General features: G+C 38.7%; 55 protein-coding genes, 4 tRNA genes and 2 pseudogenes (2 of these 61 running past the window's edge). 30 read left to right on the top strand and 31 right to left on the bottom strand.

Annotated elements, in window-relative coordinates; translation table 11 throughout:
- A protein-coding gene (locus tag NE363_RS01340) for a bifunctional SulP family inorganic anion transporter/carbonic anhydrase (protein ID WP_445535689.1) crosses the window boundary here: on the bottom strand, positions 1-1954 show its 5' portion. Its footprint begins 236 nt before the window's first position; only the first 1954 of its 2190 coding nucleotides appear in the window; its start codon is at positions 1952-1954; the stop codon falls past the left edge of the window.
- 300 nt (positions 1955-2254) lie between these two features.
- The gene (locus NE363_RS01335; protein WP_019458447.1) at positions 2255-4606 is read right to left on the bottom strand and encodes a Tex family protein; all 2352 of its coding nucleotides are present in this window, start codon (positions 4604-4606) and stop codon (positions 2255-2257) included.
- A 659-nt stretch (positions 4607-5265) separates the two neighbouring features.
- Here NE363_RS01335 and ompR point away from each other — a divergent pair.
- From ompR to NE363_RS01310, 5 genes and pseudogenes are all read left to right on the top strand, one after another.
- Positions 5266-6030 carry an osmolarity response regulator transcription factor OmpR gene (ompR, locus tag NE363_RS01330; protein WP_000060753.1) on the top strand — a complete coding sequence of 255 codons (765 nt, stop codon included), beginning with the start codon at positions 5266-5268 and terminating at the stop codon, positions 6028-6030.
- Positions 6031-6047: 17 nt separating this feature from the next.
- Positions 6048-7505 (top strand): ATP-binding protein, encoded by a 1458-nt coding sequence (locus NE363_RS01325; RefSeq protein WP_019458448.1) that lies wholly within the window; start codon positions 6048-6050, stop codon positions 7503-7505.
- Positions 7506-7568: 63 nt separating this feature from the next.
- Positions 7569-7661: pseudogene (locus NE363_RS01320) on the top strand (hypothetical protein); the annotation flags it as partial.
- Between the two features lie 35 nt (positions 7662-7696).
- Positions 7697-9211, top strand: a complete 1515-nt coding sequence (locus NE363_RS01315) for an acetyl-CoA hydrolase/transferase family protein (RefSeq protein WP_445535688.1) — start codon at positions 7697-7699, stop codon at positions 9209-9211.
- Positions 9212-9340: 129 nt separating this feature from the next.
- Positions 9341-9772 carry a GNAT family acetyltransferase gene (locus tag NE363_RS01310; protein ID WP_039251061.1) on the top strand — a complete coding sequence of 144 codons (432 nt, stop codon included), beginning with the start codon at positions 9341-9343 and terminating at the stop codon, positions 9770-9772.
- A 171-nt stretch (positions 9773-9943) separates the two neighbouring features.
- Here NE363_RS01310 and NE363_RS01305 read toward each other — a convergent pair.
- The 3 genes from NE363_RS01305 to NE363_RS01295 all read right to left on the bottom strand — a co-directional run bounded on the left by NE363_RS01305 (position 9944) and on the right by NE363_RS01295 (position 10710).
- A tRNA-Phe gene (locus NE363_RS01305) sits at positions 9944-10019 on the bottom strand.
- Between the two features lie 126 nt (positions 10020-10145).
- A tRNA-Phe gene (locus NE363_RS01300) sits at positions 10146-10221 on the bottom strand.
- A 105-nt stretch (positions 10222-10326) separates the two neighbouring features.
- Positions 10327-10710, bottom strand: coding sequence for a GNAT family N-acetyltransferase (locus NE363_RS01295; protein ID WP_445535687.1), 384 nt, complete (start codon positions 10708-10710; stop codon positions 10327-10329).
- A 103-nt stretch (positions 10711-10813) separates the two neighbouring features.
- On the opposite strand from NE363_RS01295, the gene hisB reads away from it, so the two are divergent.
- From hisB to hisA, 5 genes are all read left to right on the top strand, one after another.
- Positions 10814-11407 carry an imidazoleglycerol-phosphate dehydratase HisB gene (gene hisB, locus NE363_RS01290; RefSeq protein WP_002116767.1) on the top strand — a complete coding sequence of 198 codons (594 nt, stop codon included), beginning with the start codon at positions 10814-10816 and terminating at the stop codon, positions 11405-11407.
- Positions 11407-12024 carry an imidazole glycerol phosphate synthase subunit HisH gene (gene hisH, locus NE363_RS01285; protein WP_039251058.1) on the top strand — a complete coding sequence of 206 codons (618 nt, stop codon included), beginning with the start codon at positions 11407-11409 and terminating at the stop codon, positions 12022-12024. The genes hisB and hisH overlap by 1 nt, the downstream gene beginning before the upstream one ends.
- A gap of 152 nt (positions 12025-12176) precedes the next feature.
- Positions 12177-12725 carry a DUF805 domain-containing protein gene (locus tag NE363_RS01280; RefSeq protein WP_445535686.1) on the top strand — a complete coding sequence of 183 codons (549 nt, stop codon included), beginning with the start codon at positions 12177-12179 and terminating at the stop codon, positions 12723-12725.
- Between the two features lie 86 nt (positions 12726-12811).
- On the top strand, positions 12812-13453 hold the full coding sequence (locus NE363_RS01275; RefSeq protein WP_445535685.1) for a 3'-5' exonuclease: 642 nt from the start codon (positions 12812-12814) through the stop codon (positions 13451-13453).
- A 94-nt stretch (positions 13454-13547) separates the two neighbouring features.
- The gene (hisA, locus tag NE363_RS01270) at positions 13548-14279 is read left to right on the top strand and encodes a 1-(5-phosphoribosyl)-5-[(5-phosphoribosylamino)methylideneamino]imidazole-4-carboxamide isomerase (RefSeq protein WP_002052186.1); all 732 of its coding nucleotides are present in this window, start codon (positions 13548-13550) and stop codon (positions 14277-14279) included.
- A gap of 56 nt (positions 14280-14335) precedes the next feature.
- On the opposite strand, the gene NE363_RS01265 is transcribed toward hisA, so the two are convergent.
- Both NE363_RS01265 and NE363_RS01260 read right to left on the bottom strand, forming a co-directional pair.
- Positions 14336-16027 (bottom strand): ATP-binding cassette domain-containing protein, encoded by a 1692-nt coding sequence (locus NE363_RS01265; RefSeq protein WP_445535684.1) that lies wholly within the window; start codon positions 16025-16027, stop codon positions 14336-14338.
- A gap of 183 nt (positions 16028-16210) precedes the next feature.
- Complete coding sequence (locus NE363_RS01260; RefSeq protein WP_445536348.1) at positions 16211-16762, bottom strand: helix-turn-helix domain-containing protein; 552 nt, start codon at positions 16760-16762, stop codon at positions 16211-16213.
- A 98-nt stretch (positions 16763-16860) separates the two neighbouring features.
- Here NE363_RS01260 and NE363_RS01255 point away from each other — a divergent pair.
- Positions 16861-17764 (top strand): annotated as a pseudogene (locus NE363_RS01255) (DMT family transporter).
- Positions 17765-17799: 35 nt separating this feature from the next.
- Here the strand turns inward: NE363_RS01255 and NE363_RS01250 are convergent.
- The 4 genes from NE363_RS01250 to NE363_RS01235 are packed head-to-tail and all read right to left on the bottom strand — an operon-like array spanning position 17800 to position 20129.
- Positions 17800-18105, bottom strand: coding sequence for an antibiotic biosynthesis monooxygenase family protein (locus NE363_RS01250; protein ID WP_445535683.1), 306 nt, complete (start codon positions 18103-18105; stop codon positions 17800-17802).
- 3 nt (positions 18106-18108) lie between these two features.
- Positions 18109-18501 (bottom strand): DUF4870 family protein, encoded by a 393-nt coding sequence (locus NE363_RS01245; RefSeq protein ID WP_445535682.1) that lies wholly within the window; start codon positions 18499-18501, stop codon positions 18109-18111.
- A gap of 36 nt (positions 18502-18537) precedes the next feature.
- Positions 18538-19167 (bottom strand): DUF1294 domain-containing protein, encoded by a 630-nt coding sequence (locus NE363_RS01240; RefSeq protein WP_151741159.1) that lies wholly within the window; start codon positions 19165-19167, stop codon positions 18538-18540.
- Positions 19168-19178: 11 nt separating this feature from the next.
- On the bottom strand, positions 19179-20129 hold the full coding sequence (locus NE363_RS01235; RefSeq protein WP_445535681.1) for a homoserine kinase: 951 nt from the start codon (positions 20127-20129) through the stop codon (positions 19179-19181).
- Between the two features lie 112 nt (positions 20130-20241).
- On the opposite strand from NE363_RS01235, the gene hisF reads away from it, so the two are divergent.
- On the top strand, positions 20242-21000 hold the full coding sequence (gene hisF / locus NE363_RS01230) for an imidazole glycerol phosphate synthase subunit HisF (protein ID WP_000880078.1): 759 nt from the start codon (positions 20242-20244) through the stop codon (positions 20998-21000).
- A gap of 40 nt (positions 21001-21040) precedes the next feature.
- Here hisF and NE363_RS01225 read toward each other — a convergent pair whose 3' ends face one another.
- Complete coding sequence (locus tag NE363_RS01225) at positions 21041-21679, bottom strand: hypothetical protein (RefSeq protein ID WP_445535680.1); 639 nt, start codon at positions 21677-21679, stop codon at positions 21041-21043.
- Between the two features lie 109 nt (positions 21680-21788).
- On the opposite strand from NE363_RS01225, the gene NE363_RS01220 reads away from it, so the two are divergent.
- Together NE363_RS01220 and aqpZ are read left to right on the top strand one after the other, a co-directional pair.
- Entirely contained in the window at positions 21789-22793 is a 1005-nt protein-coding gene (locus tag NE363_RS01220; RefSeq protein ID WP_445535679.1) for an AraC family transcriptional regulator ligand-binding domain-containing protein, read from the top strand.
- A gap of 132 nt (positions 22794-22925) precedes the next feature.
- Positions 22926-23615 (top strand): aquaporin Z, encoded by a 690-nt coding sequence (aqpZ, locus tag NE363_RS01215; protein WP_004705093.1) that lies wholly within the window; start codon positions 22926-22928, stop codon positions 23613-23615.
- Between the two features lie 222 nt (positions 23616-23837).
- Here aqpZ and NE363_RS01210 read toward each other — a convergent pair whose 3' ends face one another.
- From NE363_RS01210 to NE363_RS01200, 3 genes are all read right to left on the bottom strand, one after another.
- Positions 23838-24080 (bottom strand): hypothetical protein, encoded by a 243-nt coding sequence (locus NE363_RS01210; RefSeq protein ID WP_000476056.1) that lies wholly within the window; start codon positions 24078-24080, stop codon positions 23838-23840.
- Between the two features lie 44 nt (positions 24081-24124).
- Positions 24125-24724, bottom strand: a complete 600-nt coding sequence (locus tag NE363_RS01205) for a LysE family translocator (RefSeq protein WP_004705089.1) — start codon at positions 24722-24724, stop codon at positions 24125-24127.
- A 98-nt stretch (positions 24725-24822) separates the two neighbouring features.
- The gene (locus tag NE363_RS01200) at positions 24823-25905 is read right to left on the bottom strand and encodes a DNA/RNA non-specific endonuclease (protein WP_039251040.1); all 1083 of its coding nucleotides are present in this window, start codon (positions 25903-25905) and stop codon (positions 24823-24825) included.
- Between the two features lie 255 nt (positions 25906-26160).
- Between NE363_RS01200 and NE363_RS01195 the strand changes: the two genes are divergently transcribed.
- Positions 26161-26580 carry a hypothetical protein gene (locus NE363_RS01195; protein WP_445535678.1) on the top strand — a complete coding sequence of 140 codons (420 nt, stop codon included), beginning with the start codon at positions 26161-26163 and terminating at the stop codon, positions 26578-26580.
- 55 nt (positions 26581-26635) lie between these two features.
- On the opposite strand, the gene NE363_RS01190 is transcribed toward NE363_RS01195, so the two are convergent.
- Complete coding sequence (locus NE363_RS01190; RefSeq protein WP_445535677.1) at positions 26636-28513, bottom strand: potassium transporter Kup; 1878 nt, start codon at positions 28511-28513, stop codon at positions 26636-26638.
- A 117-nt stretch (positions 28514-28630) separates the two neighbouring features.
- Between NE363_RS01190 and NE363_RS01185 the strand changes: the two genes are divergently transcribed.
- The 3 genes from NE363_RS01185 (at position 28631) to elbB (ending at position 30422) form a co-directional block, all read left to right on the top strand.
- Positions 28631-28720 (top strand) — tRNA-Ser (locus NE363_RS01185).
- Positions 28721-28856: 136 nt separating this feature from the next.
- Positions 28857-29669, top strand: a complete 813-nt coding sequence (locus NE363_RS01180; protein ID WP_445535676.1) for a helix-turn-helix transcriptional regulator — start codon at positions 28857-28859, stop codon at positions 29667-29669.
- A gap of 90 nt (positions 29670-29759) precedes the next feature.
- Entirely contained in the window at positions 29760-30422 is a 663-nt protein-coding gene (gene elbB / locus NE363_RS01175; RefSeq protein WP_445535675.1) for an isoprenoid biosynthesis glyoxalase ElbB, read from the top strand.
- Between the two features lie 60 nt (positions 30423-30482).
- Here the strand turns inward: elbB and NE363_RS01170 are convergent, their stop codons facing one another.
- From NE363_RS01170 to NE363_RS01160, 3 genes are all read right to left on the bottom strand, one after another.
- Positions 30483-30824 carry a DHCW motif cupin fold protein gene (locus tag NE363_RS01170; protein WP_445535674.1) on the bottom strand — a complete coding sequence of 114 codons (342 nt, stop codon included), beginning with the start codon at positions 30822-30824 and terminating at the stop codon, positions 30483-30485.
- A gap of 133 nt (positions 30825-30957) precedes the next feature.
- The gene (locus NE363_RS01165; RefSeq protein ID WP_445535673.1) at positions 30958-31737 is read right to left on the bottom strand and encodes a hypothetical protein; all 780 of its coding nucleotides are present in this window, start codon (positions 31735-31737) and stop codon (positions 30958-30960) included.
- Positions 31738-31878: 141 nt separating this feature from the next.
- Entirely contained in the window at positions 31879-32436 is a 558-nt protein-coding gene (locus tag NE363_RS01160) for an NAD(P)H-dependent oxidoreductase (RefSeq protein ID WP_004705070.1), read from the bottom strand.
- 116 nt (positions 32437-32552) lie between these two features.
- Between NE363_RS01160 and NE363_RS01155 the strand changes: the two genes are divergently transcribed.
- Both NE363_RS01155 and NE363_RS01150 read left to right on the top strand, forming a co-directional pair.
- Entirely contained in the window at positions 32553-32888 is a 336-nt protein-coding gene (locus tag NE363_RS01155) for a winged helix-turn-helix transcriptional regulator (protein WP_005300806.1), read from the top strand.
- A gap of 27 nt (positions 32889-32915) precedes the next feature.
- A complete protein-coding gene (locus tag NE363_RS01150; RefSeq protein ID WP_151792190.1) occupies positions 32916-33134 on the top strand; it encodes a DUF6500 family protein in 219 nt (72 codons plus the stop codon).
- A gap of 65 nt (positions 33135-33199) precedes the next feature.
- Here NE363_RS01150 and NE363_RS01145 read toward each other — a convergent pair whose 3' ends face one another.
- Positions 33200-36484, bottom strand: coding sequence for a P-loop NTPase fold protein (locus tag NE363_RS01145; RefSeq protein WP_445535672.1), 3285 nt, complete (start codon positions 36482-36484; stop codon positions 33200-33202).
- A gap of 184 nt (positions 36485-36668) precedes the next feature.
- The gene (locus NE363_RS01140) at positions 36669-37220 is read right to left on the bottom strand and encodes a TetR/AcrR family transcriptional regulator (protein WP_445535671.1); all 552 of its coding nucleotides are present in this window, start codon (positions 37218-37220) and stop codon (positions 36669-36671) included.
- A 691-nt stretch (positions 37221-37911) separates the two neighbouring features.
- Between NE363_RS01140 and NE363_RS01135 the strand changes: the two genes are divergently transcribed.
- The 3 genes from NE363_RS01135 (at position 37912) to NE363_RS01125 (ending at position 40850) form a co-directional block, all read left to right on the top strand.
- On the top strand, positions 37912-38712 hold the full coding sequence (locus tag NE363_RS01135; RefSeq protein ID WP_445535670.1) for a GNAT family N-acetyltransferase: 801 nt from the start codon (positions 37912-37914) through the stop codon (positions 38710-38712).
- A gap of 122 nt (positions 38713-38834) precedes the next feature.
- The gene (locus NE363_RS01130; protein WP_002052189.1) at positions 38835-39737 is read left to right on the top strand and encodes a helix-turn-helix domain-containing protein; all 903 of its coding nucleotides are present in this window, start codon (positions 38835-38837) and stop codon (positions 39735-39737) included.
- Positions 39738-39848: 111 nt separating this feature from the next.
- The gene (locus NE363_RS01125; protein ID WP_445535669.1) at positions 39849-40850 is read left to right on the top strand and encodes an aldo/keto reductase; all 1002 of its coding nucleotides are present in this window, start codon (positions 39849-39851) and stop codon (positions 40848-40850) included.
- Positions 40851-40895: 45 nt separating this feature from the next.
- On the opposite strand, the gene NE363_RS01120 is transcribed toward NE363_RS01125, so the two are convergent.
- Both NE363_RS01120 and NE363_RS01115 read right to left on the bottom strand, forming a co-directional pair.
- A complete protein-coding gene (locus NE363_RS01120) occupies positions 40896-41291 on the bottom strand; it encodes a hypothetical protein (protein WP_445535668.1) in 396 nt (131 codons plus the stop codon).
- Positions 41292-41315: 24 nt separating this feature from the next.
- Positions 41316-42059, bottom strand: coding sequence for a hypothetical protein (locus NE363_RS01115; protein ID WP_445535667.1), 744 nt, complete (start codon positions 42057-42059; stop codon positions 41316-41318).
- A gap of 230 nt (positions 42060-42289) precedes the next feature.
- Here NE363_RS01115 and NE363_RS01110 point away from each other — a divergent pair, with 230 nt between their 5' ends.
- Positions 42290-43177 carry a DMT family transporter gene (locus NE363_RS01110; RefSeq protein WP_419332167.1) on the top strand — a complete coding sequence of 296 codons (888 nt, stop codon included), beginning with the start codon at positions 42290-42292 and terminating at the stop codon, positions 43175-43177.
- On the opposite strand, the gene sxtR is transcribed toward NE363_RS01110, so the two are convergent.
- A complete protein-coding gene (sxtR, locus tag NE363_RS01105; protein WP_087606007.1) occupies positions 43174-44094 on the bottom strand; it encodes a multidrug efflux pump transcriptional activator SxtR in 921 nt (306 codons plus the stop codon). The genes NE363_RS01110 and sxtR overlap by 4 nt on opposite strands.
- A gap of 139 nt (positions 44095-44233) precedes the next feature.
- On the opposite strand from sxtR, the gene sxtP reads away from it, so the two are divergent.
- The 3 genes from sxtP to NE363_RS01090 all read left to right on the top strand — a co-directional run bounded on the left by sxtP (position 44234) and on the right by NE363_RS01090 (position 46015).
- Entirely contained in the window at positions 44234-45478 is a 1245-nt protein-coding gene (sxtP, locus tag NE363_RS01100; protein WP_445535666.1) for a multidrug efflux MFS transporter SxtP, read from the top strand.
- 23 nt (positions 45479-45501) lie between these two features.
- Positions 45502-45828, top strand: a complete 327-nt coding sequence (locus NE363_RS01095) for a gamma-glutamylcyclotransferase family protein (protein ID WP_445535665.1) — start codon at positions 45502-45504, stop codon at positions 45826-45828.
- A 111-nt stretch (positions 45829-45939) separates the two neighbouring features.
- Positions 45940-46015 (top strand) — tRNA-Thr (locus NE363_RS01090).
- A gap of 650 nt (positions 46016-46665) precedes the next feature.
- On the opposite strand, the gene NE363_RS01085 is transcribed toward NE363_RS01090, so the two are convergent.
- The 4 genes from NE363_RS01085 to NE363_RS01070 all read right to left on the bottom strand — a co-directional run bounded on the left by NE363_RS01085 (position 46666) and on the right by NE363_RS01070 (position 50539).
- Positions 46666-47088 (bottom strand): GFA family protein, encoded by a 423-nt coding sequence (locus NE363_RS01085; protein ID WP_445535664.1) that lies wholly within the window; start codon positions 47086-47088, stop codon positions 46666-46668.
- An 8-nt stretch (positions 47089-47096) separates the two neighbouring features.
- The gene (locus tag NE363_RS01080) at positions 47097-47924 is read right to left on the bottom strand and encodes an SAM-dependent methyltransferase (protein WP_445535663.1); all 828 of its coding nucleotides are present in this window, start codon (positions 47922-47924) and stop codon (positions 47097-47099) included.
- Between the two features lie 4 nt (positions 47925-47928).
- Positions 47929-49227: an FAD-dependent oxidoreductase gene (locus NE363_RS01075; RefSeq protein WP_031944570.1), complete on the bottom strand. Its 1299-nt coding sequence runs from the start codon at positions 49225-49227 to the stop codon at positions 47929-47931.
- Between the two features lie 439 nt (positions 49228-49666).
- Positions 49667-50539, bottom strand: coding sequence for a pirin family protein (locus NE363_RS01070; protein ID WP_004705040.1), 873 nt, complete (start codon positions 50537-50539; stop codon positions 49667-49669).
- Positions 50540-50815: 276 nt separating this feature from the next.
- On the opposite strand from NE363_RS01070, the gene ycaC reads away from it, so the two are divergent.
- Both ycaC and NE363_RS01060 read left to right on the top strand, forming a co-directional pair.
- Positions 50816-51442, top strand: coding sequence for an isochorismate family cysteine hydrolase YcaC (gene ycaC, locus NE363_RS01065; RefSeq protein ID WP_004705039.1), 627 nt, complete (start codon positions 50816-50818; stop codon positions 51440-51442).
- A gap of 20 nt (positions 51443-51462) precedes the next feature.
- Complete coding sequence (locus tag NE363_RS01060; protein WP_134262569.1) at positions 51463-52437, top strand: LysR substrate-binding domain-containing protein; 975 nt, start codon at positions 51463-51465, stop codon at positions 52435-52437.
- Between the two features lie 103 nt (positions 52438-52540).
- Here the strand turns inward: NE363_RS01060 and NE363_RS01055 are convergent, their stop codons facing one another.
- Both NE363_RS01055 and gabT read right to left on the bottom strand, forming a co-directional pair.
- Complete coding sequence (locus tag NE363_RS01055; protein ID WP_151750016.1) at positions 52541-53989, bottom strand: NAD-dependent succinate-semialdehyde dehydrogenase; 1449 nt, start codon at positions 53987-53989, stop codon at positions 52541-52543.
- Positions 53986-55278: a 4-aminobutyrate--2-oxoglutarate transaminase gene (gene gabT / locus NE363_RS01050; RefSeq protein WP_004705036.1), complete on the bottom strand. Its 1293-nt coding sequence runs from the start codon at positions 55276-55278 to the stop codon at positions 53986-53988. Before gabT ends, NE363_RS01055 begins: the two co-directional genes overlap by 4 nt.
- A 156-nt stretch (positions 55279-55434) precedes the next feature.
- Here gabT and pdxR point away from each other — a divergent pair, with 156 nt between their 5' ends.
- Positions 55435-56934 carry a MocR-like pyridoxine biosynthesis transcription factor PdxR gene (pdxR, locus tag NE363_RS01045; protein ID WP_039252289.1) on the top strand — a complete coding sequence of 500 codons (1500 nt, stop codon included), beginning with the start codon at positions 55435-55437 and terminating at the stop codon, positions 56932-56934.
- A gap of 63 nt (positions 56935-56997) precedes the next feature.
- On the opposite strand, the gene NE363_RS01040 is transcribed toward pdxR, so the two are convergent.
- A protein-coding gene (locus tag NE363_RS01040; protein ID WP_445535662.1) for an amino acid permease crosses the window boundary here: on the bottom strand, positions 56998-57671 show its final stretch. It continues 769 nt past the right edge of the window; the window shows 674 of its 1443 coding nt (coding positions 770-1443); its start codon lies off the right edge, out of view — the gene reads right to left on this strand; its stop codon occupies positions 56998-57000.

Genomic DNA, 57671 nt, shown 5'->3' with positions numbered 1-57671 from the left:
GAATATGTGGCATTTCTTTGACATCAGAAACTTGTTTTTCCTGTAACCTTAGCTGACATGCGCTAGTCACTGCTCCGCAGTCGGTATGACCTAAAACTAAAATGACTTTAGAACCTTTGGCCTGACAGGCAAACTCAAGCGAGCCTAGTACTTTTTGACCTGCGATATTACCGGCAATCCTTAAACTAAATAGATCACCAATCCCTACATCAAAAATCATTTCGGTAGGCGCACGAGAATCCATACATCCCAAAACAGCCGCAATCGGGTGTTGACCTTCATCTGCGGTGACACGGATTTGACGGTAAATATCACGTTGTAAACGTTCATTTTTTACGAAACGTTCATTACCTTCTTTAAGTAAAGTAACCACCTGCTGCGGACTTAATTTACGCTGTAAATCTCTAGTACTAATGTAGATATCAAGAACTGCATCATCTACTTCTTCATAGTGTTGTTTAAACCCTATAAGCTTCAAATCAACCTGACGCTTAACTGCCGTTTCATTTTGATAATCTTGAATGACCTGATAAATATCTGGATCAATCGAATCGCATTGAGTCGCATCAATAATTAACTGCTGATCTTTATGAACATGTTCCAATGCAGAAATGAGCGCTGAACGATTAAGAAAAGTTACCTGTGATGGAAGCTCAATACGGGTCACGATTCCATGTAAATGCTTTTCTTTATAAACACGAACGCCTTTATTGAAGTTGCCATACAAAATAAACGCACTACTGGTAAATAGACCCACCAAAATTCCGGTTAATAAGTCTGTCAGCAAGATTGCAACAAGGGTGATAATGAAAGGTAAAAACTGTTTCCAGCCTTTTTGATAAAGCTGTTTAAATAGCTTTGGATGAGTCAGTTTAAAACCAGTCACGATTAATATCGCTGCAAGTGCAGACAATGGAATCATGTTCATGAGTTGAACAAAGAATAAAACTGCTAGTAGCAATAATATGCCGTGAATAATCGTGGAATATTTACTACGTGCGCCTGTATTTGCATTTACAGAACTGCGGACAATGACTGAAGTGACTGGCATGCCGCCAATTAAACCTGAAACAATATTGCCCGCGCCTTGTGCCCACAGTTCACGGTTAGGTGGAGATGAACGCTTTTGAGGATCAAGTTTATCTGCGGCTTCTAGGTTTAGTAATGTCTCTAAAGACGCCACAATCGCGAGTGTAATTGCTCCGGTATAAATTAATGGTTCAGCCAGATAGCTAAAGTCTGGAAAAACCAATACCTCTTGCGGCGCTTGCAATATGTTTGGTAGTTGAATCAAATTATTGGTTTGTACTGCCCAAGGCGAGCCGATATTCATTAACACAAAATTTAAAACTGCTGCAATGACCACAGCAATTAAAGCCGAAGGTATGGCCAACTTTTTAAGTGGGCTGCTATCCCAAGCTAAAATTAAAAATAAACTCAGTAAGCCAATAAGCGCTGCGCCAGCATCAAAGTGCTGAAGAAAAGTATCAGGTGTAGCAGTCCAAACGTTTTTCCATGAAAAGTCAGTCAGCCCAAATAAATATGGCAGCTGAGTCACAATCAGAATGGCACCAATAGCAGCCAATAATCCTAAAATGACGTTGTTTGGAATAAAGTTAGCAAAGAAACCTAACTTAAATATTCCGAATAGAATTTGTAAAATTCCTGCAAATACAATACACAATAAAAAGGCGGCATAGTTGCCGCCTAATTGATCTAACTGTACAAGGATGACCGCAGTCAGCCCTGCTGCTGGGCCAGAGACACTGATGTGAGAACCACTCAGTAGGCCAACAATAATTCCACCAACAATCCCGGCAATAATACCCGAAATGATTGGAGCGCCTGAGGCTAAGGCAATACCCAAACATAAGGGTAACGCCACGAGAAATACGACCACTCCCGAGAGTAGATCGTTTAAATGAAATCTATTTTTCAGTTCTAAAGCCGGCATAAAAACAACCATTTATAATATAAAAAAATAATCAATTTTTAATGTAACTGCCTGAAAGTGAGGAACTTACTTCAAGGCTTTGTCGATATTGTCTGACAACTGAAAAGGGTTAAAGTTGAGTTATGCTATAACGTTGTATAGTTGATTGTAGATTTCACAACGTTTTTGTTGATCTTAAGATTCACCTCATCTTTACCACTGCGATTTATGAAAAAACGAATTCCACGCTCACTAAAGCAAACTACGAAACAATAAAAAAACCTCCCGTTTGGGAGGCTTCTTTAGGTCTTCTAAAGGCTCTTATTTAGAACCTTTAATTCCCGCTTGTAATAACAATGCACCAAAACCACCAATTTTTTGTTCTTGAGGTTTTTCTTGCTTGCTACGTTGTGGACGCTCAACCTGATCTTTACGCGGCTGTTGAGGGCGCTTACCTTGTGGCTTACGCTCAGAACGCTGATCGTTATTTTGCTCACGACGCGGTGGACGCTGTGCCTTAACAGGAGCTGCGCCTTCTGCGCGCATACTCAAGTTCACACGGTTACGCTCAGCATCAACTTGCATCACACGTACTTGTACAATCTGACCTGGTTTAACTACTTTATGCGGATCAGAAACAAACTCATTTGCTAATTCAGAGATATGAACTAAACCGTCTTGATGTACACCAATATCAACAAAGGCACCAAAGTTTGTGACATTGGTAATTACACCTTCAAGCTGCATGCCTTCAGTCAATTGACCCACTTCAGTGATATCTTCGCGGAATTTAGCAGTACGGAACTCTGGACGCGGGTCACGGCCTGGTTTTTCAAGTTCTGCTAATACGTCTTGAACTGTTGGCAAACCAAATTTGTCATCAACAAATTCATCAGCTTTTACTTGGCGAATGATTTCGGTATTACCAATAATGTCTTTAACTGTCGTCGCTTTCGCCGCAACAATTTTCTCAACAAGACCATAACTTTCAGGGTGAACAGCAGAAGCATCTAAAGGTTCAGAACCATTTTGGATACGTAAGAAGCCAGCCGCTTGTTCAAAAGTGCGCTCGCCTAAACGAGGTACGCTTTTCAACGCTTGACGGTTATCAAAACGACCATGTTCTTTACGGTATTCAACGATTTGCTGAGCAATTGCTTTGTTTAAACCTGCTATGTAAGCCAAGATTGCTGGTGAAGCAGTATTTACATCAACACCAACAGCATTCACACAGTCTTCAACTACCGCATCAAGTGTTTTTGCCAAACCAGTTTGATTTACATCGTGTTGATATTGACCTACACCAATCGATTTCGGATCAATCTTCACAAGCTCAGCAAGTGGGTCTTGTAAACGGCGAGCAATAGAAACTGCTCCACGAATTGAAACATCAAGCTCTGGAAGTTCTGCCGAAGCAAGTTCACTTGCAGAGTAAACAGATGCACCTGCTTCGCTTACAGTCACACGTGTTAATTTAAGGTCTGTGTTTGCAGCCATCATTTCTGCAACTACAGCTTCTGTTTCACGGCTCGCAGTACCGTTACCAATCGCAATAAGCTCTACGTTATATTCACGACACAAACGAGCCAATTCAGCAATTGAGCCTTCTTTGTCTTCTTTAGGCGCAAATGGATAAATCGTGCTATGAGCAAGTACATCACCTGCATCGCTTACGACAGCCAGTTTCACACCTGTACGGATACCAGGGTCAACACCTAAAGTTGTACGGCTACCTGCTGGGGCAGATAACAATAAATGACGAAGGTTTTCAGCAAATACCTGCATTGCTTCTGCTTCAGCAGCAAGACGTTTTTCTGTTAGCAATGAATGCTCGATTTGAGGACGAACTTTACCTAACCAGAATAATTTTGCAGTTTGCTTTAAGAAATCTTGGCGAGTTTGTGGCTGAACTTGATCAAGGTTGTATTCAGTTTCAATACGTGCCAAAGGTGCATCATCTTCACCATCTACTTTTAAACCAAGTACGTTTTCTTGACGGCCACGTAACATTGCCAATAAACGATGAGAAGGTAGTTTGTTTAAGCCTTCAGAGAATTCAAAGTAATCGCGGAACTTTTTACCGACTTCTTTCTTTTCTTCAGAAGCAACTGTACTTTTTAATACTGCTGTTTTTGCAAAAGTTGCTTTTAATTCTGTAGTCAGCGCAATGTTTTGTGCCCAGTCATCAATCAGAATATGCTGAATTGCATCTAACTGACTTTCAACATCTGGATATTCTTCATGACTAAAACCAGCCAATGCTTCTGTTGGGTCAATTTGTTCTGCAATAATTTTTTCAGCGATTGGTCCTAGACCCGCTTCTTTCGCCTTGAAAGACTTACTCGTACGCTTAGGACGGTACGGTGCATAAATTTCTTCTAAAGCATTTTTTGTTTCGGCTGCATTCACCCGCGCCAATAAGTCATCATTCAATTTATTCTGTTCTTGCAATGACTGAATGACCTTTTCACGGCGCTCATATAAATCACGTAAATACGCTAAACGAGTATCTAATTGGCGTAACTGCGTATCATCTAAACCTTGTGTTACTTCTTTACGGTAACGGGCAATAAATGGAACACTGGCACCTTCGTCAATTAAGCGGATGGCAGCTTCTACTTGGTTTGGACGTACGGCAAGCTCACTTGCCAACTGCTGAACTAAGTCAGTCATCGTGTTTGATCCCACAAGGATAAAGTTTAAAAGCAATGATTATAAAGACCAAGCCCATAAAATCCACACTTGTTTGCGTATTCAAAACGTTTTTTTGTATTGACTATGAATTTTTCACATTCTTATCTTAAAAAAACTCTTTTAAAACTTGATCTATTTGTCATTCTACTTTTCAAGTCGAACTTTATTTAAAAATATGAGTTGTAGCAACTCTTCTAGTATCCAATTAAATTTTTTAATACAAATTACGAGAAAATGAACATATTGATACATGGCTAGAAGGTATAAAATCTTCATTTTTCTTCTTTTTATATATAAATTTTGAGCCACTCATCAATAAAACATCTAACAATACTTGTAAAAACTAAAGAATAAATGAAGAGAAATTTTTTAAATAATTTATTTGAAACAAATATTTATTAAAATTTAATCGATAAAAATCTAACGAATGATTGAATATTTGGTTTTTTATCGTGGGCTTTGCTAAATTATGGGCATAAGATGTTGTTTTTTGGTTTCAAGCACCTACGAAAATTGTAATTTTGAGCAAATTGATACATAGTCTTAACAAGAACATCGGCATTATACTGAGGGCTTGCTGGCAATAAGCCTGAGCGCCCCAATAATATATAAATTATGACTTTAAAAGGGAGTACATCATGAGTTTAGTTGTACCTGCTGAACATCCTGAAACCGTACATAACGAAACGGATCGTGTCGAGCGCATTTTAGTAGTCGATGACGATGTGCGTTTACGTACCCTCTTGCAACGCTTTTTAGAAGATAAAGGCTTTGTTGTAAAAACTGCCCACGACGCTTCGCAAATGGATCGTTTATTACAACGTGAGTTATTTTCTCTTATCGTTCTCGATTTCATGTTACCCGTTGAAGATGGTTTAAGTATTTGCCGACGCTTACGTCAGTCAAACATTGATACTCCTATTATCATGTTAACTGCTCGTGGCAGTGACTCTGACCGTATTGCTGGTCTTGAAGCTGGTGCAGATGACTATTTACCAAAACCATTTAACCCTAATGAGCTTCTAGCACGTATTCGCGCAGTATTACGTCGTCAAGTTCGTGAAGTTCCAGGTGCTCCAAGCCAACAAGTTGAAGTAGTTAGTTTCGGCCCATGGTCTTTAGATCTATCTACACGTACGCTTACTCGTGAAGGTCAAATCGTTACATTGACTACAGGTGAGTTTGCGGTATTGAAGGCTTTGGTACAGCATCCACGCGAACCATTAACACGTGACAAACTCATGAACTTGGCTCGTGGTCGTGAATGGGGTGCAATGGAACGTTCTATTGATGTTCAGGTATCTCGTCTACGTCGTCTGATTGAAGATAATCCAGCACGTGCGCGCTACATCCAAACTGTGTGGGGCGTGGGTTATGTGTTTGTTCCAGACGGTGCTGAATAAGTTTGAGATAAAATAGAGTGACTCTAGAGCCAATTCCACCACAAAACTTTACCGATTACGTTACGTACTCAGAGCGTAAACGGACGAGGTGGGAACGTTTTCTCGACAAAATTAAGCCACGTTCTGCTGCCATGCGTACCACTATTTTGGTACTGCTGGTGGTGTTCTTTAGCCTGTTTATGTCATTGTGGTTTTTTTGGCGCACTCTCTATTTACCAGAAATTCAACAACATGCCCGTTATCTGGCTGTTGAACTAGAACTGGTCAATAACCCTAATATTCGTATTTTACATGGTAATAACGAAGTTGATATCGATACCTGGTTACGTAATCGGGTTGGTATTGAATACATAACCGACCCTAAAGAATATCCTAGTGTCCGCGATAAAGTTATTGCCGAGTTTTTTACTAATCACGTTGAGCAGAAACTAGCCAATGAGATTGGCACTAAGGATGTTACGGTTTACTTCCAATTTAAACCAAGTCCTCGTATTTGGATTCAAACTCCTGAAATGCATGGTAATTGGGTCCGTGAACCTCTAAAAACATATGCAAACTATAGCCCTGAACTATTAATTGGTTGGGTTGTGGGTGTTCCTTTAGCCTCAGCCATCATTATTTTGATTTTGGTTCGACAAATGAACCGCCCTTTGCGTCGTTTGCAAAATGCTGCCAATGAATATAGTAAGTCAGGAACAGCGCCTTACCTAGATACCAATCATGGTCCACTAGAAATTCGCCAAGTAAACCAAGCCTTTAATCGCATGGTATATACGCTTGATCAAACCGAGCGTGAACGACGGATTATGTTGGCCGGTATTTCACATGATTTGCGCACGCCCCTTACACGTATTCGTTTAACGGCAGAAATGTTGCCTGATGAGTTTTTTCGTGAAGGCTTGGTTTATGACGTAGATGATATGGATGCGATTTTAAATCAGTTCATCTCGTATATGCGCGACGGTTCGGATGAAGAATTAAAAGACACCAATATCAATATGTTATTGCAAGAATTAATTGTTCAGTTTAAACCGCTTGATATTCGTTTCGAGATGCAAGATGTACCGATTATTCCTGCACGTAGCCTCTCACTAAAACGTCTCATTGCCAACCTAATTAATAACGCAAAGCGTTATGGTGCAGAGCCAATCGAACTCAGTGCAAAAGTTGAAAATGAACATATTTTGATTACGGTGGCCGACAATGGTGAAGGCATTCCCGAGGACCAAATTGAAGAATTAATGCAACCTTTTGTTAGAGGTAACGCTGCTAGAACAATTCAAGGTAGTGGTTTAGGCCTTGCAATTGTTAAACGTATTGTCGATATTCATCAAGGTGAGATTCAAATTCACAACCGTGAACAAGGTGGTTTAGAAGTTATTATTTCGTTACCTATCCCAAAACCAGCGGCTGAAGAAAATACTACGACAAATCCGTTAGAAAAAATTAAACAAACTTTAAGTGAGCGCTTTTAATTTGATCGAATGATCATTTAAAGCGTCATTTTAAATTTTATAAAAAATATTTAAAATCAATAAAATATAAATCATAAAAATAAATTATACCTACATTTATTTAAAAAATTAGACCTTAGCCTAACACCTATGCACTTTTCATTTTTTCATAGCTAAAATCCCGTATGTTTTGACAATATTGAGGATGTCCAATGTCTTTAAGTCGTATTCGCCTAGCTTCTCTTCATGACAAGGTCATCAGTGCTGAACAAGCTGCGCAATTCATCGAAAATGGAATGACCGTTGGTATGAGTGGTTTTACTCGTGCCGGTGAAGCTAAAGCTGTTCCACAGGCACTTGTAGAGCATGCAAAGAAAAATCCGTTAAAAATCACATTAATTACGGGTGCTAGCTTAGGTAATGACTTAGACAAACAACTCACGGAAGCAGGTGTTTTATCTCGTCGCATGCCTTTTCAGGTAGACAACACTTTACGCCGCGCAATTAACAACGGCGAAGTCATGTTCATTGATCAACACTTATCAGAAACTGTTGAGCAAATGCGCAACCAACAATTGAAACGTCCAGACGTTGCAGTAATTGAAGCAATTGCAATTACTGAAGATGGCGGCATTATCCCGACTACCTCTGTAGGTAACTCAGCAAGTTTTGCTATTTTTGCCGAAAAAGTGATTGTTGAAATCAATACATCTTTAAGCGAAAGCTTTGAAGGTTTGCACGACATCTACATTCCGACTTACCGTCCAACACGTACTCCAATTCCATTAACAAAAGTGGATGAGCGTATTGGTACAACAGCAATTCAAATCGATCCTGCAAAAATTGTAGGTATTGTATTTAACGATACGCATGACTCACCATCAACAGTTACTCCTCCAGATGATGAGACTCAAGGTATTGCAAACCACTTAATTGCTTTCTTTAACAAAGAAGTTGCAGAAGGTCGTTTACCGAAAAACCTTGGTCCATTACAAGCAGGAATTGGCTCTATTGCGAATGCTGTATTAACAGGTTTAAAAGATTCTGATTTTGAAGACCTGATCATGTACTCAGAAGTACTACAAGACTGTACTTTTGAACTCATTGATGCAGGCAAAATGAAGTTTGCTTCTGGTAGTTCAATTACCCTTTCAGCGAAATGTGGCGAAAAAGTTTTTGGCAATATCGAAGCTTACAAAGACAAATTAGTGCTGCGTCCGCAAGAGATTTCTAACCATCCTGAATTAGTTCGTCGTTTAGGCATTATTGGCATTAACACTGCGCTTGAGTTTGATATTTACGGTAATGTGAACTCAACTCACGTATGTGGTACGAAAATGATGAATGGTATCGGTGGTTCAGGTGACTTCGCGCGTAACGCACACTTGGCGATCTTTGTGACTAAATCAATTGCTAAAGGCGGCGATATTTCCTCTATCGTGCCAATGGTGAGCCACGTTGACCACAGCGAACACGACGTTGATATTTTAGTGACGGAGCAAGGTCTAGCAGACTTACGCGGTTTAGCACCTCGTGAACGCGCTCGCGCTATTATCGACAACTGTGTACACCCACTTTATCGTGATGCATTAAATGACTACTTTGATCGTGCATGTGCCAAAGGTGGACATACTCCTCACTTACTTCGTGAAGCATTGTCTTGGCATGCAAACTTCGAAGAAACAGGTCAAATGCTTCAAGCAGCAACTGTTGCAAAATCAGCTTAAATCACTGGTTTAATTCAAGCACTCCTTCGGGGGTGCTTTTTTATTTGTTTAAATTATTAATAAACACTGCTCAAACTCATATTTTTATTTTATCTTTTCAGCACATCAAAACAAAAAGTAGAAATCCGCATGTTCATTATTCGCCAATTTACAAATGCAGATCTGGATGATGTCGTTAATTTATGGGAAAGCTGCGGTCTCACCCGCCCTTGGAATAGTCCTGAAACAGATATTTTCAGAAAAGTTTCACAACAAGATGATTTATTTTTAGTTGCTATTAAGGATGAGCAACTCATTGGTACGCTCATGGGCGGTTACGACGGTCATAGAGGCTGGATTAACTATTTGGCTGTTCATCCCCACCAACAACGCTTAGGCATCGCTACAGCGCTTGTACAGCAACTTGAGAAGCGCCTCATCGCTCGTGGCTGCCCAAAACTTCAATTATTGGTGCGTAAAGATAATTTGAATGTATTGAACTTTTACGAACAGCTCGGTTACGACGAAGTAGAAGCCGTGTGCTTAGGCAAACGACTCATTAATGATAGTCCTCACGAGTAGAGACAAGTTTTCAGTTGAGCCTTTTTTAGAAAGTGAAGGTAATATTGGGGATAACCCTGTTTAGTTGTGGATAAGATGAGATTTATACACAGGCACGATCTTCATATTTTTTATTAAATCAGCAGACATGAAAAAAGCCCCATACTTTAAAGTATGGGGCTTTTTCGAATATGGTGGCGAGACCCAGGATCGAACTGGGGACACACGGATTTTCAATCCGTTGCTCTACCTACTGAGCTATCACGCCGATGGCCTGTATTAAGCCGCATCTCAGAACAATAGTCAACAATTATCCTGAGTTTCTGATTTAAATGGATATTTTTTATACTTAAAAAAAATCCCTGATGGGATCAGGGATTGAAAACACAAATAATGGTGGCGAGACCCAGGATCGAACTGGGGACACACGGATTTTCAATCCGTTGCTCTACCTACTGAGCTATCACGCCGAAGTGGGCGTATTAAACAATGTTTATTAGTTAACGTCAAGTAACTTCCGCATTTTTTGTAACAAGTGATTATTTTTAAATCACAGTTACATTAAAAATAGGCTTTTAGGTATGTAGTTTACCAATATGTACTAAACAACGATGGATAGCTCCACATCCCGGTTCAAAAGTTTTAACGCCATTTGATTCTTCTATACGGCAAGCTTCTTCAACTAAGCGCTCAGCGACACCACGACCACGGTTAGCAGGATGCACAACAATATATTCAAGAACCTTGCTTTCACCTTGTCCTGAAGACCATATTGCACCTATAATTTTGGTGTTAAATTCCGCAGTGTATAGCGTGGTATACTGCTGTAAATCTTGTTCAAGTTGTTCAATCGCATCGTGCCCGTCACCAAACTCCGGACTTGTATCATACAAACGCTCAAGCTGATCACGAATCTCTGAATTATCTAGAGAACTATAAGCATGTACGGTAATAGGCATTGATTAACCCTCCTGAGCAAACTATGATGCTGTCACGAATTCGTCACAGCGAAATTGTCGTTAACATCCAATCATTTTTGACGTTTTTTTGAGGAACGTGTCCATGACGCAACGTATCAGTGAAGTGGTTAGAAATACCAATGAAACCAAAATTCGAGTTCGCTTAAATCTCGATGGTACTGGTCAAGGCACACTAAACACCGGAGTTCCATTTTTAGACCATATGATTGATCAAATCAAGCGACATGGCTTATTTGATATCGATATTCATTGTGATGGAGACCTCGAGATTGATGATCATCATACCGTAGAAGACTGCGGTATCACGCTTGGACAAGCTTTTGCACAAGCTTTAGGTGATAAAAAAGGTTTAAAACGCTATGGTCACTTTTATGCACCATTAGACGAAGCTTTATCTCGTGTTGTCGTAGATTTATCTGGTCGTCCGGGTTTATTTATGGATATTCCATTTACTCGCGCACGTATTGGTACTTTTGATGTGGATTTATTTTCCGAGTTTTTCCAAGGTTTCGTAAACCATGCGCTTATGACCTTACATATCGATAACTTGAAAGGTAAAAACAGCCATCATCAAATCGAGAGTGTATTTAAAGCACTAGCTCGTGCTTTACGTATGGCATGTGAAGTTGATCCACGTGCTGAAAACACGATTGCATCGACAAAAGGTAGCCTCTAATGACACGTATCGCGTTACTTGATTATGGCATGGGCAATCTACACTCAGCAGCTAAAGCACTTGAGCATGTGGGCGCTACAGTCGATGTAACTAACGACCCAAAATTAATTGCACAAGCCGACAAAATTGTTTTCCCGGGTGTTGGGGCAATGCGTGACTGTATGCAAGGCATGCGTGAAGCAGGTATTGATGAAGTCGTACGCAATGCTGCTTTTAATAAGCCAGTTCTTGCGATTTGTGTAGGCATGCAAGCCTTACTACAAAGTTCTGAAGAAAATGGCGGTGTAGACGCATTAGGTATTTTTGACGGTGTAGTAAAGCACTTCCCTCAAATGGAAGGTTTGAAAGTCCCACACATGGGCTGGAACCAAGTTCACCAAATGGACCCAAGCCATCCAATGTGGAACAACATTGAACAAGATGCTCGCTTCTACTTTGTACACAGTTACTATGTTGAACCGAAAGATGAAAAGCTTGTAGCTGCAACATGCGAATATGGCGTGAACTTCTGCACAGCAATTCACAAAGATAATTTATTTGCGACTCAATTCCATCCAGAGAAAAGCCATACTGCTGGATTGCAGTTACTTAAAAACTTTGTGGAATGGAATATTTAATTTCACGAAAGCTTTAAACAGATCAGGTCTAGATGGCCTGATCTTTTTTTTTATTTATAATAATAAGCAATCATTTATAGAATGATATTTTATTCAACAGAATATTGAATATTTATACTTTTAAATAAAACCAAATGAACAGGATAAACACAATGAATTCACCTTTTGAAAATCAATCACTTCAGCAGGATTCACCCTTTAAGGCGAATGGTCGTTTTGGACGACTCTCATATGCTGCTTGGACCTTTCTATTTACCTTAACCCTCGCTGCTGTTGTTCTACTTATTATTTTTACTTTCGGTCTTACACAAAATGAGGGCGCTCCAGGCTTTACTGCGCCGGGCTTAGTCTCCATTGCCATTCTCTATATCGTCGGTATTTATATTAGCTTCGTATTTACTATTCGCCGTTTGCATGACCGTAATAATACAGGTTGGTTATCTTTACTCATGCTCGTACCCATCGTGAATATTGGCCTTGCCATTTATTTATTCTGTGCAAAAGGAACTGAAGGTCCTAATGATTATGGACCGAAGCGTCCAACGCCAAGCTGGGAACGTGTTTTAGGCTGGATTTATATTGCACTTATTCCACTTGCAGTAATTTTTGCTATTGTTGCCACAATCATGGCTCCTACCTATGAAGGCTATGTTGAAAAAAGCGAAAGCGTTATCATTGGGTCGCCATCTCAGTCTCAATAATTTTTAAAGTCGCGTATAAAGCCTAGTTCTCTAGGCTTTATTCATATATAAAGCTAATAGCTCAATTTATTTGTACGCTGTTAAATATGTCCGAAGTCCCTTCCCTCCTTGATAAAGCCTCTATTCAGCAGCTTCCACCTTTTAAAAATCTTAACCACCAAAATATTGTGGTGATTGAAAATACTGAGCAATGCAAAACTATTGAAGAAGAATTAAAAGCAGCGATCTTTTTAGGATTTGATTCGGAATCTAAACCGACTTTTCGGGTGGGTGAAGTTTCGACAGGTCCACATCTGATTCAGCTTGCCACTGAACATAAAGCTTATTTATTTCATGTAAACTCATCGACTTTAAAGTTTTTGCAGCCTATTTTGTCAAACCCTCAGCAAATTAAAGCCGGCTTTGGTCTTAAAAATGATAAGCACATTTTTCATAAAAAAGGCATAGAGCTTGAAAGCTGCGTTGACCTTGCTAAAGGTTTTAGTCACTTTGGTTTTACTCAGCAAATGGGTGTACAAAAAGCCGTAGCACTGTTGTTTGGACAGTATCTTTCAAAGTCAAAGAAAGTCGGAACATCAAATTGGGCACAAAAGCCACTTACACCACAGCAAATCAGTTATGCCTCTGCCGATGCCTATGCTGCCTTACTAGTGTTTTTAGAGCTTCGTAAACAAAACCTATTACCAGCTCACATTTCACAAACGATTCAAACCGCACTTCACGCGTAAAGTTATAAAAGTCTTTTCTAAGGCTTAGCGATTGATCAATACTTTGCTAAGATGTGCACAATTTCATAAACATGATGAAGCAAGGAGCGAAAGCATGCTAATCATTCCAGCAATTGACCTGAAAGATGGTAAATGTGTGCGTTTAAAACAAGGGCGTATGGAAGACGATACCGTTTTCTCTGACGATCCAGTTGCAACTGCCCAGCATTGGGTAAATGAAGGCGCACGTCGTTTACATTTGGTTGATTTGAATGGCGCTTTCGCAGGTACTCCAATTCATAAACCTGTTGTTGAAGCAATTGCTAAAGCTCAGCCAGAATTACCAATTCAAATTGGTGGTGGTATTCGCTCATTAGAAACGATTGAACACTATTTAGAAGCTGGTGTGACTTTTGTCATTATTGGTACTAAAGCAGTTCAAGAGCCTGAATTTGTAGAAGAAGCTTGTAAGCGCTTTGCTGGCCACATCATTGTTGGTATTGATGCCATGAATGGTATGGTTGCAACTGACGGCTGGGCAAACGTTACTGATGTTAAAGCAACTGATTTAGCAAAACGTTTTGCAGATGCAGGCGTGTCTAGCATTGTTTATACAGACATTGCGCGTGACGGCATGATGCAAGGGGTAAACGTTGAGCAGACTGTAAACTTGGCTCAATACTCAGGCTTACCAGTGATTGCTTCAGGTGGCGTAACTAACCTTGATGACGTTCGTAACTTAAAAGGCAAACCGGGCATTTTAGGTGCAATCACAGGTCGTGCAATTTATGAAGGTACTTTAAATCTTCGTGAAGCTCAGCTTCTGTTAGATGAAAACCGTCTTTAATTTTTAAGATGTAAAAAAAGAGCCTGTTTAGGCTCTTTTTTATTACTTAATAATCTTTAATTTAATAACTTTTCTAAATCAATCACCTCATCTGCAATCTCCATTGCATAAGGTGAATGCGTAATCATAATCACGGACGGAACAACTTGCTGAATATATGCAAGTATATCTTTTGCAGTATCTACATCTAAAGCTGCGGTCGGTTCATCTAATATGATGAGTTGTGGGCGTGCTAAAAGACCTCGAAGGATACAAATTCTTTGCTTTTCTCCCCCTGAAAAATTCTTATAAATTTCAGTTAGATCATCATCGAGCGTTAAATGATGCTTTTTCAAAATATGCGATAGTTTAAACTGCTCAAGCATCTGAATTAAGTAAGAATCTTCATATATATACTGAGAGTTATAAACCAGATTTTCTCTTAAAGAATAAGGGAAAATAACAGGTTGCTGAGCAACATAGACCACTTCATCAAAAATATGCTTAGAAAAGTTATGACTGATATCGACATTTTTATAAAAAAGCTGCCCTGACTGAATCTGATATACCCCCATTAAATAATTCATCAGAGAAGTTTTACCTAGCCCTGTTTGACCAATCACGACATACGTTTTATTAGCCAAAATTGTTAAATTAAAATGGTCTACTGCTCTTTTTCCTAACGAAAATTTGGCATTTATAAATTGAAATATGACTTCGGAATGTTTAATGGTAGACGACGTATATTGCTCTTTCTTGAGATTAAAATACTGTCGGTATTTTGCTAAGGCCACAAAGTTACCATTTAACCGCATCAAACTTTGCGAAACAGCCAAAAATGGATTGGTGAGTTGAATAATATAAGTACTTATCAATACGAAAGCCCCAGCTGTCAATTGCTTATCAGTTGAAAGAAATACGGTAAATAACATAAAAATAAGTAAGAATAGAAAGATCATAAACAACTGAGAAATCATCAATAATCCTATTTTCTTATTCCTATCTTTTGCAGTTGTGATATATAAATTTAGAGTGTCATTAAATTTCGATAACTGAAACGGCACTGCATTTTTTACTTTAATTTCATAGGAGTTAGATATTTGATGTATTAAATGACTATTCACTAAATTGTCTTTTTCATACATAGCATCGAATAGTGAACTACTTCTTTTATTTATATAAAAGGAAACGATAAAAATAATAATAGCGACCAATAAAAAGCTAATACTGAAAAGTAAACTAATGGTTGTAAACAAAACCGCAAAAATCATTACCAATTGGAAAATAATTGGTCCTAAATAAAAAGTTAACGTTAAATTAATCTCACCAAAAGCAGTACTTCCTCTTTCAAGATCACTCATTACTGTTCCAGCCTCGATTTGATCTTGTGCATCTTTTTTAAGATTTAAATAATTTTTTAAGCCTGCAGAAATTAATGATCCTTTGAAATCGACCATCAAATAAGCCCCAAAAATATTTTGCGTCCAATGGCATAACTCATTGACTAACCATGCGGTCGCGTAGGCAAGTACAAGTAGATATAAAAAATTAAATGGGAGTTGAATATTGAGTAAAAAGTTATATTCGTGTGCAGAATAATCGATAATAATTTTTAGCAAGTATGGTAATAAAGTCGTAAAAAATGCTGCAAATACCACTAATAAAAACATAAGAAACATACTACTTCTTTGTTTCTTATAATTTTCTTTAGAAATATTCCAGATAAATTTATAGTTCTGAATATCTTGCGAACTTAATAAAAACTTCATTTCTCTATCTTTTTTCTGTTAAAACGATTTAAAAATAATTTCATTACACAAGAAATATCATAACTTGTCTTATTTATTGTTCTTCATGTTTTTTGTTTAAAACTAAACTTACAACTTTTTAAATAAGATAAATGCAAGATATAAAACCGAATACTTCATATAGTTTTAAAAAAGATTTTAAAGTTAATACACCACATTACGAATGAATTTAAGTATTTGATTACCGCTATTCACATACGTATAAGTTACTGAACTAGCATATATAATTGAAGAGCCAGCAGCTATAGTTTTTGAGCTATCTGCAAATTGTATCGTTAGCTCACCTTCTAATACATAAATCAGTTCTTGCCACCCTTCTGGGTCTGCTTCAGCAATATAAGATTCCCCTACTGCCAGTGACCATGTCCAAAGCTCAACTTGGCTATGGGATGGAACTGAAGCCAGTAATGTTGCTTTGCTTTGCTCTTTTTCACCCTGCCAAGCAAGTACATTAACCAAGGCTTGTTCTTTATGCTCGGGTGCGCTCACAATCGTTCTAAAGTCTACCCCCAACACTATCGCAATCGCGTCGAGTTTAGCCAAGCTGATATTGACTTGTCCTGTTTCTAAAGCAGCAATGGTACGTCTACTTACACCCGCCTGATCTGCCAATTCCTGTTGGCTTAAACCACGCTCATCTCTTAGTGAACGGATATTTGTGCCGACATGCTGTAAAACGGTACTCGACTGGCTCATAGAATAGGTAGTAAAGAAAATTTGAGCAATATATTGCACAAAACTGAAGAATAGCGCAATATGTGCAGTATATTGCACAATTTATTTTAATTTTGAGTATGCCACCAATTTCTTTGAGTTCAAGCAAAGCCCCTCAGTTAGCACTCGTTTTGATTACTATGATTTGGGGCGGAACATTTCTTACAGTGCAATATGCACTGAATTTTACATCGCCTATGTTTTTTGTAGGCTGCCGCTTTGCTGTAGCAGCGCTAACGTTATTGCTTATTTCATTCAAGAGCATGAAAGGCGTTACGTTAAAAGACTTAGGTGCTGGTACCGCAATTGGTGTAGTGATTGTAGGCGGTTATGGAACTCAAACGATTGGCCTGCAAACCATTCCGAGTAGTGAGTCAGCTTTCTTAACGGCGCTTTATGTTCCACTTGTTCCTATTTTAATGTGGCTCATCTTTAGAAAGATGCCACATGTCATGACTTGGGTGGGAGCAGCTTTGGCCTTTGCTGGTCTTGTTTTATTAACAGGTAATGGTTTTGAGCAAATTTCATTAAGTTTTGGGCAGCTTTTAACAGTACTTGGCTCAGTTGCGATTGCTTTAGAAATTATTTTTATTAGTTACTTTGCTGGAAAGGTAAATTTGCGCCGTGTAACCATTATTCAACTTGCTGTCGCGTCTCTACTTTCGTTTGCAGTTATGCCTGTGGTGGGCGAGCATACGATTCCAGCATTTTCATGGCCGCTTGTACTCCTTGCTGTTACATTAGGTTTAGCAAGTGCACTGATTCAATTTGTGATGAATTGGGCTCAGCGTATGGTTGATCCTTCACGTGCTGCGATTATTTATGCAGGAGAGCCTGTTTGGGCAGGAGTTATTGGCCGAATCGCAGGTGAGCGATTACCAGTTATTGCTCTTTTGGGCGGTGCTTTAGTGGTGTTAGGTGTTTTATTCAGTGAGTTAAAACTTAAGTTACCCATTAAAAAAAACTAAAAGAATTCGAGAATAAAAAAAAGAGAGCTTAACGCTCTCTTTTTTTATCTATTATTTTTTCTTTAATAAAATGCAGGGCTCGTAGTACTCAACCGTCGGCATTGGATCATAAAATGGATGAAGCAATTTCTTCCATTCCTGATAAGCTTCAGACTTTCTAAACCCTTCGGTATGATATTCAATCTCATCCCAAGAGATCATTAGAATATAATGATGTGGGTCAGTTGCATGTCTAATGAGTTGGACAGCATTGAAGCCCTCCATTAGATAAACAATATGTTTTGCCTGCTCGAATGCTTTAAGAAATGCTTCACTTTGCCCAGGCTTTATACTCAAATGCACATGTTCAATAATCATGATTTATTGATACATCGGACGATTGTCGTTTAATGCAATCAGACCGCGAATTGCACGATATACGATCCAGATCCATGCCGCTGTAATGACGCCCACACAGAATACGGTCGATGAGATCGCAACACCTGCAAATAAATCGGTATTTTCACCTGTAAAAAACAAGAAAATAAACGGTAAAAAGGCAATAATATTCCAAACGAGATACCACCAGAATGTTCTGATTTGCCAAGTAAAGTGACTCGCAAAAATTGAACCTTGTACATCGGAACGTTTTACGTAGTTAATAATTAAAGCAATAATCGCAAGTAAGCCGCCCGTAAAAATGGCAACAATATAAAGTACATACAAAATAAGTGTTAAAGTACGATTCGGATCTTGGTCGATAGAACTATTCATTTTTATACCTCTCAAGTTTAATAAAACAATTTACTTTTATGATCCCCGCAAAACGTTTAAAGGAGAAATTAGCCACAAAATCAAAAGTAAATGAAGGAATATGGTACAAAAATAAATCTTACGAAATGGTTGTTTTTGTGTTTTATGTCTCAGTTTTTGTTGTGCCCACCATGCAGCTGGCCAACCACCTAAAAAGCTCACAATATGTAAAGTCTGTTCAGGAATACGGCGATTGCCTAGTTGTGCGGCTTCTTTATCTTGTGAATATAGCCAATAACTTAAGCCATTCATCATTAAGATAAACAATAAGGTATAAGCTGGCAGAACATGGATAAAACTCATAATGCCCATTAGAACAAAATAAAATACGATGCCCATTTGCATGGCAGACCATGGTTTTGCCTGAAATGAAGATTCTGTTTTTGCTGACTTTGAAGCTTTACGCGTTTGTGATGCCTTCAAATAAGTGACTTGCTGGGCACGGAAGCGACCTCGCTCATCTAAAATGACCAAATACTCTAGTGCACAACCAATAATTGGCCGAGGTCCGGGGCGTGCAAAATCTTTGATATGCAAAAAGACTCGCTCTTTTTCAGCATCATCCGGCTGAATAAAGCCATAACCTTTTTCGTCGAACCATTCGACTAAACGCCCCTGATCTCGCATCTTTATTCCTTTTATGCTTTTACATGACTTAAACGGTCTTGCATCATTGCTCGCATTTCTTGCGGGTCTTTTTGCAAAATGTCGTCGCCTGTACGTCCTTCTTCTTTATTTTTTTGAGCAACTTGCAAACGCATTGACCAAAAACGGCATGCTGCCATTGCTAAGAATACATCTAAACATTCCAGTTCATCTGAAGTAAGCACACGAACTTTTTGGTATGCCGATAAGTAAGCTGCCACTTTGTCTGAGTTTAAATGTGCTGCTGGATATTCGGTACAAAAATCATTGATGGTAATCGCAATATCAAACAGCAATTCATCTTGATTTAACTCGTAAAAATCTAAAATACCTTGTAATTGATCACCTTCAAACAATGTATTGTCGCGGAACAAATCTGAATGAATAAAACCTGTTGGTCGGTTTGAATACTGCACTGTTTTAGTATTAAAAGCTTGATAGACCTGCTCAAGTAAAGCTTGATCTTCTTGAGTCATATTTGGCTTAAGCTGCTCTGCAACGCCTGTCCAGTATTGATGATCGCGTCTATATTCACGTTCAAGCGGAAAGTCTTGTAAAGCCACATGCAGTTTCGCCTGTGCATCTGCAATTGCTGCAACTTGTTCTACTGTGGTTTGCACGGGATGGTGCCCCATGAGACGTGGTGCAATCTGTGCAGGCTTTTCTGCAATCACGTGAACCGCTTGCCCGCTATGTTTTAACGGTACAGCAACGGGTACATCATGAGTCCCCAATTGTTCAAGTACAGGAATAAGTTCACCTGCCCCCTGTGCATCTAACTCTTCAAACACGGTAAGTACATACTGTTTGCGGTTTACATCAACCAAAAAATAATTGGTGTTTTGAATACCTCCCTGAATTGGGTTCAGCTCCAACACCTCTAATCCATAAGGTGCAGCAAAGGTGCGAACTTCATCTAAACTCAACGGGGTATAAACCGACATGGAAAACCTGCAAAAAACATCTGTGAAGTTTGATAGAATACCTCTTCCCTCCATGAAGGTGTAGCGCCTGTGTAGGAACTTTCACCAACGGCGATTATTTTTGGAAAAAGCTATGCTTGCTAAACGTATTATTCCTTGCCTAGACGTTGATAACGGACGCGTAGTTAAAGGCGTTCAATTCCTCGATATTCGTGATGCTGGCGACCCTGTTGAAGTGGCACGTCGCTATAACGAACAAGGTGCAGACGAAATTACTTTCTTAGACATTACCGCTACACATCATGGACGCGACACCACTTACCGTACTGTTGAACGTATGGCCGAGACTGTATTTGTGCCATTAACGGTTGGTGGTGGTGTACGTAAGGTTGAAGATATTCGTGCATTATTAAATGCAGGTGCAGACAAAGTGAGTATTAACTCAGCTGCCGTATTTAACCCAGAATTTGTTCAAGAAGCTTCTCAGCACTTTGGCGCGCAATGTATTGTGGTTGCGATTGATGCCAAAAAAACCGGTGATAACAAATGGGAAATCTTTACTCACGGTGGTCGTAAACCAACAGGTATTGATGCCATTGAATGGGCTGTGAAAATGGCTGACTACGGTGCGGGTGAGTTACTCATTACCAGTATGGATGCCGATGGTACTAAAGCAGGTTACGATATTGCTTTAATGCGTGCCATTAATGATCGCGTTACCATTCCAACCATTGCTTCGGGTGGTGTGGGCAACTTACAACATCTTGCAGACGGTATTTTACAAGGTGGTGCAGACGCAGTATTGGCAGCAAGTATTTTCCACTTTGGCCAATATACGATTCCAGAAGCTAAACAATATTTAGCTGAACAAGGTATCGAAATGCGCTTGTAAGCTTATTAATATTTAAAGGGGCGATATGCCCCTTTATTTTTTATGCAGCACCATCGACCGAATTTATGTCGCTAACGAGTTGAGGTTTTTCTTTTTTCTCGACCCATTTTGCAGGAAAGATTTTCTCTACTGCTTGAGACAGCGGTCTAGCAAGCGTAGTAGGTAACCGAATGCCCAAAGGGTTTTGTTCTTTTAAATCTGCCGAAGACACCACACGTGTTCCCATCACATAATCAAACCAAGGCTTAGTCACACACCAATTAGCGTCTTGATTAGAGTTCATGTGATGGTCGTAATGCCACGGAATTTTACGCTTTGCCCAGTCAGGCTCTAAATGTGCACGGCGATGAATATAATAATAATTACCAGCACTGTACCAAGCCGCGAGTGCCATACCTTTTGAAAATGGATAGAAAACTACACTTGAGACTGTTGCCACTACGGCAAGTGAAATTAACTCATTTTTAGTTCGCCAGTTGCCAACGCCCTCAACATAGCAATCATCATGAAATTGCTGTTTGCGTACTTCACGATGGTGTGCCCAGTGTGACTCCATGCTTCTGGGCACTGGGCTATAGCGCGGTTGTCCAGCACGGTGCACACCATGCAAAATATATTTGTGTGCCATCCATTCAAATGCATTTGCCACTGCAATTCCTGTAATAAACCCTTTTAACATCGCCTTACTCCTTTTTCTTTTTATTCAGCATATAAAATTCGTTATGCTAGGTATTGACCAGAATTTATGGTTTCATTGACAAATCACGACAAGAAAGAGGTGGTCACGGATGCCACAACTAAAAAATTATACAGGTTCGGTGTATGGAGGACTGGGACATCTATTAAAAGCTTATTGTGAAGCAAATGAGTTAGTGATTCCTGAGCAATTAGAACAAGTTCAAAATCTCGAACGCTTTGACTATGTGGTTTGGCGTGATCTATTAGAAGTGATTTATAAACTCGACCCCAAGCCAGGATTAGGCCTAGAAATTGCCAAATATGTACAACCCAAACACTTAGGAATTATTGCCTACCTTGCACTCTCTTGCGATAACTTAGGGGAAGCTTTGATTCGTTATCATGACTTTCACCGCCTAATTTATGACGGAAGTCCATTAGTTGTTAAACTACAGGGACAATATGCTTCTATCCGCTGGGAAGCGACTGAGCTACACCCCACTCAACTTACCGATGAAATCGCGATTGCGCTGGTCATTCAGTTCTTACGTCTTTTTATGTCTCATGAAGATGTACATTTACATGAGGTACGTTTCTTAAATACTGCCCCTAAAAATATCAGGGTTTATGAACAGTACTTTCAATGCCCTGTTCGTTTTAACCAGCCGCGTACTGAGTTACTCATTCCAATTACAGAAATTCATAAGCCACTTAGCAGCGCCGACCATACATTACAGCAGCTATTGGTTCAGCAAGCACAAGCGCTATTAGAGCAATTACCAAATTCAACCCAACTCGATCAGCGCTTACAGCATTCAATTTTGACTGGCTTACAAAAGGATCAATATCAAATTGAATATATTGCAACACAGTTAGGACTTTCGGTTCGGCAGCTCCAACGACATTTACAACAGCAAAACACCACCTTTCAAGAGCGTGTACAACAAGTTCGCTTTATGCTGGCAACCGAATATTTAAAAGACCCACATTTAAGTTTACAAGAAATTGCCCTTTTGCTTTGTTACTCAGAACAAAGTGCTTTTCAAAGAGCTTTTAAACATTGGACCAATCAAACACCACAACAATGGAGAGATCATTTTTTAGACAAAGAATAACCAACCAAAACTTACAAATCTTTTCTTGATTAAAACAACACTGAAAACAAAAATTTCATATAGTCACATGCTTAATTTTTTGTGACATATTTCACACTAATTAAAAAATAGATCAATAGATGAGTAATCACAATGAATAAATATTTTGCTGAATTCTTAGGTACGTTTTGGTTAGTCTTTGGTGGTTGTGGTAGCGCTGTATTAGCCGCAGCTTTCCCTGAACTTGGTATTGGCTTTGCAGGTGTAGCCCTTGCCTTTGGTTTAACCGTACTCACTGGTGCTTATGCTTTAGGGCATATTTCTGGTGGACATTTTAATCCCGCGGTGAGTGTCGGTCTTTGGGTCGGCGGTCGTTTTGATATTAAAGATTTAATTCCTTATATCGTTGCACAAGTAGTCGGCGCGACTGCTGCTGCATTTGTTCTTTATATTATTGCTCAAGGACAAGCTGGCTTCACTGGTGTAGGCGGCTTTGCTTCAAATGGTTTTGGTGATTTATCACCAAATAAATTTGGTTTAGGTTCTGCTTTTATTATTGAAGTGGTCCTTACTGCTTTCTTCTTAATTGTTATTTTAGGATCAACGCATGGTCGTGCACCTGCTGGTTTTGCGCCTATTGCAATTGGTCTTGCATTAACACTTATTCACTTAATCAGTATTCCAGTGACAAATACTTCGGTGAACCCTGCACGTAGTACAGGTGTTGCATTCTTTGCTCAAACTGGTGCTTTAAGTCAATTGTGGTTGTTCTGGGTAGCGCCGATTTTAGGTGCTGTGATTGGTGCGATTATTTATAAAGTGGTTGCTGGAGATAAAGATTAATTCTTTATATCTATAACCTTAATCTGCTATCGCGGTGGGTGACATGGATGTCACCTGTTGAGCAGGGGTACACGGAAGTGCCCTCTGCTCAACAAAGCCTTTTGCTTACTTTTGGGCTTTCAAAAGTAACAAATGTCTATACAAATTCACTAACACCTAACCGGGTACTAAAGACTGTATGGCAGCATGACTATGCTCAACATCACACATAGAATGCATAAATTATAAAAACGGATTATTCACTTCTTGTTCAGCTGGACGTTCAATTTTCTCAGGCAATTCTTCTTTTTCCAAAGCTGCAACCACATCGTTTAAAAAGCTCTGCAATGCCTTTGCCTGCTCTAAGCCGACTTTGTCTTTAGTAATTTGCAAATTGCCATAAATGCTCACGCAATCGACATCATTTTCTAATGTTAAATCTTCAATTGAAGAAGACTCGGTACCCTTTTCAAATGGCTTAAACATAAGTGTGTCTCGTTGTTATATCTTCACAGTGTAATACGATCAATTTAAAAAAAATCAATCAAAATTAAAAGTGCCGATAAAATTAAAAAAGCGCCCATCAAGATATTAAAATATTTCAAACGGTTGCCTTGGTTTAGCACCACTGAAAATTTATCACCACAGAATCCCCAAAAGAACAAACACACATAACAGGTGAAAAAATAAATAACGATAAAAATCGGCAACGCCTGCGGGTTTTCAATGCTGGTAAACATGGTTATACCCGATACACAAGCTAACCACGCTTTAGGGTTAAGCCACTGTAACAAGAACCCATCTTTAAAATTGGGAATAATGATCTGTTCGACAGGATCACTTGAAATAGAAATATTTGCAGCAGAAAGAATAATTTTAATCCCGATATAACAAACAAAGAGCGTTCCACAAATCGCAAGAATTTTTAAGACAACTGGAAATTGAGTTAATACACTTTGCAGGCCAAACGCCATAAAAATCAAAAGCAAAGTAAAACCAATGGTAGCGCCTGAAATATACGGAACTGATCTTTTTAAACCATGATTTAAGCTGGTCGATAAAATGACGGTATTGACGGGACCCGGGGTAATAGACATAGCAAAAGAAAAAAGAAACATCGAGGCAAACATTGTTATTGTCCTTATTCGAATAAATGGATAAACATACAGATCTGTATGCTCATCTTATTGTATTGAATAAGAACTGTGCAACAATGTTTACATGCGAGTTATTTAATGATTTGCAAGAAATAGTTCACCAAGGCTTCTACTAATTGTTTCACAATCGCCTTTCTAGTTTCTTCATCAATACTTGGAACTTTTGATTCCATAGGTTCAGAAGACGTACTTTTTTGCTTTTTAAACTGATCTTGTAATGCGTGAATCTGATCTTTAGTTAAATCTTGTTCACACTGGCTTTCTCCATCCCAGTGCAAATAATCTAATTTCTGATTTGGCTTAACTTGGCTAGATGTTAATGGCAGACGATAAACATTACGTTTTTGTTGTTCGGTAAGTTGGGGAAATAAGTTAATTCCTAACTTTTCTTCCAAATAACAAACACTCACAACTTTGACCTGCTGCGAGTTGTTATTTGGCGCATAGTAAGCGCCAATTGCACCCGTTTTAGGATAATAAACAGCTTTATATACAGCGCTTGGAACAATAACACCACGCCCAATCGTTTTGAGTCGTTGCCCTTCAAAAATTGGTCCCGTCACAATATAGGCATCTTGCTTTTGCTTAGTAACCACAGCACGTGTAGCGTCTTCAAGCTTACGCCAAACTTCCTGATTATTTTTAGGGGCCTGCGGAACCATATTACTGAGCGAGAAGCTATCGTATTGCGAGTCTTTAGTTGGCATATCACCATTTGGAGACATGTGCCCACGGTCATAGCCTGAGCCACGATAATCGCTTAACAATGAACGGTGACGCTCTGGAACACGTGTTTCTTCGTGGAAATTATCTTCACGTTTAATTTTAGTGCTTAAACGTTCAGGACTTAGATATTCAGCTGACCATAACGGCGTTTTAGACATACCCGAGTACAGAACATTGAAGCCATTAAAACACAGCGCATAACTGTCTTTTTTTAAACTTTCTTTATTTAGGGCAGGTGGAACTTCACGATAAAACTGATTTAGACAAGTCGAGTTAGTACTTAAAGGCGAAAACCATTGTGAAATTTTTTCACCACCAAAAGCGATGGCAAAGCTTCCTGCTGCCACTCCGGCAAGTACAATTTTGCCAAAATGCTCGCTTAAAGAAAAATCACCGAAGATGCCTGAACTACTTTTTTTGCTTGCCATGTTTCTATCAATACCACTGTCCACACGCAGCTTAACAATCCTGCTTTTTTAAGTATATCGCTTATCTTTCAAATGGTTAAAACATGGTCATCTTTTTTGTAACTCCATTTCCCCTTACGTAACAATCTGTTGGGATTGTGAGGAACTTTCACTATTGAATTGGGTTAATTGCGTATCTTTCATTGAAAAGCCCTCATGCCTTATGACATGGTTAGCTCCACAAATTTGGATAAAAATATAAACGGAGTCCATTTAATGATCCATTCAAAGATTATTGGTATTGGCGTAATTGCTGGACTGTGCAGTATGGCAGCCCTAGCTGAACCTGCGGTCCAACCAGGTGAAACTTTAGAAAGTTTGTCTAAAGTAAAAGTCACTACAACCGTCAATGGCCAGCCTGGCTCTATTAGTGATTTAGTGAATAGTGGGAAAGTACAACCTGTTTCTGCTCCGCCAACAGGTGCAGCCCCTACGGGTGCTCCTATTCCAGCTGATGTACCTCCTGCTCCTCCAGCAGATGCACCACCAGCACCTCCAGCGGGCGGTGATATGGCTGCTCCAGCGCCACAAGACCCAAATACTCCACCGCCACCAGCCAACCCGAACCAGTCTGCGGACCCAATGGCAAAAGATGGTGCTTTACCAGCAGATGCACCAATGGCACAAGCTCAATAAAAAGAGCCATAAAAAAACCAAGACTTATGTCTTGGTTTTTTTATTACATCAAATTTTATATTTCGATTTGACTACCTAACTCCACCACTCGGTTGGTTGGAATTTGGTAGAAGTCACTCACCGGACTGGTATTACGCTGCATCGAAATAAACAGCTTTTCTCTCCATGGCGACATACCATCACCCACCGAGTGAACAATACGATCGCGCGAAATAAAGAAGCTGATATGCATTAAGTCGTATTCAAGACCTAACTGCTCATAAGCTTTCATGAGTGCTTTTGGCACATTCATTTCATCTTTAAAACCATAGAAAATTTTAATACGGTAGAAATGTTCAGCTAAAGCTTCTGTCGTAATACGTTCTTCTGGTGCTACGAAAGGCACATCTTCAATCACCACAGTGACCAGAATATTACGCTGATGCAGTACTTTGTTGTGCTTGATATTATGCAACATAGCATGCGGTACAACGTTTGGTGTACCTGTCATAAACACGGCATCACCCGGTACCCAGTGCACGCTATTACCAATACTTTTCACAAACAAGTCTAAAGACAATGTGTCATGTTCAAGTTTAGCAAAGGTAAGCTCACGACCGCGTTTCCATGTCATTAAGATAGTGACTGCAATACCACCAATGAGCAACGGCACCCAACCACCTGATAGCACTTTAAGTGAAGTTGCTGCGACTAAAACCGACTCTAAAATGAAGAATGGAATAATCAGTAACACCACTTTTGGCCAGCTCCATTTCCACGCCGAGTAGATAAAGATAGAAACCAAAATCGTGTCACAGAGCATGGTTAAAGTTACTGCTAAACCATAAGCACTTGCCAAGTTTGAGCTGGTTTTGAAAATCAGAATTAAAATAATAATTGCGATTAAAAGTAACCAGTTTAAGAACGGCACATAGATCTGACCTTCTTCAGACTCAGAGGTATGTTTAATACTTAAACGTGGTAAATAACCCAATTGAATCGCTTGGCGAGCAAGAGAAAATACCCCTGAAATTACAGCTTGAGAGGCAATCACTGTTGCCATAGTCGCCATAATAATCATTGGGTAAAGTGCCCACTGAGGAACCAGTAAATAGAACGGATTTTCAATTGCCGCAGGGTCACGAAGTAACAATGCGCCCTGTCCTGCATAGTTTAAAACTAAGCATGGCAACACTACAAAGAACCACGCAAGACGAATCGGAACTGGTCCAAAATGTCCCATGTCGGCATAGAGAGCTTCACCACCCGTTACTGTTAACACCACGGCACCCATCACAAAAAACGTCATGATTGGATGGTGATAGATAAACTGAATTGCCCAATGCGGACTAAACATGCCGAGTACAATCGGTGTTTGAATAACACTGTGAAGGCCTAATGCACCTAAAGAGATAAACCACACAAGTGTAATTGGACCAAAGAACTTTCCTACAAAGGCCGTACCATGTTTTTGCACTAAAAACAGCGTAATGATAATGGCGATTGCAATTGGCATAATGAACGGGTCAAAAACGTTGGTTGCAATAGACAACCCTTCGACCGCGGACAATACCGAAATTGCAGGGGTAATAATACCGTCACCAAAGAACAGTGATGCCCCAATAAAGCCAATAGCAATCATGTAGATTTTTTTGTTGTCGGCAATTTTTGCTTTACGCAAATTCAATGCGAGTAAGGCCATGATACCGCCTTCGCCATTGTTGTCTGCACGCATGACAATTGCGACATACTTGATGCTGATGATCAGCATTAAGCACCAAAAAATAATGGATAAAATTCCTAATACGTTTTCAGGCTGAATTCCCAAACCATGGGCAGCATGGAAGGACTCTTTCAAGGCATAGAGCGGACTCGTTCCGATGTCTCCAAAGACCACCCCAAGAGCTGCCAAAGCCGTGGCAGGCAAGGTCGCTTTTTTGGCCGTATTTTGCATTGTGTAATTAAACCAATAGATTTTTAGCGCAATCTTATCACCTCTATTATTTTTTTTCTGTAATGCTCGTCTTAAATCTTGGCAGAACCTGATTTTTTAGTTACTATCGCACGCCTTGGTGAGGTGTCCGAGTGGCTGAAGGAGCACGCCTGGAAAGTGTGTATACGTTTGCGCGTATCGAGGGTTCGAATCCCTCTCTCACCGCCAGAATTCAAATTTAAAGAAGCTTAAACTTAATCGGTTTAGGCTTTTTTATTGGCTCAAACATTAAAAATAGCCAAAAAAATATTGATAATTTTTATATCCATCACAACGCCTAAATTTTATTAAGCACTTAAATTCAATGAAGAATCTTATTTCTTTAGCTAAAAAAAGCCTGCTCGAGCATAGCAACTTAAACCTACCTTTTACGGTCTATTCAGCTTGCCAAGAGCAAAAAATCACAAACGTTCCGATTTCTAAACCCTTACTCATAATTGTATTAAGTGGATTTAAAGAACTTGGAAAAACTGAAAATATTAAATGTGATGCTGGTTCTTTTATTTTTTTAGCCAACAGTTCCAGCATTGATATGCGTAATATTCCAGATCAAGAAGAATATTTCGCTCTTCTTATCGAGTTTGATTTTGAAGATTTTAATGACTTGCCTCAAAACGTGGGTACTTCTCAAAACTATGTTCAAGGCCAGCTGAATTCTCTTTTAGAAAGTGCCCTGTATCAGTTTATAGACTTCTCTTTAGTTGCCCCTCCTTCTGCGTTTAAATTTAGAAAAAGGGAGCTTTTAGAACTTATTTATTATTCGGGCTATACCGACATTGCTAAACTCAACATGAATACAAGCTTGAGTGAAAAAGTTCAGGCCTTCATTTCTGATCATTTGTCTACTGAACTCACCGCTGAATTTATCGCGGCTCAACTTTTTATGAGTTCATCGACTTTAAGAAGAAAACTTAAAAGTGAAGGAAACAGCATTCAGGACATTCGTAATAGAGTACGACTCGGCCATGGGCTGCATCTTATTCAAACCACCAATAACAGTATTGGCAATATTGCTTTTGAATGTGGCTATCAATCTCAATCTCGATTTACTGAACAATTTAAAAATTTGTTTGGGATTACCCCACGTGAGCTACGCAAAACAAAAATGCTCACTTAGGGCGAATTTATGGCAAATCTGCGTATAAAAAATTTTTAGAAGAAAACTTAAGATCTTTTGCATATTTAAAAAAGGTTCTTAAGCAAGCAAATGAAAAAAGTAGCAGTGATTTTATCGGGTTGTGGTTATTTAGATGGTTCTGAAATTAGAGAATCTGTTTTAACCCTATTAGCCTTAGATACAGCCAATATTGAATATCAAATTTTTGCACCTGATGAGCCTTTGTTTCATGTTATTGACCATGTAAGCGGTGAAATCAACCTGACTGAGCGAAGAAATGTTTTACAAGAAGCGGCAAGAATTGCCCGAGGTAAAATTTCACTACTTCATAAACTCGATGCAAATGAATTTGATGGTCTTATTTTGCCGGGTGGCTTTGGTGTCGCAAAAAACTTATCAACTTTTGCATTTAAAGGCGCAGAGGCACGTGTACATGGTACGGTAGCTTCAATTTTAAAAACGTTTCATCAGAGCAAGAAACCTATTGGGGCAATTTGTATTTCCCCTGCACTCTTGGCACTTACGTTTGGAGAGTTACACCCAACTATTACTTTAGGCTCTGACATTCATATGGTTAAGGAAATCGGAAAAACGGGTTCAATTCACCATGTTTGTCAAACCTCAGACTGTGTAGTCGATCAACAAAACTTATTTGTTACTACCCCTGCCTATATGGATGATCAAGCTAACTTAAAAGATATTTATGCAGGGATTACAAGCTTGGTTAATGCCATGACAACTTTGGCAAATTAAGATGCTTGATGAGGGATAGAGATTTCTATCCCTTTATTTGATTGCGTTTTTTGTATAAATCTAATCAACGATAAGTAACTTCGCACCATTTAAGCTAAAAGACTGATGTGGCTCTGAATTGTCTCCGACTTGATAACTCATGCCTGACGTTAAAGTAAATATTCGCCCGTCTTTCAATCTACTTTCTAGCTCGCCTTCTAGACAAAATAATATGTGCCCTTTTTCACACCAATGGTCTGCTAAGTAATTTGCTGAGTACTCTACAAGCCTTACTCTAATTTTATTTCCTTCTTCACCAAAAAATTGGGTTTTCCAATAAGCTTTTCCTGTTTCACCGTTATATTCAGTGACTTCAATTTCTTCCCAGTTTGTAATTTGAAATGGAAAAGGCGCGATATTCATAGTTTTTCCAGAGATGTATTATTGTATTTTCAACTTATAGACAAAATTGGTTTTTGCAAACGATTTAAAAATCTATTTCTTAAGGTCCATTGCCTAACTCAAAAAGAAGTCCATCAGATTTCCCTAATCAGCCTTAATCCAAATCGAACACTTCTAATGACTCTACATAAGGCAAAATAAGATATTCATGATGAGATAAATGTTGTTCTAGCTGGTGATGCGTTGTTTGATTGAATTGATAAAAGTTGCTCAACTCATTAATTAATTGAGGCGTTTTATTTGCATCAAATTTTGGTGTTTTCATAAAGAATAATAAGCTTGCCCCTAAACCCACATACTCTAAGCCATAGTTTTGATCTAAATACTCAATCAAGCTAAAAGACTCAAAAGGGTTCAAATCACAACTAAAATATCCATTGAGGCAGGCTGCAAATTTTTGAGTTTCAGTTGGACTATTGACTAACTTTACTTGAATAACGGCATCTAAAATTTTGTCGGGTTCAGCATTAATCTGTAGCAGAGTTGCTTGATCTTCATCGCTATAGCTAAATTTTTTAGGCAAGTTATTAAAGTCTATATAATTTTCTGGCTTTAATAATTGTTCAATATGATATTGAAGCTCTAAAGGTCGAGTATTTTCCCAACTTGCTGCACTGTCATCTTCAACGAATTCTGTAGTATCAAAATAAAGCCCATCTCCCATTGAAGCATGCATGGAGGTGTATTCACATTGCCCAATATCTTCTAAAAGTAATAATACTTTTTTAGGTAAATGCTTCTGCTTAATTTCAGAATATAGGTTAGCAACATCGTTCCATGAGTTTATTTCACTGATTGTTGCGTAGCATATTAATTCATGAGCATCGTCAGTTATAAGGGTATTTTCTTTTTCTTTAATATCAAGAATAGTCATAAATTTTTAAATTTAATCTATATTTAGCGGACATTTATATCATAAATAAATTGTATATTTAACTTAAAACCTTAATGTAATTTTTTAAAAATCTTCTATATAAGAAGCCCAAACTCTCAAGTTTAGGCCTCCTTTTTAAGCTTACTCAGACAACGCTAATAACTTCTGAACATACTGAACCGCATTATCCGCTATGTCTTGTTGAGTCGGCACATCGTCATCTTCTGATGGGTTTGTGTCTATACCATAAAATGCATGAAGCGGTTGATAGTCTGCCCCAACATATAAAGCTGTTAGCTTAAATGGAGTAAAAATTTGCTCTAAAGAAAGGTTATATCCACCATACTCTGAATAAACTTTTTCTTGCACACCCGCAGACAAAGCCAACATAAACTTTTTATTTTTAAGTTTGTCACCTGTTGAACCATACCCCCAACCATAAGTCACAACCTCATCAATCCATTGTTTCAAAAGCGGTGGGCAGTTAAACCAATACACTGGAAATTGAAATACTAAATTTTCGTGTTCTTCGACTAGTGCTTGTTCTTTGGCAACGTCAATGACACCGTCTGGGTAGGCTTGATAAATTTGGTGAACCGTAAATTGGTCTGGGTGTTTTTCTAGTTCTTCTACCCATCTTTTATTTACAACAGATTGGTCTATGTGAGGATGGGTAACAATGACTAATGTCTTTTTCATTATGAAAACACTCTTATCGGAAAGTTGATAAATCGATTATAGAAGTGTGCTTTCCTAAATATAAGTACGGTAATTTATGTTATATACTATACTAAAAGATAGTGTAGATTTTAAAAATGACTGAGTGCATTCCTTCATATACACCATTAGAAGATACGGGTTTTGGCTATACCCTTTCTTTGATTAATGGCAAATATAAAATGATTATTATGTATTGGCTGTATGAAAAAAATGTCATGCGTTTTAATGAGATGCAACGCTGCATTGGCAATATTTCATTTAGAACACTTAGCAATACGCTTAAAGAATTGGAAAGAGATGGACTGATTACTCGCAAGGAATATCCTCAAATTCCGCCAAAGGTTGAGTATCGTCTTTCAGAAAAAGGGCAATCTTTAATTCCTTTGTTAGATATGATGTGCCAATGGGGCGAGCAAAATAAGCCGTCTTAGTTTTATAGACTTAAAGTGATACTAATTATGAGAAATGAATTAAGAGAAATTTTTATTAAGGGATGCGACGATAAAATTGAAAAGAAGGGAGACAATGTCGGTCTGTCTTTTTATGCTTTTTTTAAAAATAAGAATGATAACCCTGAGCTACTCATGGAAGCAGCACATTGGTGGATTATGGAGCATAAGTTAGATCATTTTGAAAAGGCCGTTAAGATTAAACAGATGGTTTTGAGTGAAAGCTAAAAATAGAATTTCTTAAAAGGCTTAAATTTAAATAGTTTAAGCCTTTTAAGATTGGTTATTTAACTTTATAAATTATTAGTGACTTGTTCTACAACAATTTTCTTCAATAAAGACTCAAGCATATGTCTTACCTCTGATGGGTTTTCTTCATTCTCAATATTTTCTTTCACTCTAGATTCTAATATTTCACTTCTTAAACTTACTTCATCAAGTAATTCCGTTAGCCATTCGATTTGCTCCCATTCTTTAGAATCCATCCAAAGGTTTAATTTGTTAATAATGTATTGAACATCAATATCACTTATATCTGTCCAGAATTCTGATACATATTGAACACTTTCACTTGACCATTGAATTGAATTGTTCTCAAAGAAAATCTTTTTTAAACTTCCGTAAACATTTTGCTTATCAAGAATTTTTCGCTCAATTACATGAAACAATGCCCACACTTTATCTTGATGAACATCTTTATTAAGCATACTAAAAGCTAGCCAATCAGCAAAAGCTTCTGAAAACTTATGATCTAAATTTAAATCATGCTCAAATAAATTGAGTAGTTTTTTATCTTCTCTTAAATCTTCCTTCCATAAAGCAGTAGAAATATTTTTAATCACATATAATATTTTTTGTTTAACATCATTTGTTCCAAAACTCAGCAACAATTTAAAACATTCAGCATAAACAATTGGACTTTCTTGAAAGTTAGTCAGCTGATTATCAATTAAAGAATTATTACATAAACTTTCAATGTAATTCTTCTTAAACTCTTCATCTTTAATATTTTCACAGACCTCATCAATAAATCTAAAATCATCACTATTTGATGTAAAGGCTACATCTATATAATTTTTAGCCAAAATATACTGGGCTAATTTATTATCACTATCTCTTGCCATACGATTAATTAATTTTAAATTTGAATTTTTCCCAAAAAATTCTACTGTTTCTTTTAACTTTTGATCATCCCCAGAAGACCAATATTCTTTAATTTCAGTTCTAATTAGATCTGTAGTTGTTATTATTTCATCATCATATACTAACGCTAAAAGATATTTTAGGGATGGGACTAAATTTAAATCCTCTTGTTGAACTGTCTGTAAAAATATTGAAGATTTTATAGAGTCTTTTAACTTTTTATTATCAAATTTACATATAAGCAAATAACTAAGTTCGTATAGTTTATCAATATTTAAACTTCTTTGTTGATAATTTAAAGAACCTAGTAAGTTTGACATTTTTTCCATGAAGTTACGCCATTTAATCGCTTCTTTAACAATATTTAAAGATGATATCAACAAACTGAAATCTTCACTCAACAATTGGGTAGGATTATTAAAAATGGTTTCTCGCCAATTATCAAATTCAGTTGAGTTTGGAAGAATTTCAGGAAAAATCAAATTAGACTCATTAACTAATTTAATCCATCTAGACCAATTTTCTTTATTTAATTTATTATAAGTTACTGAATCAATTGGCTTATTATAGGAAATCAATAAATCTAAAAGCTTCCTCAACTCAACAATTGTATATTTACTTAGTGTATCTATCTCACCAATAACATGGCTACAAAGTTTTTTTACAAAAATTTTTAACCACTCCGTGTCTGCATCTTCCTTTCCTAAACTACTAATTAAACTATTCAGAGTATCAGCATAACCCCAACCATTATTTAACTTCCATTCTTTCTCTGAAGTTCCTGTCCAAATACTGAATATTGTTCTTAAATCATTTTTGATATCATAATCACTTAATTCAGAAGTAACATAATCTGTAAGATTATTTATTTCACCATCCTCAAAAGTGCTATATTTTAAAAAAATATTTGTTTTTATATTATCCCAATATAACCAAAAAACGACTTTATGTTTTTCAACAATTTCTTTTAATTTTCCTTTATTTTTCTCAATATCTTCAAAACACTTTTCAATCATATTTTTAAGTAGTATTTCTGTCCCTCTTTCTGTACTTACACCGAATAGTAAACCAGCAATTTCATAGATTAGATTCAAATCATTATTAAATTTATAAATTTGTGATGATGAGTTTAGTAATTCATTTAACAGCATTTTCTCTGAAAGGTTTAATCTTTCATATGAATATAATGCCAATGCTTTCGGTGAAACAGAGTCTTTCCATTTATAACCATTCATCCCTACTTGGTTAACCCATGATCTAATTTGGCGAGGTGTAGGAATAATATTCTTTGAAGTTAAAACTTTAGAATACTCTTCTTTAATTTCTAATTTTTTTTCTTTACTCCAGCCAATTAAAGCTTGATTAATACACTGTTCACAATAATTTAACCACCCTGAACTAATTGGCTGTGGGACTTCAACACGAACTTGAAAACATTTATCTAAAAATGAACTAGCAATTCCATCATCATTAGATTCATTTTTTCCTTTTGACCAAATAGCGGAGAAACCCTCTTTATCATAAGGTACTACAAATATTATTTTATTATTTTGAGTACTGTTTGTAGTTAATGATCTACCTTGAAAAAACGTTTGCAAGGTAGACCAAACACTTTTTGCCTGCTCTGGGTCTACTCTATCTAAATTGTCAATTACAATAATAACTTGCTTATAATTGTATGATTTAAATGCAATATTTATGATTTCATCGAAATATTTTTGAAATTCGATAGAGGTTTTCTCTCCATATTCTGTTGTTTCTTGCTTTATAACCTCAGTTGATTCTTTTGTAAAAAAATCCCAATTTTTTTTCTTACCTATTAAAAATCCTTTCTGTTCAGGAATTTGATCTTCCCCCATGAAAAACCAATGTACCATAACTAATATAGGAGCTAAAACTAATATTAAACTAAAGCAAAACATCCAATTAATAGTGTTATGAAATAAAAACAATCCCAAGTCTTCAACCTTTACAGTTCTTATTAAAACAGTACCTAAAGGGACGATCATCGCGCTAAAAGCTAAGCGTTTACCTAAAGGAGAAACAGTTTTATGTACTGTAGTATCAGTGGTTTTAACTCTTCCAATAATTTCTTTATGAGTTTTATCTAAAGGTTTATTATCCGAATTTTCTAATTTTATATTTTCAATGAGTGACTCTAAAAAAATTTTTCTTAATGGGTCATCCTTATGAGCCCATGCATCAAACAAGAAAAATAATGTTTTCTGATCCTTATCTTGTTGTAATTTTTGATTGAACATATTTATTACAGTGGATTTTCCTGCTCCCCAAGCACCTTCTAATCCTATAGTAATATTTTTTTCGGAAGCACTAATTACTTTAAATAAAGTATCAGCTGATTTTTCATGGGTTTTATCTGTAAATAAGTCATCCCTAGATACTTCGTCAGTTAGTATTTTAAAATCAAAATTCATTTTTTTCCTTCAATATTTTTTAAGCTTATTTAAAGTCTATATGATCAAATTCTACTCAAATAATTTATTATATTAAATAGTCTTTATAATTTTATATTAATTTAAAACTTGTTGAACTATTGATATAGCTAACCACTATTAAACTTTAAAAAATAGGCCCAACTCCCGTCGGGCCTTCCCCCCATCAAACCCTTTTTAAAAAATACTCAAGCAAAGCATCTCTTTCCCTTTCTTCATCTGAACTTAACAGGCCCAGAATTGTGCCATCAATCATAAATACAAATATCTCCGCCTCTGCATAGGAAACTGTTTTTTTGGTTTCCATGAGCAAACAAAAAATTTCATTTTTAAGCCACCGCCTATATCTGAGTGCGGTTTGGTACGCATTTGGATAAAGCTTTTTAATTTCAAAAATCGCCTTAAACAGCAGGTAATACGCGCTTTTTAAGTCAGCATGTAATAGGTAAATTTGCCTGAGTTGATCAGACAAATCTGCATTTTGGTAAAACTCACTCACCACACTCACTTTTTCTTGTAACTGCTCTTTTTGCGCGACTAAACACCTTTCAATAAATCTTTCTTTAGAGTGAAAGTAGTTGTAAAAGGTGCCTTTATTTATTTGAGATTCGGCAATAATTTGGTCTACCCCGACCTTATTAAAGCCATATTGTTTAAATAAATCTGTTGCCGTATCAATCACGTGTAATGCCCTACGTGAAGCGTCTAAATTTTTCATGTATACCGCTTAAAATAATTTTTTGTTGTAAATAAATGAGATAGAAATGCCGTCACTCTTAAATTGAGCGCTAAATACAGGCGTGCAAAAGCCGCACAAAAATGGTGTGCTCGCCTATCTCGGGTTTTATTGTTGCTATGATTTTTTAGTCGTAGTGACCTATGGCTTAAGACCTAGAGTCGGTTAAACCGTTTTAAAGACCAGTGCGATATAGATGTAAAAATTTTGGCGAAGGTTGCCAATGAGAGAGATGAAATAGTACGCATAATGGCGAACTCCTTTTGATTTAGAAGAGTCTTACCAATTACTGTCAAATAATGGTGGCAAGACTAGAAGGGTTGACAGACTGGTACAAAAGGAAACCAGCGCACGCAAGCGTGCCCCTCCTAGCCTCACCATAAAGGCGTGACTTAAGAGAACGCACAAAACGAAATAATACGTTGTTGTGCGCCTTTTGTTCCAGCTCTGTCAAAAGCTCACTGGCAATGTAGGCCAGCACGCAAAGGATAATCCGCACGTTTTTGAGTGTCAATGTAAGGTTGAATAGAAATTAGTTAAATAATTATTGTTGTTTATTCAATTAGATATTTAACCTAAAAAGACCTTCAACTTAAATTTAACGATGTCATGATAATAAAAATGTAGGATAGTGAACTATGATTGAGTTCATCATCTGAATAGGTAATTAATAATGATAATAAAAGGACCTCCCACCAGTTCAGAAGAATATCAAATTATCTTTCAGTGGCTTGATGATCGGTCCAATTATTCTATTGGAGCAATGGCCTTTCTTAATCAAACACAAGCTACCAATGCCGAGTGGCAACTCTTACGTTTGTATGCCCCACAAAACGCCGAGCAACTATTAGGAGTCGCGGTCATTCTTGCTGGGGGCACCTGCTTCTGGGTTCCCTCAGAGGCATCATCTGGATCATTACTATGCAAATCCATTTTAGAGCTTCAACCGCGTCGGATCGTAACCACCGCCATCAGGCGAGACTTATTACATGCCGAGATAAAACAAAAAGGACGCATTTTACGAGAGTATGATCAATGGATCATGGTCTGCTCACGCCAATTTTCTGAAGCTCAAGGCCGCTTAGCTGAAATTTCGGATATTGCCCGCCTTAACGAATATCAACATCAATACAATAATGAGCGCTCAGTAAATGAAACACCTGATTGGGCATCTCTAATTCAACAACAAAAAATTATTGTGCTTGAAGCAGATCAACAAATCGTTTCGGTTGTACGTTTAGGCATAGAAACCGATCGACTCGTTTCTATTGGCGGCACATATACCTTCCCTGCTTATCGCCGAAAAGGTTTTGCCGAGCGCATCTTAAAATTTGCAGTGAATCGGATTGTTGCAACTGGACGAGTTGCCCACTTAATTGTCGACGTTGATAACACCCCAGCGGTTACGCTTTACCGCAGAATGGGCTTCGAATGCGTAGCGTCCTCTTACATTGCTTACCCAGAGTATTTATAAAAATTATTCATTTTCAAACCTGTTTAAATGAACAGATTGATCGCGCTATAAATAAAAGCTACAGTAAATAAAGTTTGAATTTTATAACTTTAAATAAATTGATAACGCATGCAGGCAAAGACATGGAAACCATACATGATTTTTATCGCCGCTTTTCTTTAACCAGAGATAGCGATTACTCGGTTCCATCGACCTCGTTTGGACATTTTAACGTGTTCCAACGCGATGCCTGCTCGTTCCTCACGCCTTATAGCCGCCGCGATTATTATAAAATTTCACTGGTTTTAGGCACAGGTGAACTTCACTACGCTAACCGCTGGATACGAGTCGACCGCCCTGCTTTACTGTTTTCAAACCCCATGGTTCCCTATGCATGGGAAATTAATTCGCCTGAACAGGCAGGCTGGTTTTGTCTATTTACCGAAGAGTTTGTAAACCAAGAGTCAAGACAAAGTTTTTTAAAAGACTCACCGCTGTTTAAAGTCGACGGCGACCCGCTGTATTTTTTAAATGACCAACAAGTTGAAGAAATTTCATTTATTTTCAAAAAGATGATGACTGAAATAAATTCAGACTATATTCATAAATACAACGTTTTAAGAAACTATTTGCACCTGATTGTGCATGAAGCCATGAAAATGCAACCGACCCAACAGTTTGAAAAACATAGTAATGCTGCGGTTCGGATTTGCCATTTATTCTTTGAGTTATTAGAACGCCAGTTCCCAATTGACTCGCCCCATTTTCAGCTGAAACTCAAAACTGCAAATGACTATGCCTATGGCTTGTCGGTGCATGTAAACCATTTAAACCGAGCTGTAAAAGAAGCCACAGGCAAAACCACCTCCGAGCATATTAGTTCGCGCATTACGCAAGAAGCCAAAGCGCTGCTACAACACACCAGTTGGAATATTTCTGAAATTGCTTATAGCTTAGGCTTTGAATATTCAGCATATTTCACCAACTTCTTTAAGAAAAATACCGGCTTTTCGCCTAAAAAATTCCGCGAAGACTGTGTAGCCTAAAAACAGATTGTTTGAATTTTATAATTATTGGTTTGAATGTTATACGTCAGTTTGAGCCAAAGCATTTTATAGTTTTTCTACTCAAGTGATTTTGCAAAAAGAGTGTGAAAAATGAAATATAGAACTTTAGGACAAACAGGCGAAAAAGTATCAGCACTTGGTTTAGGTTGCATGGGAATGAGCTTTGCCTATGGTGCCTCAGACGACACACAAAGCATTGCCACTCTAGAAAAAGCATTAGACCTCGGCATTAACTTTTGGGACACCGCCGACATGTACGGCAACGGCGCAAACGAAGTTTTGCTTTCAAAAGTTTTAGAAAAACACCGTGACAAAGTGTTCTTGGCGACCAAATTTGGCTTCCGTTATAAAGAAGACAACCTTAACCCACAAAACTCTTTAGAGTCTTATATCGACGGTTCTCCAAAGTGGATTAAAGTTGCGGTCGAAAACAGCTTAAAACGCTTAAATACAGACGTAATTGATTTGTATTATGCGCATCGCATTGACCCAAATATTCCAGTTGAAGACACCATTGGTGCAATGGCGGACTTAGTCAAACAAGGTAAAGTGCGTTATTTAGGACTGAGTGAAGCGTCGGCGGAAACCATTCGTAAAGCGCATGCGATTCACCCGATTGCAGCGGTTCAGCATGAATACTCGCTACTTACTCGTGAGTTTGAGCAAACCCATTTACAGACCATTCGCGAGTTAGGTATTAGCCTTGTCCCGTATTCACCGTTATCGCGTGGTTTAATCACCAATACACTTGATGTGGGCAGCCTAGACGAAAACGATTTCCGTCGTCAGTTGCCACGCTATCAAGGCGATAACTGGAAAAATAACCAAAGCTTGGCGCAAGCATTTAGCGACTTTGCCCAAAGCAAAAACGCGACAGCAGCTCAACTGGCTTTGGCTTGGATTTTGGCGCAAGGTGACGACATTATTCCAATTCCGGGTACGCGTAAAATCGAACGCCTTGTGGAAAATGCGGGCGCTGTAGACCTTCATTTAACAGCGGCAGATTTGGCAGAAATCGATGCGATTATTGCGAGATATCCAAACATGGGCGCGCGCTATAACGCTCAGCAACTTGCTGCGGTCAACCACTAATATCTAAGCCATAAAAAAGTCCGACTCAGTGTCGGACTTTTTTATTTAGTCTTTGCTATATGTGCCTTGTTGGCGTCCACCGTCCCAGATCGCCTCTAAAGATTTATCTGAAATCGTTAGGCTTTCAGGGAAAATACTTAAACCCTTTTTAAATTTAGCCTCTGGCTTTAAACCAATACAGTCACCGTTTTTCCACCATGTACCTTCGGCATATTGGTCTAAAGCACCCACAGCAAGCATCCATTTAAACTTGCCATCGGGCTGAAGTAGAAGTTCCGAACCAACTTCCATCACACCATGTAAATAGTAGTGCCCACTCCACGCTTCATCGGCCTTTTGGAATTTCACTTCTTTACATGTTGTATTTGCTACATCTGCATAAACCTGAGCAGATAAAATAACCGTCGAAAGAAGTAGTAAACGTACAAATATATTTTTCATTATTTAGTTCCTAGAGTTTTAAGCTTATTTTGCAGACTCAACTTTTAAATAAGTGCCATCTGCATAAACGTTATGTCCAAAGCCACAGCCCGAGTTGCCCTCGTTTTGTTTAACTTGAATGTAATTGCCTAATTTCGCATTGGTTTTAAAGTCGAGCTGAATACGGCAGTCTTCATCTTTATAAATGGTTTGTTTGGCATTGGTCGGCATTTTGGTATCGAACTGACCCATGTTCGGGCCATAAATTAAGCTTCTAAGTCCCATATAGACACCTGAATAGCCAATCGCATATTGGCCCTGTTTACGACTTACCGTGATGTGATCCCACTCGCCAAAACCTGAGTAACGCACATACTCACCAGATAAGTCATTTGACGCTTTAGGGGCTGGTAACTGCTGAAGATTAAACAGGCTCGACTTTGATTTTTCATCGAGCATAAACCATGCTCTCGCCCACAGTGGCTGACCCAATTTGGCGTAGGCTAAGCCCACGTTATTGTTGGCAACTTCAATATCACGGTCGGTAAATTTAACTGTGGTTTCATCTTCATTGGCTTTACAAAATGCAGTCCAAGAGGCTTGGCTTTGGAAGTTTTCGAGCGCTTTTTTATACTGTTTTTGGTCGTAGTTTTTCTTACCTAAGCTCGCGTATTGCTTCACTTTATTACAGCCTTGTTGTAATTCTTGTGCAAAAGAAAGCTCTGCATGTGTGACCGCCAAAGCCGAAAGTGTAAGAACCGCACAACCTGAAATAATAGATTTAATCATTTTTAAAATTCTTTAATAATTAACTAATTATATAATATGAGTAAGTTTTATAAATCACAATTCTTTGAAACAAAAGTCCCTTACAATGCTTTTAGTCTTAAATAAAAATTTATTAAATCAATTCAATATAAATCGTTGAAAATACCAAGCGTTAATTGGTTATTTTTGTTGAATATTCATCCAAAAAATATTGTAGACTTCATGCGTAAAACTTAGGAATAATTATAAGAGTGAATAATCTTGTTATTGGAACCCTATTTGCACTTTGTGCAGCAGCTTTAAATGCTTCTATTGGTGTGATTAGTAAATTACTCATGCATAGCGGTTTAAACCCACAAGACATTGCCTTTTTAAAAACCATTATCGCGTTTTTCTTTTTAAGCGTGTTTTTATTTAAAGTGCCTGTGAGCCAAAAGATTGCCTACATCAGTAGCACGCCAAGCAAGCTCAGTGTTTTTACTCAAATTGCCATCTGTGCCTTTTTAGGGATTTTCTCGCTATTCTTTTTTGAAACCATTGCCTATAACCACGGTGCTGCCGCCAATGTCGTGGTGGTACTCATGGCTTCGGCTGCTATTTCTGCCCTATTTTTTGGTCGGTTTATTTTAAAAGAAAGCATCTATATTCACTCTCTTATTGGAACATTATTAGCAGTTGCTGGTATTAGTATCATTTCGTGGAAAGGTGAAAATAGCCTTTTAATGCTGATCAATGCCTCAATTGCTGGCACGGGTTATGGCCTATTTTCAGTTTTAGTTAAAAAGTTCAAATTAAACGGCGGGCTGTTTCTTACCAAGTATTTATTGCTCTTTGGCAGCGTTTATCTTGCCGTTCCGTTTTTAATAAACTTGCATAGTATTCATTTTAATACTGACATTGTTTTAGGTTTGATTGGTTTAGCTGTGCTGCCAACCATACTCGGCTTTTTCTGTACCACCAAGGCGTTGTCTTATATGAGTGCCGCAAAGGTACAAGTCACCGAGCTTTCCGAACCTATTTTTGCAGCGCTTATGGCATGGGTTTTCATTCATGAACAGCCGACTTTATCATTTTTATATGGAGCAATTTTCATTATTTCAGGCATCTTTTTAATGAATAAAGTGCCGAAATCAAACTAGCCAATTTCATCTATTTCATCGGCGTGGTGACAAGCCACTTGCACCACACTGGCAAAGTTAATCGCCATTTGTGAAGGGGCATGTTTTTTATAGGCAAGCCCTAAACCCACCGTAGGTACAGGTGCTTTTAAAGAGCGATAAGCCACCCCCTGTATTTGCAATTGTTTAGTCGACTCAGGTACCAAAGACACCCCTAAGTTTGCTGACACCAACGATAAAATCGACACAATTTGCGGGGCGTTTTGTCCGATTTTCGGTTCAAAGCCACGCTCATGACAGGCTTGTTTAATCGCATCAAAAAGCCCTGCGCTAATGGATGGTGGCGAGACAATAAAATCAAGCTCTCGCAGTGTAGTTAAATCAATTTCTTGCGTTGAATCATCTAAACTCAAAGACTCGGAAGGCAAAGCCGCAATGAGTGGTTCTGCTAATAATTCTTGAAGAATGAGACTATCTGGAATGTTACGGGGTGAGCGAATAATTGCCACATCTAAACGGTCTTCAAGCAATAGGTCGATGAGCAACAAGGTATTGGCTTCTTCAAGCTTTAAATCTACTTTCGGATATTGCTGCTGAAAATAGCGAACGCATTTAGGAATGAGAGGGTTCAGCATTGAAGTACCTGTAAACCCTAATCGTAGTTGACCTACTTCGCCATTTGCCACTTGTTTAACAAGGTTTGCTGCATCTTCTACGCGCTGCTGTACTGGCTGTATCGCATTTAAAAAGGCAAGCCCAGCTTCGGTCAGCTCCACTCCATGTGGTGAACGAATAAATAAATCTGCGCCTAATTCTTCTTCTAAATCGCGTATTTGCATGCTTAAAGGCGGCTGACTCATGTTTAAACGCTGCGCAGCTCTGGTAAAGTTTTTTTCTTCTGCTACTGCTAAAAAGTAGCGTATATGTCTGAGTTCCATTGCTATATATAAAACGTATTATGATCTATTGTTAAATATATTAGAAAAATACCTTCTAAATTGCTAATTTTAATTCATCGAATTTTATCGATGCAGCATGCCCCCAAGCACTGCTCTTTCTTTCTGTCATGGTCATGATATGAGCTCTTCATCTACACCCAGCACTTTAAACACTGAAGCGACTTCTCTGCTTTCCCGCGAGTGGATTCACAAAGGAACCAAAGCTTATAAACACGCAGGTTTCGCCTTATTCCTCGTAGGTTTTGCCAGTTTCTCACTGATTTATTGTGTACAGCCGCTGTTGCCTGCATTTAGCCAAAGTTTCCAGATTAGTCCTGCGAGTAGCTCTTTGGCACTGTCATTAACGACTGCCTTTTTAGCGATTTCGATTGTGCTATCAAGCGCGTTTTCACAAGCGATTGGTCGTCGTGGTGTAATCTTTACATCCATGCTTTGTGCAGCAATTTTAAATATTGTCTCAATGTTTACCCCTAACTGGCACAGTTTGCTGATGGCGCGTGCATTAGAAGGTTTGCTGCTCGGTGGTGTACCCGCAGTGACGATGGCTTGGATTGCTGAAGAAATTGCACCTGAACACTTGGGTAAAACTATGGGGTTGTATATTGCAGGTACGGCCTTTGGTGGCATGATGGGCCGTGTCGGTATGGGTATTTTGGTTGAATATTTTTCATGGCGCACCGCTTTAGGCTTACTTGGGGCAATCTGTTTTATTTGCTCAATTGCCTTTTTAAACTTACTGCCTGCTTCGCGTAATTTTGTGCAGAAAAAAGGGCTGAATTTAGGCTTTCACATACAAATGTGGCGTGCTCATTTAAGCAATATTAAATTATTACGCCTGTTTGCGATTGGTTTCTTGCTCACCAGTGTGTTTGTGACTCTGTTTAATTACGCGACTTTCCGTTTAAGCGGCGCGCCTTATTCACTGAGTCAGACTCAAATTAGCCTTATTTTCTTGTCATATAGCTTTGGGATGGTGTCTTCATCATTGGCAGGTGGATTAGCCGATCGCTTTGGTAAAAAAACCATGATGATGAGTGGCTTTGCGCTCATGATTGTGGGTAGCCTCATGACCCTGCTCAGCTCTCTTTTCGGCATTATTATTGGCATTGCATTTATTACCACGGGTTTCTTTATTACCCATTCACTTACCAGTAGTTCAGTTGGTGCCGAAAGCAAACAAGCCAAAGCTCATGCCAGTTCGCTTTACTTGCTGTTTTACTATATGGGATCAAGTATTGTCGGTTCGGCAGGTGGTTGGTTTTGGTTACACGGCGGCTGGAACGCCATTGTAGGCTTAACGGTAGTACTGTCATTACTTGGAATATTTTTAGTAATTTATACAAAACACGCAAAAGCGTATTAATTGATACATGAAAGGAAATTCACATGTCGAATTTATTTGTTTATGGCACTTTAGGTCCCGGCCGTCCTAATGCCCATATACTTGAAAATATTGGCGGACAATGGTCGGAAGGTTGGGTAAACGGAACCCTACGTAATGAAGGTTGGGGCGCGGATTTAGGCTATCCGGGAATTGTACTCGATGATAGTGCTAACCAAGTGCAAGGCTTTGTTTTTAGCTCGGAACATCTAGATGCAAATTGGAAATTACTGGATGACTTTGAAGGTGAAGAGTACGAAAGAGTACCTGTTCAAGTCACTTTAAATAGTGGTGAACGTGTTGATTCTTTTATTTATATGTTGAAACCTTAGGCCATTTTTAAAGCTCAAACGCATAAGCGCTTAAAAATTGATAGAAAAAATTCAAATGCTCATTTTTTGGCTTGTATTTTTTTTAAGAAACTGTAAAATTCACTCCACATTGCCGGCATAGCTCAGTTGGTAGAGCAACTGACTTGTAATCAGTAGGTCCACAGTTCGAATCCGTGTGCCGGCACCATCATTAAACCTCATGAATATTTGATTTATGGGGTTTTTTGTTGTCTGTAGGTTTTATATTCTGGCTTGTGAATCTATTATCCTCAGTGTGAAATAAATTCTTTAATAAGAAATGAAAAAAAGCCCAACATCCTGTTGGGCTTTTTTCGTATTTCGTTACTAGGTATACATCCTGTAATACCTCACGTCCTGATGCTTAAACTTATTATTGTTGTTTTACGTTTCGGAACTTCCTGTTCCTGATGAGTTCATCATAGGCAATTCATCGCGTCATAAAAAGACGCCAATTTCCCGAATGTATGTACGAAAAAGCGTACATAGTGCTTTTAAATTTAAAGCTTAATTTGCCTATATTTGAAAATAAAAAAAGAAAATATGAATTTATGAAGAAGTTCAGTTCATCAATTAAATAAGAAAACACTATAATGAATCTATTAATTTACTTCTAAAATATATTTAAAAATAACAAGGAACGAGATGTCTACTCTACCATCAAATCTTTTTCAACCTTTAGTGATCATACTTGCATGCCTTATTATCATTGTAAGTAAAATGCCTCAGCTAAAATTTAGAAAAACTATATTATTTTTAGCCTTTGGCAGTTTTACTTTAATCTGTGCTTTGGCAATATTTGGTTTTTTTAATTAAGCCTTATTTCTTACTCTTCTCTATCATTTTTTCAAAGTGTTTAAGGTTTGGGTTCAACGTATCCCAAGCGTAGGCTTGGCTCACAAACACCTCTGCTCTAGGCTGATAGAGACTCGGGTCATCAAGCGTACCTGCACGTATTGAAATCATTTCAGGGGCAATTTCAGGTAAGCCAAAAAGCTGAGAACCACATGTCGGGCAAAACGCTCTTTTAATGGAACGGCCAGAAGAACCTACGGTCTCAAAATATTTAAGCTCGCCACTTACTTTCAATTCAGATTGGTGAAAAAAAGCAATTGGTGCATATGCTGAACCTGTGGCTTTTTGGCAATCTCGACAATGGCAATTAAAGCTATAACGTGGCGCTGCTTCACTTTGATAGCTCACAGCTCCACATAAACACGATCCTTGATATTTGGCTGACATGGCTCCTCCTATTTTTTTATTGCTGTTATTTGAATATAACGGACATATCCACTTTGGTAGAGTTGCTGGCATAACTTTGCAGTCATTTGAATTTTAAAATTTGCCAACCCTCGGCTCTGAAATTGTCCTTGCTGTTTTTGAATATACTCTGAAAAACCTAATAATACTTGTTCGGATAAATCTTCAATTTGAATATCTGCATAACCTTGCTGTTGCAAAGTCGTTCTTATAGTTTGTTCAGTTGGTACCGCATCCCAAGTGACATCGGCTGCTTTGAGTAAATAACGATGCTTTTGTTCTTGTAGCATGGTCATGTTTTGGCATGACTCTGCACGCATTAAGTAATGAAAACCTAATCGACCTTTTGAATTTAAAACTGGGGTGACCGAATCTAGAAATGAATTTAAATGACTGTGATAAGCCGCATCAATACACAACACCACATCGAATGGTTGTTTGAATTTAAATTGTTTTAAATTTAAAAATGAACCACAAAAAATCTGGCTTATTTCAGGAATAAGTTTTTGAATTTTATTCACACATTGAGCTTGTAGCTCAACGGCACTCATACTTTTGGGCTGATAGTGTTGTAACCAGTGCAATAAACTCGCGCCCTGTCCACAGCCTAAATCGAGTAAATAATCTTTTGAATTTAAATTGACAGCTTGTGCCAAATGGTCGGCCAATTGGCGACAAGCTTCAGGGTAGTTTTGGGTATTTTTCCAAAAACCCAAATTTGTCCAAGCTAGCTCTCCATCATCCCCCAAACTTGATGCATCAATTGCATATTTATGAGGAATGAGTCGAGAAAGAGCTGCTCGAACTTTTGTTTTCACAATTTTAGTAACCGAGTTCTGGGGCAACTTCAACCTGAGGTTTTAAACCTACAAATGGTAAAGGAGCACCTAAAATTTCAGCAATGTGCATTGCAGAAGTCACGGCTGACTCTAAAATTGGCAAGCCATCACATGACCATGAACCACAGTAAAATACTTTACGATTTGGTTCTAAATGACGTTGCTGTAACTCTTTGTTTAGAGCAATGGTTTGCGAGTCTACAACTGCACGCGTTAAGGTCACTTTTGAAATGATTTTTTTAGGGTCAATATCAGTCACTGGACGCCAAGTTTGGAATACAGGATTTTTACCTACAAGTGATGGCTCAACCGCATTCATCCAAACCGTAAACTGCTGACGAGTAAACTTACGGTCCATCATATAGCTCAGCACTGACCAGTCTTTACGGCGTGGCGGCATGACTGTCGCGTCTGTATGAATAACTAAGTCACCTTGCTCAAAACGGAACTGTTTAAGCAGATTCATATCATCTGCAAACTGCTCAGGGTTTAAGAACTCTTCAATCTTAGATGTTGGTGTCGCCACAATAACGCGGTCATATGTGCCCTTATCGCCTTGCGCATTTTCAACCAGTACTTTTTCGCCTTGTTGCTCAACTTTCTTAATTGCCGAACCACTATGGATATCGATGCCTTTAATTAAGCTGTCTACAAATGCAGGTGTACCGCCTTTCATACGCAATAGCATGTCGCCATCAGTTAAATGACGCAAAAACTCAAGAAGGTTTTTTGCAGGCCAGTCACCAATTGTTTTTGGGTTACATGTACAAATGGTATAGAGCACTGGCATCACAACACCGTGCCAGAATACTTCTTCTATGTCGTTCTGATTAATAAATTCAGCGAGAGTAATATCTTGATTTTTAGATTTGAAAAACTGGTGGATCGCAGTTTTTAATTGCAACATCCCTTTCACAAGACGCCAGCCATACTGCTGGATGCCTTTACGGTTATTGATAATCGGGAAATTACCAATACGGCTACGAGATGTGGTTAACCATGTTTCAGTACGATCTTCAAATAACCAGCTACAAGACATATAGGTACGAACTGGAAAAGTTTTAATACCTAAATGTGCAGCAAGGCTGAGTGTATTTTTCCATAGATGCGGGTTCATAACACGCAATGGCGCATCAATAATCCCACCATCGAACTCAATGCTGTGGCTATCCATTCCCCGGCCAGGAAGTGCTTCAAATATCGTGATTGTATGTCCTGCATCTTTCAGAATTCTTGCTGCTGCAAGTCCTGCCATTCCACTACCAATAATTGCGATATCCAAAATGATGTCCCATTTTTCGAGAATTTTTTTGATTATCACTCATACCTAAAAAAAACACCGTATTAAAAACTACCAGATTTTTATTTTTTACATGAATTTATACAGAAAAATTTTCTCTGATGAATGCAAATTTATTTATAAAAATTTACAAAAGAAAATAAGTCGATAAAACTTTATATTTTTTAAAAATTTAAAAAAAATTCTTTTAAATAAAATGAGATAATTTAACTAAATTTATATCAAATATTTTACAAAACACTCATTTTGCGATATCATGCCACCACAACAATGAGAACCAAGTCACATAAAACAATGCCCAAACAATAATGATATCTATCATAAAAATAGAAACTTTACAGCGAAAAAGCCCGCTATTCACACTTGATAGCGGGCTTTTTATTACTTTGCTTGAATAGCTAATTAAGCTCAAATAAACAATTTATGCTTCTTGCATGAGAGAACCAAATTTTCCACGATTAAAATCATTAATCGCTTCCATAATCTCGGCTTTGGTATTCATCACAAATGGGCCATAACCTTCGATTGGTTCATTCAGTGGTTGGCCAGTCAACACTAGGAATTTAGTGTCTTCTTCGGCATTTAAACTAAACTCAACACCTTCACGAGATAAAATCGCAACGGTTTTACCTTCAAGACGGTTGGTATCATTAATGACCACTGCACCATCTAAAACAACAACAAGTGTAGTATGTCCTTCAGGCACATAAAGGGTGTGTTTTTGGCCTTTGACTAACTTACCATCCCATACGTTTAATGGGCTAAAGGTCGTTGCGGCACCTTTTGAATCTGCATATTCACCCGCAATCACACGTAAATGACTACCGTGCTCATCTAACGCGATGTCTGGAATTTCTTTCGCTTCAATTGCTTGGTATTTTCCAGGGGTCATTTTTGAATGAGCAGGTAAATTTACCCACAATTGCACCATTTCAAACAGACCACCATGCTCTGCAAATTCAGGAGAATGGAACTCTTCATGTAACACGCCTGCACCTGCAGTCATCCATTGTACGTCACCCGTTTTAATGGTTCCGCCGCCGCCGCTTGAGTCTTTGTGTGTTACTTCACCTTGGTAGGCAATCGTCACGGTTTCAAAGCCACGGTGAGGATGCGACCCGACACCTTGTTGTTCGGTGGTTGGTGAGAAGTTATAAGGCGCTGCATAATCCAGTAACAAAAATGGGCTTAGGGTTTGGCCTAAACGGTCATAAGAGAACAGGTTATATACAGGGAAACCATCACCAACCCAATGCATGTGGTTATTTTGATATGCACCAAGAAATTTCTTCATCTGATCTCTCCTATATATGTAGGATTTTCTTGAACTGGGATTGATTTTACGCCTCAATAATTGCAGTTTATAGATCAGGTTTAGCAACACATTATTTCATATATGAGACAATCTTAAAGTTTGAGGTACGCTTCAAAAGATCGTCCTATTTTTAAAATTCTTAATCCTATTTTTTAGACTTAATCACGACAACAAACTCAACTAGCATAATTTTAGGCACTAACGACCTACTTAATAATTTTTAATTATTCATTTTGATAACATGAGGATATAAAAATGGCTCAAGATTACGTCCGTTTAGACAAGGATAATGCTGCGGTTCTTTTAGTTGACCACCAAGCTGGTTTACTTTCTTTAGTTCGAGATATCGAACCAGATAAATTTAAAAATAACGTATTAGCGCTTGCAGATGCAGCAAAATATTTTAATTTACCGACTATTTTAACGACCAGTTTTGAAAATGGTCCAAACGGTCCTTTAGTTCCAGAATTAAAAGAACTTTTCCCAGATGCACCATTTATTCCACGCCCTGGTCAAATCAACGCTTGGGACAATGAAGACTTCGTAAAAGCAGTTAAAGCGACAGGTAAAAAACAACTGATTATTGCTGGTGTAGTCACTGAGGTTTGTGTGGCATTCCCAGCTTTATCTGCACTCGCTGAAGGCTTTGAAGTGTTTGTGATTACCGATGCTTCTGGTACTTTCAATGAATTAACACGTGATGCTGCTTGGGACCGTATGTCAAAAGCAGGTGCTCAGCTGATGACTTGGTTTGGCATGGCATGTGAGTTACACCGTGACTGGCGTAATGACGTAGAAGGCTTAGGTGCTCTCTTCTCAAATCATATTCCTGATTACCGCAACCTAATGACAAGCTATAGCTTTAATACCTCACAAAAATAAGTTCTATTGACAAGATTAGAGTGCTTAAGCGCTCTAATCTTAAATTTAAATGGATTGATCGGACATTGATAAGCTCTTTTGATGATTTTTATTATTTCTATTTAGTCGTAAAACACGGCGGCTTTAGTGCGGCCAGTGAAGCTGAAAATATTAGTAAGTCCAAACTCAGCCGACGCATTATTGACCTTGAAAATAAATTTAACGTTAGCCTCATTCAAAGAACAACTCGCCATTTTAAAGTGACAGATTTAGGCCAAGAGTTTTATGAGGAATGCTGCAAAGTTATTGCCCAAGTTGAATGCGCAGAAAACGTTTTGTTAAAGCAAAAAAGTGAGCCTCAAGGAGTAGTAAAAGTCAGCTGCCCACCTTTAATGATGCATTTTCAAATTCGAAAAATTTTAAATCAGTTTTTAAAAACTTATCCTAAAGTTGAAATATCGCTTGAGCTAACGAGCCGTCGAGTAGATATTTTGCATGATGACATCGATCTTGCGATTCGAACCAATTTCGAACCCAATGAAGATTCAAATTTAATTGTTCGGGATGTAATTAAAACCGACCACTGTCTAGTGGCTTCGCCTGAATTACTACAAGGCCGAACCATTGAGCATTATTCTGAATTACAAGACTTTCCAAGTATTAGCTTAGGCACGCAAAAGCAAAATTATATTTGGCATTTATGCAATATTCGAAATGGTGAATCGGTTGATGTGCCTTACCAACCACGAATCAAAAGTAATGACTTGGCAGGTGTTTACTATGCTGTGATGGATGGTTTAGGCATTGCCGATCTTCCCTTTTTAACTGTCGAATCTGAAATTCGTAAAGGCACACTTGTGCATATTCTTCCTGACTGGAAGTCGAATATTGGCATGCTACAACTGGTTTATGTGTCTAGAAAAGGCCAACGTCTGGTGGTCGAAAAACTCATTGAAACACTGATTGAAGAACTCAGGCGTTTACCCGAAAGCCATGAAGGATATCTACCGACTTAAATAAAAAAACCGGTCATGAATGGGCATGACCGGTTTTTGTGAAACATCACATACAGCATAACTGCATGTTTTCGTTCAGAACAAAACGAACCCGCTTTGTTCCTTACTCAGATAAGTCTACGCAGAGGTATTTCATTTCGACATATTCTTCGATGCCGAATTTTGAACCTTCACGGCCTAGACCTGATTGTTTTACGCCACCAAACGGAGCAACTTCATTTGAAATTGCACCCGTGTTAATGCCGACCATTCCATACTCAAGTGCTTCACCCACTCGCCATTGACGAGCTGTGCTTTGAGTAAATAAATAAGCAGCTAAACCAAACTCGGTATCGTTCGCCATTGCCACTGCTTCATCTTCAGTTTTAAAGCGGAATAGCGGTGCAAGCGGACCAAAGGTTTCTTCTTTAGACACTTTCATGTCTTGCGTTACGCCAGTTAACACAGTCGGTTCAAAGAATGTACCGCCAAGTGCCGAACGCTGACCACCAATACGAACGGTTGCACCTTTCTCAGTTGCATCTGCAATATGAGACTGAACTTTTGCAATCGCATCTTCATCAATTAAAGGTCCTTGAGTTGAACCTTCTTGACGGCCATCGCCAACTTTCAGCTTAGACACAGCTTCAACCAAACGGTCTGCCAGCGCATCGTAAATACCGTCTTGAACATAAATACGGTTAGCACAAACACAAGTCTGACCGCTGTTACGATATTTACTTGCCATAATGCCCTGAACAGCTTGTTCAAGATTGGCATCGTCAAATACCACAACTGGTGCATTACCACCGAGTTCAAGTGAAAGCTTTTTAATAGTTGGCGCACATTGTTGCATCAAGATACGACCCACTTGGGTTGAACCTGTAAAGCTTAACTTACGAACAATATCGCTTTCGCATAGTGTTTTACCGACTTCAACCGCATCACCACTAATGTTAATTAAAACATCGGCTGGTAAGCCTGCCTGTAAAGCCAATACTTCAAGTGCATAGGCAGTTAACGGTGTTTGTTCTGCTGGTTTAACCAACATTGAACAACCCGCAGCAATCGCTGGACCTGCTTTACGCGTAATCATGGCAGCTGGGAAGTTCCACGGCGTAATGGCAGCAGTAACACCAATTGCTTGTTTAATCACGAGCAAACGTTGGTTTGGTAACGTAGGTGTTAAGACTTCACCATCAATACGTCGCGCTTGCTCAGCAAACCAGCGTATGAACGATGCTGCATAACCAATTTCACCACGTGCTTCTGCCAATGGTTTACCTTGCTCAGCTGTTAAAATTTGAGCTAAATTTTCTTTGTGCTCAAGCATGAGGTTGTACCATGCCAATAGCACATCAGCACGCGCCAAGGCAGTTTGCTTTTTCCAAGCAGCCTGCGCTTTTGCCGAACGGTTAATTGCGGCTTCAACCCCTGCGCGGTCATAGGTTTTCACCCATGCCAAAGTTTCACCCGTAGCAGCATCATTCACCTCGATATAGTCATTTGATGCAGGTGCTTCTAATGCAATATCAGGATGTTTTAATAAATACTGCAAATTATTTTGAATCATGCAGATTGCTCCATTGCTTTTGCACTACCTGCTTTGAGTGTCGCAAAACCTTGTTTCAAAATATCAAGACCTTGACGGAATTGCTCAGCAGGAATGGTTAATGGATATAAGAAACGAATTACATTACCGTATTTACCACAAGTAAGAAGTAACAACCCGTTTTCCATTGCATAGTTTTGTACAACTTTTGCTTGTTCAGCCGTTTCAAGCTCTACTGCAACCATTGAACCTAAAGCACGAATATCAGTTACGACGTCGCCTGTTGCTTGCTGAATATCTTTAAGGGTAGCGACTAACTCAGCACCTAATTCATTTGCACGGTCGCATAAGTTTTCTTCTTCAATCGCATCAATTACCGCGTGCGCAGCTGCAACCGCAATCGGGCTACCTGCGTAAGTACCGCCTAGACCACCTGGGTTTGGTGCATCCATCACTTCTGCACGGCCTACAACACCCGAAATAGGGAAACCACCGCCCAAGCTTTTCGCCATCGTGATAAGGTCTGCTTTAGTCTCGTAATAGTTCATTGCAAACAATTTACCAGTACGCGCAAAACCAGATTGCACTTCGTCAGCTACAAGTAAAATGCCGTGCTTATCGCAAATTGCGCGTAAACGTTTTAAGAACTCAGCTGGTACTACATTGAAACCGCCTTCACCTTGCACTGGCTCAAGTACGATTGCTGCAACATCATGTGGTGCAATATCTTCACTGAAAATATCTTCAACGCTTTCAATTGCTGCGTCTACAGAAATACCTTTAGCAGGTACAGGGTAACGTGCGTGGAACACACCCGCTGGCATTACACCAAAATCACGTTTGTAAGGTGCGGTTTTACCTGTCATTGCCATAGTCATAAACGAACGACCGTGGAAACCGTTACCAAAAGTAATAATGCCGTGACGACCTGTATAAGAGCGAGCAATCTTCACCGCATTTTCAACTGCTTCTGCACCTGTAGTGAAAAACGCTGACTTCGCAGGACCAGCAATTGGCGCACGCTCATTAATACGTTCAGCCAAAGCCACATAGCTTTCATAAGGTGTTACTTGATAGGCAGTGTGCGTAAATTTAGTAAGTTGTTCAGTTACTGCTGCAATCACTTTAGGGTGGCGATGGCCTGTGTTTAAAACCGCGATACCACCAGCAAAGTCGATAAATTGGTTGCCTTCCTTGTCCCAAAGCGTGGCATTTTCAGCTTTTTCCGCATACCACTGACACATCACGCCTACACCACGTGGAGTTGCTTGCTGTTTACGTGCGTTAAGTGCAGAATGTTGATTATCCATTTGATTCCCTCATATTTTCATCATCAGTTGCAGCTTTGGTTTCTTGCATCCTGTGCTTAATTTTCAGGGTGCTTTACAACGACTGCCTATACATGTAATTTCGCTCGTCTGACGCCAACTGACGAGAGCCACTTTTTAACTGTAGGAGAGAGCCAATTGCGTAGTTTACTTGGAGATCATTTGCTACAACGACTCCAACAGGACACTGAAGGGAAACTACATCAACGCCTTTTCCGTTGCCTGCGTGGTGCCATTATTGATGGAGTCATCCAGCCCAAGACTCGTCTACCTGCGTCACGCGACTTAGCCAGTGAAATTCATGTTTCTAGAAATACAGTGCTTACCGCCTATGAACAGCTACAAGCTGAAGGCTACTTAGAAGCCCGTACAGGTCATGGCACATGGGTTGCCGAAAAATTACCAGAGAGTTTTTTAAATACTCAAAATAAGAAAAAAGCAGTTTCAAGCCCGAAAGTTCAAAGCTCTTATGCCCTTTCGCAGCGTGGTTCTAACTTATTAGGCTATGCAGCAGCGTCGCCACACCAATGGGGAGCTTTTGTGCCAGGAGCGCCCGATGTGACTGAGTTTCCACATCATATTTTTAGTCGTATTCAAGCACGCCTAAGCCGAGAACCGGACATTAACCGCCTGATTTATAGCAACGCTGGTGGCTGTATCGAGCTTCGAAGTGCGTTGGCAGATTACTTACGTGTTGCACGTTCGGTTCAGTGCGATGCAGACCAGATTATTATTACCGAAGGCATTCACCAAGCGATTGATTTAGTCTCGCGTGCACTGAGTGATATTGGTGATCGAATCTGGCTTGAAGATCCCGCTTATTGGGGAATGCGTAATACCTTACGAATTAATGGTCTCGATATTCAACCGATGCCTGTCGATGCTGAAGGTATTATTCCTGAAGAAAATCCGGCAAAGCCGCCTAAACTCATTTTTGTCACACCATCACATCAATATCCGCTGGGTTCACATTTAAGTCTAGATCGACGACGCAAACTGATTGAAATTGCACGCCAGCATAATAGCTGGATTGTAGAAGATGACTATGACAGTGAGTTTCGTTTTTCAGGTCAACCGTATCCGTCTTTGCAAGGCTTAGAAAATGATGCGCCTGTGCTGTACATGGGCACGTTTAGTAAAACCATTTACCCCTCTTTAAGAATTGGTTATTTGGTCGTACCTAAACCACTTTTTTCACCACTACGTATTGTGGCAGCCGAGCTTTACCGTGGGGGCCATTTGCTTGAGCAAAAAGCCTTAGCTGAATTTATTCGTGAAGGCCATTACGAAGCGCATATTCGCCGTATGCGCCTACTCTATGGCAAGCGCCGCGACTACTTGGTGAGCTTAATTCAACGCTACCTTGGCCCCGAATTTATTCATGAATATGATGAGGCCGCAGGGTTACATCTGGTTTTAAAACTACCGAACGCTTGCGATGATGTCGCGATTGCGGCGACTGCGCTTGAACGTGGTGTTAAAGTTCGACCACTGTCTCAGTACTACATGCAGTCGCATGCACATGCAGAACGTGGATTGCTCATGGGCTTCGCTTGTGTAAATGAAAAAGATATGGTGATGGCTTTTGGCGTCTTGCTTCAATGCTTACGTGAAGCAGGCGTACCTACGCTGAATTAAAGATTTTTCCATATTAATAAATAAAAAAGAGCCTCACAGTGAGGCTCTTTTTTATTTAAAAATTTAAACTAACTTTTCTTCATGGCTATGAGTTAAATGAGTCGCTCTACGCTCTTTCCCCCATCCCAGTTTTTCAGACAGCAAACCGAAGAACACAATAATGCCGAACAATGCTGTAGTGTAAATCACTTCTTTAAAATAGGTGCCTTCAATCAGCATGGTAAGAATTGCACCAATAATTGCAAAGATCACCACGTAAGTTAAGTAAGGGAACATCCACATTTTAAAGTCAATTTTCACGCCTTCAGCTTCTAACTTTTTACGCATACGAAGCTGAGAATAAGCAATCGTCAGGTATACATACAGTGTTGCTGCACCTGTTGTTAGCATGAAAAAGTCATACACATCCATACTCTTGGTTGCAGTTAAAACCACAGCAATTACAGAGAAGAAGCATGACACAATCACGCCCACCCACGGACTACTTTTACTGTTTACAGAGCCAAAGCTTTTCGGTGCATCACCACGTTTAGATAATGAGAACAACATACGTGAACACGTATAAAGCGCTGAGTTAAAGCAGCTACATACCGAGGTCAGAACCACAAAATTTACGATATGGCGCGCACCCGGAATACCAAGCGCAGACAACGTAACGCTATAAGTTCCCCAAGTAGAATCTTTCAAAAGTTCATTGTTGTGAGGAATCAGACATACCGCAACAAACATTGAACCGA

The organism is Acinetobacter sp. G18, assembly GCF_052660225.1.
This window is presented reverse-complemented; position numbering and strand designations above follow the sequence as displayed.

Bases quoted from the DNA above. Each gene is read 5' to 3' on its own strand.
- aqpZ (WP_004705093.1), top strand. From the start codon at position 22,926: ATGAATAAATATTTTGCTGAATTCTTAGGTACGTTTTGGTTAGTCTTT.
- NE363_RS01225 (WP_445535680.1), bottom strand. From the start codon at position 21,679: ATGTTAAAAGGGTTTATTACAGGAATTGCAGTGGCAAATGCATTTGAA.
- NE363_RS01135 (WP_445535670.1), top strand. From the start codon at position 37,912: ATGATAATAAAAGGACCTCCCACCAGTTCAGAAGAATATCAAATTATC.
- elbB (WP_445535675.1), top strand. From the start codon at position 29,760: ATGAAAAAAGTAGCAGTGATTTTATCGGGTTGTGGTTATTTAGATGGT.
- sxtR (WP_087606007.1), bottom strand. From the start codon at position 44,094: ATGGAACTCAGACATATACGCTACTTTTTAGCAGTAGCAGAAGAAAAA.
- NE363_RS01260 (WP_445536348.1), bottom strand. From the start codon at position 16,762: ATGAGCCAGTCGAGTACCGTTTTACAGCATGTCGGCACAAATATCCGT.
- NE363_RS01235 (WP_445535681.1), bottom strand. From the start codon at position 20,129: ATGTCGGTTTATACCCCGTTGAGTTTAGATGAAGTTCGCACCTTTGCT.
- NE363_RS01125 (WP_445535669.1), top strand. From the start codon at position 39,849: ATGAAATATAGAACTTTAGGACAAACAGGCGAAAAAGTATCAGCACTT.
- hisF (WP_000880078.1), top strand. From the start codon at position 20,242: ATGCTTGCTAAACGTATTATTCCTTGCCTAGACGTTGATAACGGACGC.
- NE363_RS01335 (WP_019458447.1), bottom strand. From the start codon at position 4,606: ATGACTGACTTAGTTCAGCAGTTGGCAAGTGAGCTTGCCGTACGTCCA.
- NE363_RS01165 (WP_445535673.1), bottom strand. From the start codon at position 31,737: ATGACTATTCTTGATATTAAAGAAAAAGAAAATACCCTTATAACTGAC.
- NE363_RS01055 (WP_151750016.1), bottom strand. From the start codon at position 53,989: ATGATTCAAAATAATTTGCAGTATTTATTAAAACATCCTGATATTGCA.
- NE363_RS01310 (WP_039251061.1), top strand. From the start codon at position 9,341: ATGTTCATTATTCGCCAATTTACAAATGCAGATCTGGATGATGTCGTT.
- NE363_RS01120 (WP_445535668.1), bottom strand. From the start codon at position 41,291: ATGAAAAATATATTTGTACGTTTACTACTTCTTTCGACGGTTATTTTA.
- NE363_RS01085 (WP_445535664.1), bottom strand. From the start codon at position 47,088: ATGTCAGCCAAATATCAAGGATCGTGTTTATGTGGAGCTGTGAGCTAT.
- NE363_RS01115 (WP_445535667.1), bottom strand. From the start codon at position 42,059: ATGATTAAATCTATTATTTCAGGTTGTGCGGTTCTTACACTTTCGGCT.
- NE363_RS01195 (WP_445535678.1), top strand. From the start codon at position 26,161: ATGATCCATTCAAAGATTATTGGTATTGGCGTAATTGCTGGACTGTGC.
- NE363_RS01070 (WP_004705040.1), bottom strand. From the start codon at position 50,539: ATGAAGAAATTTCTTGGTGCATATCAAAATAACCACATGCATTGGGTT.
- NE363_RS01280 (WP_445535686.1), top strand. From the start codon at position 12,177: ATGAATTCACCTTTTGAAAATCAATCACTTCAGCAGGATTCACCCTTT.
- hisH (WP_039251058.1), top strand. From the start codon at position 11,407: ATGACACGTATCGCGTTACTTGATTATGGCATGGGCAATCTACACTCA.
- NE363_RS01180 (WP_445535676.1), top strand. From the start codon at position 28,857: ATGAAGAATCTTATTTCTTTAGCTAAAAAAAGCCTGCTCGAGCATAGC.
- NE363_RS01295 (WP_445535687.1), bottom strand. From the start codon at position 10,710: ATGCCTATTACCGTACATGCTTATAGTTCTCTAGATAATTCAGAGATT.
- NE363_RS01095 (WP_445535665.1), top strand. From the start codon at position 45,502: ATGTCGAATTTATTTGTTTATGGCACTTTAGGTCCCGGCCGTCCTAAT.
- NE363_RS01240 (WP_151741159.1), bottom strand. From the start codon at position 19,167: ATGCGAGATCAGGGGCGTTTAGTCGAATGGTTCGACGAAAAAGGTTAT.
- NE363_RS01170 (WP_445535674.1), bottom strand. From the start codon at position 30,824: ATGAATATCGCGCCTTTTCCATTTCAAATTACAAACTGGGAAGAAATT.
- ycaC (WP_004705039.1), top strand. From the start codon at position 50,816: ATGGCTCAAGATTACGTCCGTTTAGACAAGGATAATGCTGCGGTTCTT.
- NE363_RS01130 (WP_002052189.1), top strand. From the start codon at position 38,835: ATGGAAACCATACATGATTTTTATCGCCGCTTTTCTTTAACCAGAGAT.
- NE363_RS01160 (WP_004705070.1), bottom strand. From the start codon at position 32,436: ATGAAAAAGACATTAGTCATTGTTACCCATCCTCACATAGACCAATCT.
- NE363_RS01245 (WP_445535682.1), bottom strand. From the start codon at position 18,501: ATGAATAGTTCTATCGACCAAGATCCGAATCGTACTTTAACACTTATT.
- NE363_RS01265 (WP_445535684.1), bottom strand. From the start codon at position 16,027: ATGAAGTTTTTATTAAGTTCGCAAGATATTCAGAACTATAAATTTATC.
- NE363_RS01250 (WP_445535683.1), bottom strand. From the start codon at position 18,105: ATGATTATTGAACATGTGCATTTGAGTATAAAGCCTGGGCAAAGTGAA.
- NE363_RS01205 (WP_004705089.1), bottom strand. From the start codon at position 24,724: ATGTTTGCCTCGATGTTTCTTTTTTCTTTTGCTATGTCTATTACCCCG.
- NE363_RS01315 (WP_445535688.1), top strand. From the start codon at position 7,697: ATGTCTTTAAGTCGTATTCGCCTAGCTTCTCTTCATGACAAGGTCATC.
- sxtP (WP_445535666.1), top strand. From the start codon at position 44,234: ATGAGCTCTTCATCTACACCCAGCACTTTAAACACTGAAGCGACTTCT.
- ompR (WP_000060753.1), top strand. From the start codon at position 5,266: ATGAGTTTAGTTGTACCTGCTGAACATCCTGAAACCGTACATAACGAA.
- NE363_RS01190 (WP_445535677.1), bottom strand. From the start codon at position 28,513: ATGCAAAATACGGCCAAAAAAGCGACCTTGCCTGCCACGGCTTTGGCA.
- hisB (WP_002116767.1), top strand. From the start codon at position 10,814: ATGACGCAACGTATCAGTGAAGTGGTTAGAAATACCAATGAAACCAAA.
- NE363_RS01220 (WP_445535679.1), top strand. From the start codon at position 21,789: ATGCCACAACTAAAAAATTATACAGGTTCGGTGTATGGAGGACTGGGA.
- NE363_RS01275 (WP_445535685.1), top strand. From the start codon at position 12,812: ATGTCCGAAGTCCCTTCCCTCCTTGATAAAGCCTCTATTCAGCAGCTT.
- NE363_RS01140 (WP_445535671.1), bottom strand. From the start codon at position 37,220: ATGAAAAATTTAGACGCTTCACGTAGGGCATTACACGTGATTGATACG.
- NE363_RS01200 (WP_039251040.1), bottom strand. From the start codon at position 25,905: ATGGCAAGCAAAAAAAGTAGTTCAGGCATCTTCGGTGATTTTTCTTTA.
- NE363_RS01155 (WP_005300806.1), top strand. From the start codon at position 32,553: ATGACTGAGTGCATTCCTTCATATACACCATTAGAAGATACGGGTTTT.
- NE363_RS01150 (WP_151792190.1), top strand. From the start codon at position 32,916: ATGAGAAATGAATTAAGAGAAATTTTTATTAAGGGATGCGACGATAAA.
- NE363_RS01210 (WP_000476056.1), bottom strand. From the start codon at position 24,080: ATGTTTAAGCCATTTGAAAAGGGTACCGAGTCTTCTTCAATTGAAGAT.
- gabT (WP_004705036.1), bottom strand. From the start codon at position 55,278: ATGGATAATCAACATTCTGCACTTAACGCACGTAAACAGCAAGCAACT.
- NE363_RS01145 (WP_445535672.1), bottom strand. From the start codon at position 36,484: ATGAATTTTGATTTTAAAATACTAACTGACGAAGTATCTAGGGATGAC.
- hisA (WP_002052186.1), top strand. From the start codon at position 13,548: ATGCTAATCATTCCAGCAATTGACCTGAAAGATGGTAAATGTGTGCGT.